The organism is Candidatus Defluviilinea proxima (genome assembly GCA_016721115.1).
Taxonomy (GTDB): Bacteria; Chloroflexota; Anaerolineae; order Anaerolineales; family Villigracilaceae; genus Defluviilinea; species Defluviilinea proxima.
On record JADKIW010000001.1, the window covers coordinates 4,228,693 to 4,286,363 of the forward strand.

Annotated in this window: 52 protein-coding genes (2 of these 52 only partly in view); 29 read left to right on the top strand and 23 right to left on the bottom strand. The window is 49.2% G+C overall.

Going from position 1 to position 57,671, the window contains the following annotated elements; translation table 11 throughout:
* Both IPP66_19520 and IPP66_19525 read right to left on the bottom strand, forming a co-directional pair.
* Nucleotides 1–253 carry the beginning of a PIG-L family deacetylase gene (locus IPP66_19520; protein MBK9927464.1) on the bottom strand. 560 nt of this gene lie to the left of the window's left edge, so the window shows 253 of its 813 coding nt (coding positions 1–253); it begins with the start codon at nucleotides 251–253; its stop codon lies beyond the left edge, outside the window.
* Between the two features lie 6 nt (nucleotides 254–259).
* The gene (locus IPP66_19525) at nucleotides 260–1,393 is read right to left on the bottom strand and encodes a DUF1669 domain-containing protein (protein ID MBK9927465.1); all 1,134 of its coding nucleotides are present in this window, start codon (nucleotides 1,391–1,393) and stop codon (nucleotides 260–262) included.
* 239 nt (nucleotides 1,394–1,632) lie between these two features.
* On the opposite strand from IPP66_19525, the gene IPP66_19530 reads away from it, so the two are divergent.
* Nucleotides 1,633–4,881, top strand: a complete 3,249-nt coding sequence (locus tag IPP66_19530; GenBank protein ID MBK9927466.1) for a leucine-rich repeat domain-containing protein — start codon at nucleotides 1,633–1,635, stop codon at nucleotides 4,879–4,881.
* Between the two features lie 122 nt (nucleotides 4,882–5,003).
* Nucleotides 5,004–6,569 (top strand): murein biosynthesis integral membrane protein MurJ, encoded by a 1,566-nt coding sequence (gene murJ / locus IPP66_19535; GenBank protein MBK9927467.1) that lies wholly within the window; start codon nucleotides 5,004–5,006, stop codon nucleotides 6,567–6,569.
* A gap of 50 nt (nucleotides 6,570–6,619) precedes the next feature.
* Here murJ and IPP66_19540 read toward each other — a convergent pair whose 3' ends face one another.
* From IPP66_19540 to xseA, 4 genes are read right to left on the bottom strand one after another with little or no spacing between them, the layout of a single operon-like run.
* On the bottom strand, nucleotides 6,620–6,841 hold the full coding sequence (locus tag IPP66_19540; protein ID MBK9927468.1) for a hypothetical protein: 222 nt from the start codon (nucleotides 6,839–6,841) through the stop codon (nucleotides 6,620–6,622).
* Between the two features lie 22 nt (nucleotides 6,842–6,863).
* Complete coding sequence (locus IPP66_19545; protein MBK9927469.1) at nucleotides 6,864–7,316, bottom strand: divergent PAP2 family protein; 453 nt, start codon at nucleotides 7,314–7,316, stop codon at nucleotides 6,864–6,866.
* Nucleotides 7,313–7,558 carry an exodeoxyribonuclease VII small subunit gene (locus tag IPP66_19550; protein MBK9927470.1) on the bottom strand — a complete coding sequence of 82 codons (246 nt, stop codon included), beginning with the start codon at nucleotides 7,556–7,558 and terminating at the stop codon, nucleotides 7,313–7,315. Before IPP66_19550 ends, IPP66_19545 begins: the two co-directional genes overlap by 4 nt.
* Before the next feature lie 15 nt (nucleotides 7,559–7,573).
* Entirely contained in the window at nucleotides 7,574–8,785 is a 1,212-nt protein-coding gene (gene xseA, locus IPP66_19555; GenBank protein MBK9927471.1) for an exodeoxyribonuclease VII large subunit, read from the bottom strand.
* 107 nt (nucleotides 8,786–8,892) lie between these two features.
* On the opposite strand from xseA, the gene IPP66_19560 reads away from it, so the two are divergent.
* The 6 genes from IPP66_19560 (at nucleotide 8,893) to IPP66_19585 (ending at nucleotide 15,756) form a co-directional block, all read left to right on the top strand.
* The gene (locus IPP66_19560) at nucleotides 8,893–9,495 is read left to right on the top strand and encodes a GNAT family N-acetyltransferase (GenBank protein ID MBK9927472.1); all 603 of its coding nucleotides are present in this window, start codon (nucleotides 8,893–8,895) and stop codon (nucleotides 9,493–9,495) included.
* A 26-nt stretch (nucleotides 9,496–9,521) separates the two neighbouring features.
* A complete protein-coding gene (locus IPP66_19565) occupies nucleotides 9,522–10,004 on the top strand; it encodes an HIT domain-containing protein (protein MBK9927473.1) in 483 nt (160 codons plus the stop codon).
* A gap of 194 nt (nucleotides 10,005–10,198) precedes the next feature.
* Nucleotides 10,199–11,824, top strand: a complete 1,626-nt coding sequence (locus IPP66_19570) for a DUF3048 C-terminal domain-containing protein (GenBank protein MBK9927474.1) — start codon at nucleotides 10,199–10,201, stop codon at nucleotides 11,822–11,824.
* Nucleotides 11,814–13,346 carry a DUF3048 C-terminal domain-containing protein gene (locus IPP66_19575; protein MBK9927475.1) on the top strand — a complete coding sequence of 511 codons (1,533 nt, stop codon included), beginning with the start codon at nucleotides 11,814–11,816 and terminating at the stop codon, nucleotides 13,344–13,346. The genes IPP66_19570 and IPP66_19575 overlap by 11 nt, the downstream gene beginning before the upstream one ends.
* Nucleotides 13,343–14,992 (top strand): DUF3048 C-terminal domain-containing protein, encoded by a 1,650-nt coding sequence (locus tag IPP66_19580; protein MBK9927476.1) that lies wholly within the window; start codon nucleotides 13,343–13,345, stop codon nucleotides 14,990–14,992. The genes IPP66_19575 and IPP66_19580 overlap by 4 nt, the downstream gene beginning before the upstream one ends.
* A gap of 32 nt (nucleotides 14,993–15,024) precedes the next feature.
* Nucleotides 15,025–15,756, top strand: a complete 732-nt coding sequence (locus IPP66_19585; protein ID MBK9927477.1) for a DNA alkylation repair protein — start codon at nucleotides 15,025–15,027, stop codon at nucleotides 15,754–15,756.
* 87 nt (nucleotides 15,757–15,843) lie between these two features.
* Here the strand turns inward: IPP66_19585 and IPP66_19590 are convergent, their stop codons facing one another.
* On the bottom strand, nucleotides 15,844–16,239 hold the full coding sequence (locus IPP66_19590; GenBank protein ID MBK9927478.1) for a group II truncated hemoglobin: 396 nt from the start codon (nucleotides 16,237–16,239) through the stop codon (nucleotides 15,844–15,846).
* A gap of 92 nt (nucleotides 16,240–16,331) precedes the next feature.
* Between IPP66_19590 and IPP66_19595 the strand changes: the two genes are divergently transcribed.
* The 9 genes from IPP66_19595 to IPP66_19635 all read left to right on the top strand — a co-directional run bounded on the left by IPP66_19595 (nucleotide 16,332) and on the right by IPP66_19635 (nucleotide 28,440).
* Nucleotides 16,332–17,534, top strand: coding sequence for an acetyl-CoA C-acetyltransferase (locus tag IPP66_19595; protein ID MBK9927479.1), 1,203 nt, complete (start codon nucleotides 16,332–16,334; stop codon nucleotides 17,532–17,534).
* A gap of 68 nt (nucleotides 17,535–17,602) precedes the next feature.
* Complete coding sequence (locus IPP66_19600) at nucleotides 17,603–18,091, top strand: DinB family protein (GenBank protein MBK9927480.1); 489 nt, start codon at nucleotides 17,603–17,605, stop codon at nucleotides 18,089–18,091.
* 76 nt (nucleotides 18,092–18,167) lie between these two features.
* Nucleotides 18,168–19,013 (top strand): 3-hydroxybutyryl-CoA dehydrogenase, encoded by an 846-nt coding sequence (locus tag IPP66_19605; protein ID MBK9927481.1) that lies wholly within the window; start codon nucleotides 18,168–18,170, stop codon nucleotides 19,011–19,013.
* Nucleotides 19,014–19,356: 343 nt separating this feature from the next.
* Entirely contained in the window at nucleotides 19,357–22,260 is a 2,904-nt protein-coding gene (locus IPP66_19610) for a hypothetical protein (protein ID MBK9927482.1), read from the top strand.
* Between the two features lie 181 nt (nucleotides 22,261–22,441).
* Entirely contained in the window at nucleotides 22,442–23,029 is a 588-nt protein-coding gene (locus tag IPP66_19615; GenBank protein MBK9927483.1) for a hypothetical protein, read from the top strand.
* Nucleotides 23,019–24,068, top strand: a complete 1,050-nt coding sequence (locus tag IPP66_19620) for a hypothetical protein (GenBank protein ID MBK9927484.1) — start codon at nucleotides 23,019–23,021, stop codon at nucleotides 24,066–24,068. Before IPP66_19615 ends, IPP66_19620 begins: the two co-directional genes overlap by 11 nt.
* 85 nt (nucleotides 24,069–24,153) lie before the next feature.
* A complete protein-coding gene (locus tag IPP66_19625) occupies nucleotides 24,154–25,281 on the top strand; it encodes a DUF2817 domain-containing protein (GenBank protein MBK9927485.1) in 1,128 nt (375 codons plus the stop codon).
* A 229-nt stretch (nucleotides 25,282–25,510) separates the two neighbouring features.
* Nucleotides 25,511–25,732: a hypothetical protein gene (locus IPP66_19630; GenBank protein MBK9927486.1), complete on the top strand. Its 222-nt coding sequence runs from the start codon at nucleotides 25,511–25,513 to the stop codon at nucleotides 25,730–25,732.
* A gap of 17 nt (nucleotides 25,733–25,749) precedes the next feature.
* Nucleotides 25,750–28,440 (top strand): cation-translocating P-type ATPase, encoded by a 2,691-nt coding sequence (locus IPP66_19635; GenBank protein ID MBK9927487.1) that lies wholly within the window; start codon nucleotides 25,750–25,752, stop codon nucleotides 28,438–28,440.
* Nucleotides 28,441–28,557: 117 nt separating this feature from the next.
* Here IPP66_19635 and IPP66_19640 read toward each other — a convergent pair whose 3' ends face one another.
* The 6 genes from IPP66_19640 to IPP66_19665 all read right to left on the bottom strand — a co-directional run bounded on the left by IPP66_19640 (nucleotide 28,558) and on the right by IPP66_19665 (nucleotide 33,089).
* Nucleotides 28,558–29,952: a cytochrome c3 family protein gene (locus IPP66_19640; protein ID MBK9927488.1), complete on the bottom strand. Its 1,395-nt coding sequence runs from the start codon at nucleotides 29,950–29,952 to the stop codon at nucleotides 28,558–28,560.
* Between the two features lie 11 nt (nucleotides 29,953–29,963).
* Nucleotides 29,964–30,518 (bottom strand): hypothetical protein, encoded by a 555-nt coding sequence (locus IPP66_19645; GenBank protein MBK9927489.1) that lies wholly within the window; start codon nucleotides 30,516–30,518, stop codon nucleotides 29,964–29,966.
* A gap of 63 nt (nucleotides 30,519–30,581) precedes the next feature.
* Nucleotides 30,582–31,877, bottom strand: coding sequence for an NAD(P)/FAD-dependent oxidoreductase (locus IPP66_19650; protein MBK9927490.1), 1,296 nt, complete (start codon nucleotides 31,875–31,877; stop codon nucleotides 30,582–30,584).
* Nucleotides 31,874–32,143 (bottom strand): 4Fe-4S dicluster domain-containing protein, encoded by a 270-nt coding sequence (locus tag IPP66_19655; GenBank protein ID MBK9927491.1) that lies wholly within the window; start codon nucleotides 32,141–32,143, stop codon nucleotides 31,874–31,876. The genes IPP66_19650 and IPP66_19655 overlap by 4 nt, the downstream gene beginning before the upstream one ends.
* A 168-nt stretch (nucleotides 32,144–32,311) precedes the next feature.
* The gene (locus tag IPP66_19660; GenBank protein ID MBK9927492.1) at nucleotides 32,312–32,524 is read right to left on the bottom strand and encodes a cold-shock protein; all 213 of its coding nucleotides are present in this window, start codon (nucleotides 32,522–32,524) and stop codon (nucleotides 32,312–32,314) included.
* 100 nt (nucleotides 32,525–32,624) lie between these two features.
* Entirely contained in the window at nucleotides 32,625–33,089 is a 465-nt protein-coding gene (locus IPP66_19665; GenBank protein ID MBK9927493.1) for a PHP domain-containing protein, read from the bottom strand.
* Nucleotides 33,090–33,390: 301 nt separating this feature from the next.
* Here IPP66_19665 and IPP66_19670 point away from each other — a divergent pair, with 301 nt between their 5' ends.
* The 8 genes from IPP66_19670 (at nucleotide 33,391) to IPP66_19705 (ending at nucleotide 43,551) form a co-directional block, all read left to right on the top strand.
* Entirely contained in the window at nucleotides 33,391–35,004 is a 1,614-nt protein-coding gene (locus IPP66_19670) for a hypothetical protein (GenBank protein ID MBK9927494.1), read from the top strand.
* Entirely contained in the window at nucleotides 35,001–36,410 is a 1,410-nt protein-coding gene (locus tag IPP66_19675) for a hypothetical protein (protein ID MBK9927495.1), read from the top strand. Before IPP66_19670 ends, IPP66_19675 begins: the two co-directional genes overlap by 4 nt.
* A gap of 15 nt (nucleotides 36,411–36,425) precedes the next feature.
* Nucleotides 36,426–37,463: a hypothetical protein gene (locus IPP66_19680; protein ID MBK9927496.1), complete on the top strand. Its 1,038-nt coding sequence runs from the start codon at nucleotides 36,426–36,428 to the stop codon at nucleotides 37,461–37,463.
* Between the two features lie 69 nt (nucleotides 37,464–37,532).
* Nucleotides 37,533–39,182 (top strand): hypothetical protein, encoded by a 1,650-nt coding sequence (locus tag IPP66_19685; GenBank protein ID MBK9927497.1) that lies wholly within the window; start codon nucleotides 37,533–37,535, stop codon nucleotides 39,180–39,182.
* Entirely contained in the window at nucleotides 39,179–40,948 is a 1,770-nt protein-coding gene (locus tag IPP66_19690; GenBank protein MBK9927498.1) for a hypothetical protein, read from the top strand. Before IPP66_19685 ends, IPP66_19690 begins: the two co-directional genes overlap by 4 nt.
* Nucleotides 40,949–40,952: 4 nt before the next feature.
* Nucleotides 40,953–41,873, top strand: coding sequence for a pseudouridine-5'-phosphate glycosidase (locus IPP66_19695; protein MBK9927499.1), 921 nt, complete (start codon nucleotides 40,953–40,955; stop codon nucleotides 41,871–41,873).
* A gap of 121 nt (nucleotides 41,874–41,994) precedes the next feature.
* Nucleotides 41,995–42,789: a hypothetical protein gene (locus IPP66_19700; GenBank protein MBK9927500.1), complete on the top strand. Its 795-nt coding sequence runs from the start codon at nucleotides 41,995–41,997 to the stop codon at nucleotides 42,787–42,789.
* Nucleotides 42,790–42,873: 84 nt separating this feature from the next.
* The gene (locus tag IPP66_19705; protein ID MBK9927501.1) at nucleotides 42,874–43,551 is read left to right on the top strand and encodes a transglycosylase SLT domain-containing protein; all 678 of its coding nucleotides are present in this window, start codon (nucleotides 42,874–42,876) and stop codon (nucleotides 43,549–43,551) included.
* On the opposite strand, the gene IPP66_19710 is transcribed toward IPP66_19705, so the two are convergent.
* The 4 genes from IPP66_19710 to IPP66_19725 all read right to left on the bottom strand — a co-directional run bounded on the left by IPP66_19710 (nucleotide 43,552) and on the right by IPP66_19725 (nucleotide 46,952).
* Nucleotides 43,552–44,922, bottom strand: a complete 1,371-nt coding sequence (locus IPP66_19710; protein MBK9927502.1) for a HAMP domain-containing histidine kinase — start codon at nucleotides 44,920–44,922, stop codon at nucleotides 43,552–43,554.
* 54 nt (nucleotides 44,923–44,976) lie between these two features.
* Nucleotides 44,977–45,654, bottom strand: coding sequence for a response regulator transcription factor (locus IPP66_19715; protein ID MBK9927503.1), 678 nt, complete (start codon nucleotides 45,652–45,654; stop codon nucleotides 44,977–44,979).
* Between the two features lie 130 nt (nucleotides 45,655–45,784).
* The gene (locus IPP66_19720) at nucleotides 45,785–46,600 is read right to left on the bottom strand and encodes a dienelactone hydrolase family protein (GenBank protein ID MBK9927504.1); all 816 of its coding nucleotides are present in this window, start codon (nucleotides 46,598–46,600) and stop codon (nucleotides 45,785–45,787) included.
* 121 nt (nucleotides 46,601–46,721) lie between these two features.
* Nucleotides 46,722–46,952 carry a hypothetical protein gene (locus IPP66_19725; protein ID MBK9927505.1) on the bottom strand — a complete coding sequence of 77 codons (231 nt, stop codon included), beginning with the start codon at nucleotides 46,950–46,952 and terminating at the stop codon, nucleotides 46,722–46,724.
* Between the two features lie 34 nt (nucleotides 46,953–46,986).
* Here IPP66_19725 and serS point away from each other — a divergent pair, with 34 nt between their 5' ends.
* Together serS and IPP66_19735 are read left to right on the top strand one after the other, a co-directional pair.
* The gene (gene serS / locus IPP66_19730; protein ID MBK9927506.1) at nucleotides 46,987–48,258 is read left to right on the top strand and encodes a serine--tRNA ligase; all 1,272 of its coding nucleotides are present in this window, start codon (nucleotides 46,987–46,989) and stop codon (nucleotides 48,256–48,258) included.
* Between the two features lie 50 nt (nucleotides 48,259–48,308).
* Nucleotides 48,309–48,827 (top strand): DUF456 domain-containing protein, encoded by a 519-nt coding sequence (locus IPP66_19735; protein MBK9927507.1) that lies wholly within the window; start codon nucleotides 48,309–48,311, stop codon nucleotides 48,825–48,827.
* A gap of 37 nt (nucleotides 48,828–48,864) precedes the next feature.
* Here IPP66_19735 and IPP66_19740 read toward each other — a convergent pair whose 3' ends face one another.
* From IPP66_19740 to IPP66_19765, 6 genes are all read right to left on the bottom strand, one after another.
* Complete coding sequence (locus tag IPP66_19740; protein MBK9927508.1) at nucleotides 48,865–50,103, bottom strand: extracellular solute-binding protein; 1,239 nt, start codon at nucleotides 50,101–50,103, stop codon at nucleotides 48,865–48,867.
* Nucleotides 50,103–51,107, bottom strand: a complete 1,005-nt coding sequence (locus tag IPP66_19745; protein MBK9927509.1) for a M42 family metallopeptidase — start codon at nucleotides 51,105–51,107, stop codon at nucleotides 50,103–50,105. Before IPP66_19745 ends, IPP66_19740 begins: the two co-directional genes overlap by 1 nt.
* A 50-nt stretch (nucleotides 51,108–51,157) precedes the next feature.
* Complete coding sequence (locus IPP66_19750; protein MBK9927510.1) at nucleotides 51,158–51,868, bottom strand: Type 1 glutamine amidotransferase-like domain-containing protein; 711 nt, start codon at nucleotides 51,866–51,868, stop codon at nucleotides 51,158–51,160.
* A 36-nt stretch (nucleotides 51,869–51,904) separates the two neighbouring features.
* A complete protein-coding gene (locus IPP66_19755; protein MBK9927511.1) occupies nucleotides 51,905–52,954 on the bottom strand; it encodes a M42 family peptidase in 1,050 nt (349 codons plus the stop codon).
* An 87-nt stretch (nucleotides 52,955–53,041) separates the two neighbouring features.
* Nucleotides 53,042–54,103: a M42 family peptidase gene (locus IPP66_19760; protein MBK9927512.1), complete on the bottom strand. Its 1,062-nt coding sequence runs from the start codon at nucleotides 54,101–54,103 to the stop codon at nucleotides 53,042–53,044.
* A gap of 3 nt (nucleotides 54,104–54,106) precedes the next feature.
* Nucleotides 54,107–54,580 (bottom strand): hypothetical protein, encoded by a 474-nt coding sequence (locus tag IPP66_19765; protein MBK9927513.1) that lies wholly within the window; start codon nucleotides 54,578–54,580, stop codon nucleotides 54,107–54,109.
* A gap of 9 nt (nucleotides 54,581–54,589) precedes the next feature.
* Between IPP66_19765 and IPP66_19770 the strand changes: the two genes are divergently transcribed.
* Nucleotides 54,590–57,151 carry an SMC family ATPase gene (locus IPP66_19770; protein ID MBK9927514.1) on the top strand — a complete coding sequence of 854 codons (2,562 nt, stop codon included), beginning with the start codon at nucleotides 54,590–54,592 and terminating at the stop codon, nucleotides 57,149–57,151.
* 3 nt (nucleotides 57,152–57,154) lie between these two features.
* Nucleotides 57,155–57,671 carry the 5' end (the start) of a glycosyltransferase gene (locus IPP66_19775; protein ID MBK9927515.1) on the top strand. It continues 647 nt past the right edge of the window, so the window shows 517 of its 1,164 coding nt (coding positions 1–517); it begins with the start codon at nucleotides 57,155–57,157; its stop codon lies beyond the right edge, outside the window.

Below are 57,671 nucleotides of genomic sequence, written 5' to 3' on the forward strand. Positions count from 1 at the left end.
AACCAAGAAAGTGGAGGCCGCTCATGCCGAGTTCTTTGACCGCGTTCTCCAACTCCTTCGTGCGGATTTGGCCGAGTCGGTCTGGACCTGGATTCTGCTCCTCGGGGCCGAACCAGCCTCGTTCTCCGCGTGAGGCGCAAACGAGATGAGTCTCAATTCCTTCGGCGGAATATTTGGCGAGCGTACCACCCATCCCCATGGATTCATCGTCAGGGTGGGCAAAGATGGCAAGTAGCTTTAGTGTATTGTCCATGATGTATCACTCGTGAGCGTGAGAATAGACGCGCTGGAATTCCTGCATATATTGTTGGGCGATCTGTTCGTTATGGATAATGATGAGGTTCTCATCGTTCTTTTCTTCGGCGCTATTCGAGAAATTATAAGAACCAAACGCAACGATCTTTTCATCGATGATGAACACCTTATGGTGCATCAAGCCTTCATTGCCGTCTTTCTTCACATCCAGATCTGCTTGAAGGAACGGATCATATTCGGTACCTGTGTTGCTCGCGATCTGTTCCTCATCCATGACACCTTTTACGGTGAGACCCTCCGCCGCTTTCTCACGGACAATATCGCCCAACTCATTGGACGTGAACGAATAGGCGAGGAAGTAGATACTGCTTTCGGCTTTGCTCAAAGCATCGTATAACGAATTGAGGACGTGGTCATCCGGTGAGAAGAATACTTCCAACTCCGTACCGTCAATGGTGACCTTCGGGTTCGGCGTTTCGGCGACGACATCTGGCCCGAATTTATTATCTTCGAACATTTCTTTGAACTCAACAGAATAATCTTCTGCCACTTTTGTGGAGAAGACCCGCATCACATTGTTGTTGTCATCATAAGCACCCGAGTCGGTAAAGTTCATGGAACCCATCCAAACTTCGGAGCGGTCAATGACGATAAATTTATCGTGCATCAAGCCTTGCTGGTTATCACCAACGATCGGGATGCCTGCCTCGAGCATGGCCTGCACATCGGAACGGTCCATGTTCTCAGATTCCATAACAGCACGGACGGTCACGCCGCGGTCATGTGCATTGATCAACGCGTAGCGGACGCTGTTCAAGCTGATACTGTAGGCCGCAACATCAATGCTCAGTTTCGCGTTATCAATCGCCTTGACCAAAGGTCCATCCACGCCACCCGTGCCTTGTGACGAAAAAGGATTGGCGGGATCGGTGAAGTACAACTCAAACCACGAGCCTTTGACTCCGTAACCAACTTGCAGGTCAATGGGAGTGAGGTCATCGCCAGGGACCGAAGTAGAATCGCCGCTTGGGACGGTTGTGCTATCCACAGGCGCAGATGTCGGTGTGCCATTTCCACAAGCGGACAGAATGAATGCAACGCCTATCAACAAATATAAAAAGCGAGATTTTGATTTCATAATTTACCTTGGAAAAATGCAGAATGTTGAATGGGATACAAGTGATGAAGTCAGGAGAATTGTATCGTAGGACTTCTACCAGCGGGGATGAATTTTTTGGGAGTAAAATTTACGAAAGATTCAGTTTAGACCTGACAGGTTTCCGCGTGGACAGACCCTGTCAGAATCATCACCCTTGCACGCGACTCGGTTGATCACGGCGTGCATAAAACCTGTCAGGTCTGGAAAGATACATCACCATGCCCAAAGACCAAGCATACCTCGAAGCAGAAAAGAAAATCGCAGAAGCCCTGAAATCGGGCGCAACGGAACTTGACCTCAGCAATCAGCTTTCGGATTCAAAACTCACCAAATTGCCAAATTCTTTATGGCAACTCACCCAATTGACATCCCTGGATCTCTCCAATAATCAACTGACCACCCTACCAGACTCGCTCGGTCAACTCACGCAGTTGACATCCCTGGATCTCTCCAGCAATAAACTGACGATACTGCCAGACTCGCTGGGACAACTCACGCAGTTGACAGAACTGAATCTCTCCGACAACCAACTGACGGCACTGCCAGACTCGCTCTCGCAACTCACGCAGTTGACAAACCTGAATCTCTCCAGCAATAAACTGACGATACTGCCCAGCTTTCTCAATCGGCTCACCGAATTGAAAGAACTGTATCTTGATTGGAATAAGTTAAAAAGTGTACCTGAAGTAATACGCTATTTGAGAAGGCTAACCGAATTACAACTGGGAAATATGTCATTAGCGTCAATACCCGATTGGCTCGGAGAATTAGAAAATTTACAGAAACTCGGCGTCGATGGGAATGAATTAGTTGACCTACCAAATTCATTGTCCCGTTTAGTAAATTTGGAAGATTTCTGGCTAGGAGTTCCTTCACATGGAAATCCTATAAAAAAACTGCCACGATTTCTTCAATATTTGAAGAAACTCTCCTTTATCGGTGCCCCTGATTGCGAATTAACTGACCTGCCTGAGTGGTTAGTAGAACTAAAAAATATAAAATTGCTTAGCTTAGCAAATAATCATTTCACTGAGATTCCTCCATTTATTGACAAACTTGAGAACTTAGAAGGAATATTCCTTGCAAATAACAAGATTGTTAATCTCCCATCATCTCTCGCGAAACTTGAGCATTTGGACATGCTCCAACTCGACAACAACCCCCTCAACCCCGCCCTACAAAGCGCATACGCCGCTTGTAAAGTCAAGAATAATTATGAACCACTCTTTGCCTACCTGCGCAGTCTGGAACAAAATGCCGAGCCGCTCTACGAAGCCAAACTCGTTCTGGTCGGCGAAGGCGGGGTAGGAAAAACAACGCTGTTGAATGCATTGATGGGAAGGGAAGACCGAGCACCAAAGCAAGATGAAGTAACAACCCATGGGGTCAAAATTGATGTAAACGCTTTGCAATTGCAACATCCTGAAAAAACAGATGTCAAGATCCAACTCAACGCCTGGGATTTCGGCGGGCAGGAGGTGTATCGTGTCACGCATCAGTTCTTCTTCAGCCGCCGTTCGCTCTACCTGCTGGTCTGGGAGCCGCGCCGCGGCGTTCAGCAATGTCAGGTGGAAGACTGGCTGAACATGATCCGCCTGCGAGTCGGGGATGAAGCACGTGTCATCATCGTCTCTACCAACAAAGAATCGGGCGGGCACATCGCGCGCATCGATAAACCTGTTTTCAGACAACAATATGGGGATATGATCGTCGGCTTTCATGAAGTGGACAGCTTAGTCCCTGACCCAGCCACAGGCGAGATGGTTGGCATCGCCGAGTTGAAAAGACTCATCGCTGAGCACGCGGCTGGGTTGGAGCAAATGGGAATGGGCTTCAACAACGATTGGAAAGCCGCCCGTGATGAACTGCTCGCCCGCGAAGAGCCAAGAATCTCTTATACAGCATTTGCCAAAACCTGCGCCGATCACAGTTTGAGCGAGATCGATACAAGCACTTTGGCACACCTGATGCACGACCTCGGGTATATCGTCCATTACAGCGAAGACGAGAAATTGCGCGACGATGTTGTGCTCAAACCTGAATGGCTGACCAAAGCCATCGGCTTTGTGCTGGAAGACCGCGTCACTGCCGAGCACGAAGGTATTCTGCCTGACAATTACTTATATAAAGTGTGGCACGACCATTCTTTCAAAGGCGAACCGCAATACAATCCTGAGCTCTATCCGTTCTTCCTGCGTTTGATGGAGAAGTACGATGTTTCCTATCGTCTGCCCGAGGGGGATGCGAGTCTAGTGGCACAACATGTACCACAAATACAACCAACGACTTTACCATGGCTGCCTGAGGAAGAACCAAAAGAAAATCAACGCAGGCTCGGCATGGTCTGTGTGATGGATGAAGCACCTCCAGGGTTAATTCCGTGGATGATTGTCCGTACACATGATTATGCTTATCCGATCGGTCAACACAGCCTGCACTGGCAAAAAGGAATGTTCCTGAAGAATGACCGTCACGGCGAAGCCATGCTCGTATTGCGCGGGCGTGAGTTCCACATGTATGCAGAAGCCGTCTGGCCCGAATACTTTATGAACGTCTTGCGTCAGCGGCTGAGCAAACTCATCACCGATAACTGGCCTGGCTTGGAAGGGCGCTATTCCTTCACCGTGCCTTGCAAGAACAATACATGTGAAGGTCGTTTTGAGATCGCAGCATTACGCGAATTTCTAAACGAAGGCGACGAGACCATCCGCTGCCAAAAATGCCGTGAACGCCAAAACATTATCGAATTGCTCTATGGCTTTGAAGACTATGATGTCCGCGAAAGGCTAACCGAAATTCAACGAACAGTTGAGCACGGCTTTGCAGATGTTGGCGATGCCTTTGAGAAACTACGCAGTCAAATTGCCAACAATGTCTTGGTCACAATGAAGGCAATGGCAAACGAAGCCAAAAACGGTCCGCGTTTGTTCACGGTTGAGCCAGTCGACGGAAGATGGCAATGGATCAATAAGAAATATAAATTGCAGCTTTGGTGTGAAGCCGAAGATTGTCAACATCCTGTATATGATGGCTTGGGCATCTACGAATTCAAGATGACAAGCGAATGGCTTGCCCAAATTGCGCCATACGCCAATTTCATCGTTGGCGTGATGAAAACCCTCTTGCCAATGGTTGCCCCGTCTGTGAATGTATTATTCGGCTCTGGCACATTTGACCAGTGGAAATACAAAGACCATTTGAGCTTGATACAAACATCCCTCAGCAGTGTGTTGCCTGAAGGCATTAAAGTCCACGACCCGGGTCGTTTGAAAGATGGGGTGCTTACAGAGCAGGAACGGTCTGGTCTTTTAGCTTTGCATGGTTTCCTGCGCGAGGTTGATGCAAATCAAGAAAGAATAGGGCTATATCGAATCCCAACTTACACTGGCGATTTCACATGGGTGTGCAAGAAACACTACGACTTGATGCAATCGAAGATTCCTGATGTGATTCCATCTCACAGTTAAGACTCACGAGAGAAAAAAGATGACAGCCGCTTCACAAGTGACTGTCACCTTTTTGTTTTAATGAGATCGGCTCAAACCTCTCGTAAAACCGTGCAATGGTTATGAAAGTATAATCGTGCCCTATGACAAATACCGCCAACCGCCAGATCGCCCGCGCCGCAGGGACCGTGATGTTCGCCATCGTGTTCGGTCAACTCGCCGGGCTTGCGAGCAAGATCCTTGTGGCACGGGCTTTCCCAGCCAGCGATCTCGATGCATTCTTCACAGCGAACCGTGTCAGTGAGACGCTTTTCAATCTCATTGCCGCAGGCGCGCTTGGCTCCGCCTTCCTCCCAACTTTTACAGGACTGCTTGTCAAGGACGAGAAAGCATCCGCGTGGAAACTTGCATCGTCACTTATCAACCTCGTTACGTTGATCCTGAGTATTGCCGCGTTGCTGGCTTCCCTGTTCGCGCCACAGATCGTCCGCTACCTTTTAGCGCCGGGGCTTTCCCGTGACCTTGAGACCTTTGCACTGGCAGTGAACCTGCTTCGCATCCAATCCGTCTCCGCAGTTCTGTTCGGCATTGGCGGATTGGTCATCAGCATTCTCAACGCACACCAGGTCTTTTTTATCCCTCAGATCACAGCCGCGATGTATCAACTAGGGCAGATCTTCGGTGTGGTGGTTTTGGGGCGCTGGATGGGAATCTACGGATTGGCCTGGGGTGTTGTGATCGGTGCAAGTTTATTTTTGCTGATCCAACTGCCGTCACTATTCAAACTCAAAGGTGAATTTTCACTTTCATTTGGATTGGGCGACCAAAACGTCATCAGGGTGTTTCAATTGATGTTGCCCCGTGTATTTGGTACGGCTATCGTCCAATTGAATTTTTGGGTCAACAACAACCTGAGCTCCAAAATGGTGGAAGGGAGCATCCAAAGCATCTCTTATGGATTTGCCCTGATGGTGATGGCGCAAGCCGCGATTGCCCAATCCGTTGCGATCGCCGCCATGCCGACCTTTTCCGCTCAACACGCATTGGGCAAAGTGGACGAGATGCGTTCGTCACTGGCGTCCGCTTTGCGTGGGATGTTCATGCTCTCGCTTCCTGCCAGTGTGGGCTTGATCCTGCTTGCGAGACCAATTGTCTCCATGTTGTTTGAGCGCGGGGAATTCACTGCAACGATCACTGAGATGACCGCCTGGGCATTGGTCTGGTATGCGGCAGGGTTGGTCGGTCACAGCGTGATGGAAGTGTTAACCCGCGCTTTCTACGCACAACAAGATACAAAAACGCCCGTGGTCATTGGCGTCATCGCAATGGGATTGAATATTGTATTCAGCATCACCTTTCCGAAACTCTTTGAACAGATCGGCTGGCTCCCATTGGGAGGTCTGGCGCTGGCGAACTCTTTTGCCACCGCTCTCGAAGCAACCGCTTTATTTATTTTTATGCGCAAACGCCTGAATGGTATTGAGGGCAGATCCATTGTGGATGGCGCATGGCGTGTTGGATCGGCAGGGCTCGGAATGGCGATCGGCTTATTGTTCTGGATCCAGCTATCGGGTGGGATGAACCGTTGGATCGTCGCGTTGGGAGGCGTTGCCGTTGGTGGAGTCATCTATTTGGCAGGCGTCATACTTCTCAAAGTCCCCGAAGTTAAAATGATACTGGATATTGTGGCGCGTCGATTCAAAAAGTGACACAGATAAAACATAAGGGCGACCCGTAGGTCGCCCTTATGTTTATAAAACTATTTCTTCTGCACGGCAGAGAGGAAACCACCGAGCAAGCTCATGGCATCGGCGGCATCAAGTTTGCCGTCGTGTCCCGCCACGAGGATCTTATCCACGAGCGCATCGAAGGTGTCGGGAAGCTTGTCCTTCAAGAATTGAATGACAATATTGACCACTGATTGGGCCGTTTCCTTTGGCAAGCCTGTTTTCTTCACGATCAAGTTTACAAGTTCGTCCATTTTATTTTCTCCTTTTAATTATTTATTTCCACACAAGCCATTGCGCGGTTGCGACGATGAGGCCGAGCAAAATGCCTCCTGCAACTTCCAACGGCGTATGACCTAATACTTCACGCAGGTCTCTTTCACTAAAGATGTGCCCGCGTAATAATTCATCGAACAACACATTGATCCTCTGCGCGTGAATACCAGCCTGCCTGCGAACACCCGCCGCGTCATATGTAACGATCATGGTGATCGCCACACCCAACGCGAACAGCGGATTATCAAAACCATGATACAGCCCAACGGCAAATACAGTGCCGGTCACCAGCGATGAATGCGAACTTGGCATGCCGCCCGTGGTGATCATCAATGCCCAATTCCATTTGCGAGTGCGTAAGTAATCAAGCGGCAGTTTGATGATCTGCGCCAACAGCCATGCGATCAACCCGGCGATCAACGCTTTATTTTGAAGGATAGCATCTAAGTTCATTCGGATTCTTCCTCGAAAGCTGTGACCGCATCACCGGCCACCTGCTTCACTTTGAGCTCTGCCACTTCGAGCAACACGCCGCATCTCGACGCCAAAGCCTGCCCCCGCTCGAATAACTTGATCGCATCTTCCAGTTGACTCTGCTCATCTTCCAGAATAGCAACAGTCTGCTCTAATTCGGCTAACGCTTCTTCATACGATAATTCTTCAACAGGCTTTTGGGTGGGTTTAGACTTTGCCATAAACACTCCAATAATTTACGATTTACGAACTTCGATCTCACCGTCAGAGACTCTGACCTTCATCTCATCGCTTGCATCTGCAACGCGAGATATAACTTTACCATCTTTTTTATTTGTTACCACAGCATATCCGCGCGCCAACACTGCCAGCGGACTCAACGCTTCCAGCCGTCTCGTCATCCCCTGTACGTGTGTGGATTGTAACTGAATTCGATGCAACAGGGATGTGTACGCCCGTCGCGATAACTCATCCACACGTTGTGCTTCCGATTGGATGCGCCGGGCAGGAGAAGTGTATCGAAGCTGAGCAATCAAAGAGGAAAGAACATTCTTCTGTTCAGAGATCAGGCTCACGGTCGCAGAGACGAGACGCGAGTCGTAGTTTTGCAACTCTGCTTGCAGGTCCAAGAGCGTGATCGAGGTCGCAAGTTCTGCGGCGGCAGTAGGAGTCGGCGCACGCAGGTCGGCGGCAAAATCACAGAGGGTAAAGTCCGTTTCGTGGCCCACACCTGAGATCACAGGAACATCCGAAGCTGCAACTGCACGCACAACGCGCTCATCATTGAACGCCCAAAGATCCTCAATGGAACCTCCGCCGCGCGCAACAATGATCACATCAGGCTGTTGACGGTTGAGAGATTGAATGGCTTTGACCAATGCAGGCGGCGCCTCGGTCCCTTGCACGGGCGAAGGAGCGAGAAGTACTTCTACCAACGGCAAACGCCTTCGCAGTGTATTCAACATATCGCGCAACGCCGCACCCGTAGCAGACGTGACGATACCAATTCGTTTTGGGAATTCGGGAATGGGACGTTTACGCTCAGGGTCAAATAATCCTTCCGCCTCAAGCATGGACTTGAGCCGCAGAAATTCTTGAAACAATGCACCTTCACCCACAGGTCGAATTTGATCCGCGTAAAGTTGATACTGTCCCTGTGGTTCATATACCCCGATCTTGCCATGCACTTCCACTTCCATGCCATCGCGCAAGGACAAGTTAAGCCGTGCCGCGCTTGTCTTCCACATCACACACTTGAGCGAGGCGTTCGCATCTTTCATCGTGAAGTAGATATGCCCTGAAGCAGGCCGCGAAAGATTCGAGATCTCACCCTGCACCCAAACATCCTGAAGGATTTCATCTTCTTCCAACAACTTGCGAAGATGAAACGTCAGCTTGGAGACGGTGTATGTTTGCGGAGCAGGCGCGGGGAAAAGAGAAGGTTGCATTGATGGGAGGATAATCGAAAACTGAGTATGTTGGAAGGTTCAAAGACAAAAAATATTTTCGCCTATAATGGACAAAACTTTATTACGGAAGTCTACAAGGACACAACATGAAGACAAGATGGATCGAACCCGTCACACTTACAGGCACAACTGTTATTTTGGAACCGCTCGCGCTGGAACATGCTGATGACTTGACATCAGCTGTCAAGGACGGGGAACTTTGGAAGTTGTGGTTTACTTCCGTCCCTTCACCTGAAAAAGTGGATGCCTACATCAAGACAGCGCTCGATATGCGCGAGAATGCAGGCTGGATGCCGTTCGCTGTACGCCACAAAGAATCGAACCAGATCATCGGCTCCACCCGCTACTGCAACGTGGACGAGGTCAACCAACGGCTGGAGATCGGGTACACGTTTTATGCGAAAAGTTACCAGCGGACATCGGTCAACACCGAATGTAAATACCTGTTATTGAGCCATGCCTTCGAAACATTAGATGCCATCGCCGTGGAACTCCGCACGCACTGGCATAATCACAAGTCCCGGGCGGCGATTGCCCGGCTCGGCGCCAAGCAAGATGGGGTGCTAAGAAACCACCAAAAATCAGCGGATGGTGTGTATCGTGACACTGTGGTATTTTCGGTTATTAATCTGGAATGGCCAGTTGTAAAAAAGTCGTTAGAGTTCAAATTGAGCAGTCAATACCGATAATTTCTCTGCTAAAATTCAACCATCCTATGAATCAACTTTGGTCTCCCTGGCGTATGGAATATATCGACAACAACAATAAAGAAGAAGGCTGTGTGTTCTGCAACGCACAGGCAAGGGAAGATGGTGCTGAGAATCTGATCGCCTATCGCGGCGAACGTGCCTATGTCATTCTCAACCGCTATCCCTACACAAGTGGACACTTGATGGTGATCCCGTTTACCCACGTCTCCAGCCTCGAGGAACTCGACCCCGAAACTCGCGCTGAGATGATGGAACTCACATCTCGTTGTACAACCGTCTTAAAAAGTATTTACAAACCGCAAGGATTCAACGTGGGCGTGAATATGGGCGAAGCCGCTGGCGCTGGTGTGCTTGGGCACGTCCACATTCACATCGTCCCACGCTGGAAAGGCGACACGAACTTTATGACCGCCGTTGGGCAGACACGCGTGTTACCCGAGGCGTTGGAAGACACGTATTTGCGCGTGAAAAAAGAATTCGCGAAGTAATCTCCTTGCATAAATAAAAACAGTGGTTAATTCTCTTTTGAACCACAGAGACACGGAACCACGGAGAAAATTAATTAAAACTCCGTGACTCAGTGTCTCTGTGGTTAAGATTTGAAGCACTTTAAGAAGTTCCAATAAATAATAAATCAAATAGGGGATATTCAAAGCAATGCTTCCGAGTAACAATACTCCTCATGAGAAAAACTTATTACACAACCATACTAACTTTGATCTTGCTTATAAGTTGCAGTCCGAATGCGGCACCAAAACTGAATACACCTGTTCAAAGCGACAGTATCGTACCAGTCGTTGAAACAACAGCAACTCCTGAATTACAAGCACAGGCACAACCACAACCCCAAGTTGCATCCACATCACAGCCGATCCCACTGCCAACCACATTGGGACCAGATGAATTTCCTCAGGGCTACAATCCATTGACGGGGCAACGTGTGGCTGATCCATCCCTGCTCAAGATCCCAGCCGTGTTGGTTTCTATTTCACATTTTCCGCCGGTGGCACGTCCGCAGGCAGGGTTTTCGTTTGCGCCGTTTGTTTACGAGTATTTCATCACCGAAGGCTCCACGCGACATCTTGCAGTTTTCTATGGTGAAGATCCTGCGCCTGAAATTCCCATTCACGGTGATTGCGAGATCAGAAAAGAGCCATTCACGCAAACCAAACTTGTTCTTGGCAATCGAGTTTGGTACGACACGAATCAAAACGGCCTTCAAGATCCTGGCGAGAATGGTGTGGGCGGCATCTGCGTCAACTTGTATGATGCGAGCAACAACGTCATCCAACAAACCACAACAGATAGCAACGGCTATTACGCCTTCAATGTGGACGCTGGGCAATATGTTGTCGAATTCGTGAAGCCGTCGTGGTTGGAATTTACGCAGAAAAATGTTGGGGATGAGACTCAAGATAGTGATGCGGATCAGGCGTCGGGTCGGAGTGACGCGCTGAATGTCAACGCTTCGCTTCTTTATCTGGACGCAGGTCTGATTCCCAATTCCGATCTTTCTCCTACTCCCGATCCATCTGCCACACTCCCCGCCCCAGAAATTGGACCCGTCCGCTCGGGGCGTTTGGTGTATCGCTTTCTCGGAGGCTTTTACCAATTTAGTTGCTTGATCTACGCATCCGCTGACCCTGACGTGCTGGCCGAGATTCCCGGTTGCGCCACGGTGCCGCATACCGCTTCAGGTGGAGGAGCGATGTTACCGCTCGAACGCATGGACAGGATCGCGGCACAAAACAGCAAAGATGTTTCGAGCTTCAATTACACAAGCAATCTATTTTCAGAGGAAGCACCAGCGGGAGGCAAACCCGCGCAAGAGTTATATGAATATTGGGCACGCTTGAATCAATCGAAGTGGGTGTATGACGCAGCCTCAGGTGCATGGTGGCGCTACGTGGACAAATCCAGTGAAGAGACCGCTGGCGTTCTCAACCCATTAGTGGATCGTTTGAACAATCGTCAGGTGATGGCCGAGAATATCATAGTGCTCTTTGCCGAGCATACCGTGGTCACACCGACCATTGTGGATATCAATTTCGAGATTGGAGAAAAAGGCAAAGCCTACCTCTTCCGTGATGGACAGATGTACGATATTCAATGGAGTACGCGCGCAGGGGAGTACGAGAAAACCACTGGTTTGCGCAGGCCCATGCAATTCATCAATGCTGATGGCACGCCAGCCAAGCTCAAGCCAGGTCACACATGGGTTGTGATTTTTAATTTACAATCCTATTTGGAAGAACAATCGAATGGTATCTGGCGCGCAAGATTTGTCGCACCACAAGGTGCAAAATAGAAACAAGTATTCATCGTTGGCATGGATACTTATCTTTGCATTGACCTTTGCTGGTTGTAACTCCAACACCACAGTAGCAACCCCAACGCAACAATCGTCAGCGCAAAATAACACACCGCAGACACCCGATCTACAACCTACGCTTGAACCAACCGCCGTTCCTCCAGCGATCAATCCGCTGACGGGTTTGGCGGTTGCCGATTCATCCCTGCTTGATCTGCCTGCTGTGCTGGTTTCCATTTCAACGTTCCCTGTTACAGCTCGCCCGCAAGCGGGGCTCTCCTTTGCGCCATATGTATTCGAGATCTACATCACTGAGGGAACGATGCGGTATCTCACAACGTTTTACGGCGAGATGCCTTCGCCCGAAGTTCCACCCGTCGGCACTTGCAATGTAACACGCGAACCATTCACACAAACCGAACTCATCATTGGCAATCGTGTCTGGCTCGATGCAAATCAAAATAACATGCAAGATGATTGGGAACGTGGTGTCGGCGGCGTGTGTGTCAACTTGTATGATTCCAACCTCGAACTTCTTCAACAAGCATCAACCGATTCAAATGGCTATTACGGGTTCAACGTCAGCGCTGGAAAATATTTCGTCGCGTTCGCAAAGCCTAACGGTATGGAATATAGTCAGAAAAATGTTGGAGAAGAAAATAAGGACAGTGATGTGGATCAGGCGTCAGGGTGGAGTGACGCGCTGGACGTCACGTCCTCGCTTCTTGATCTGGATGTCGGTCTGCTTCCGTCCGAGCCGTCTCTACCTACATCTGATCTTCCCCCTGCTCAAGTGGGACCCGTCCGTTCGGGGCGTTTAGTTTACGCAGATATTGCGGATTTCTTCAAAGGCTCATGCTTGATCTTTGCCTACGCCTCTGCCGAAGTGTTGGTGGAGTTGCCCAAGTGCGCCTACGTGGATCACAACATTCAGGGCGGCGGTTATATGCTCGATATTTCGGAGATGGTCAAACTCGCGAACGAACGCAAGGACAAAAAGACAAGCGCCAATTACAAGAGCAATATCTTTTCGCTGGATGTCCCTGATGGAGGCAAACCCGCGACGAAACTGGATGTGTACGTTGCGTGGTTGAACCAAACAGGTTGGCTGTATAACCCGCTTTCGCAAACTTGGTGGCGCTACGTGGACGATGGCGAAGACGCGACAGCCGGTATCCTTCACCCCGAAATTGATCGACTCACGGGACGCCAACTGCAATTTGAGAACGTGATCGTGTTGTTTACAAAGCATGACGTCATCTCACCGACCAATCTCGATATCCATCTCGAACGCGGGCTGACAGGTAAAGCCCTATTGTTTAGAGATGGACAAATGTATTCCATACGATGGAGCACAAAAGGGAATTCACCTATTCGATTTGAATATGAGAACGGCGAGTTGTTCCCGCTGAAACCCGGTCATACGTGGATCACGGTCGTCACGCCGAATACTACTGTGACAGAAAAAAACAATGGAGAATGGCTGTTACGCTTCAGTCAACCAAAAGGCGCGAAATGAGCACAAAGATGAAGAGAGCCATTAACTTTATCCTTGTGTTTCTCGTTGGTTGTTCAAATTCGGGATCTCTCCAAACAACTACGCCAGTGTCTATAACAAATACTAGTGCGCCTACGCACGAACCAAGTATAGAAGTTGCACAAACGCCGTCTGCTACTTCTACTCCACAACCGTATCATCCCACTACAAATTACGGGCCTGATGATTTTCCATCGAACATCAACCCATTGACGGGACGCGAGGTCCTTGAACCCTCTTTACTTCAACTCCCTGCTGTATTAGTTTCCATCAGCAACTCGCCTGCCAGTGCACGTCCACAGGCAGGGCCAGGGTTCGCACCATGGGTATTTGAATTGTTCATCGGCGAAGGTGCAACTCGCTTTATGAATGTCTTCTATGGTGGTATTCCACGCAATGTGCCAAACATCACTGGCGAATGTGAAGTGCGCGAAGAGATCCTGTATCCAAGCGGTGATTGGATCGGGGATCGAGTCTGGCTTGATGAAAACGAGAACGGCACACAGGATGATTGGGAGATGGGTATCGGCGGTGTGTGCGTCCGCTTATTGGACGGAAACAGCCGCATGGTCATAGATGAGGCGAGAACAGACTCGAATGGCTATTATGCTTTTAAGAATCCGAAACGTGATGTCATCATCCAATTTATCAAGCCATCTGCATATCAGTTCACGCAAACAAACATCGGTTACGAAGATAAAGATTCTGACGCAGATCAGATGACGGGCGAAACAGGAATCGTTCAAACGGACACAACCGCCTCATTCTGGGACGTGGGCCTGATTCTGTCCGAAGGAATACTTCCTACCCCAAGGCCTGATGCAACAAGCACACCGTTCTACATTCCCGCTGAAACCTATGTAGGACCGATCCGTTCCGGTCGGTTGACCTATAACCAGATCGGGGCAATGTTTCCCAACAGTTGTCTCGTCTACGCCAGCGCCGCATGGGACATCGGCGAACGGCTCGACGCATGTGAAATTGTCTTCGGCGTGGACAAGACCACACCGAACAGTGCGTTACTCAAAGTTTCACGTCTGCGCGAATTGGCGCAGGAGAATTTGAACTCGAAGCAACCTGTGAACTATTCGGGCAATTTGTTTTCGCATGATGTTCCCGAAGACGGACAATCTGCCAATCAGATCAACGTCTTCTATCACGCGTACAATCGATCCGCATGGACATATGACCCCATTTCACAAACTTACCTGCGCTTCACTGACGATGCAGACGGCAAGGGCATTCTCCATCTCGCAACAGACAGGTTAACCGAACGTCAACTTGCGTTCGAGAATGTGATCGTCATCTTCGCCGAACACATGAGGTTTAGGCACAATCAATTCGAAGTCAATTTTGAGAACGGACAAAGCGAACCCGCTTACTTATTCCGTGATGGAAAAGCCTTCAAAATATATTGGAGGACGATCAACCGTGAGTACGAAAAGACAAGCGGCCTGAGACGTCCCATGCACTTTGTGGATGCACAAGGGAATCTCATCCCTCTACACCCCGGCAGAACATGGATCCACATTGTCACACCGTTCTCATCGGTGACGGATAAAGGAAATGCGGAGTGGCTGGTGAAATTTGTCCAGCCTTATGATCCACCGGATACTCCGGAGCCGTAATTGATATTTATCGTAGGGGCGACCCGTCATGGATGTCACAGTTCTCGAACAATCCTGACGGGTCGCCCCTACCACCAGAACAAACTGGAGACACGATGCACCTATACGTCAAACAACTGAAAACCCTCTTCGAGCAAAACGCGGACCCAAGTCAGGCTCCTGCCATGAAAAAATATATGCGCGATCAATTCGAGTATCTGGGAATTAAAACACCACAAAGCGTGGCATTGCAAAAGGAATTCTACGCAAAGCATGGACTCCCCGAAGTCGCTGAATTGGATGTGATCTTGCGTGACCTATGGTTATTGCCACAACGCGAATTCCAATATGTAGCGGTTGGGTTATTGGGAAGACTCAGTAAACAAATCCCGCCTGAGTTTGTTGACACAATCGAATATCTCATCACGACCAAATCCTGGTGGGATACTGTGGACAGTCTCGCTGGCGGGACGGTCGGCGTGCATTTCCAACGCTACCTCGCAGTCAAGAAGAAGACGCTGGCACGCTGGCGCAAATCGGAGAATTTCTGGTTGAGGCGCACGGCCATCCTGTTCCAATTGAACTACAAAAGCGAAACAGACTTTGACCTGTTGTGCGAGATCATCCGTGAGAATTTGGGGTCGAAGGAATTCTTTATCAACAAAGCCATCGGCTGGGCACTACGTCAATACGCACGCACCGACCCAAAGGCTGTGATCAAATTTGTAAAAGCGACAAAAGAATTGAATCCTCTCAGTCGGCGTGAGGCGATGAAGCACTTGTAATGTCATTGCGAGCGCTTTTTGCGAAGCAATCTCACACTCACACACAATGCGGGGATTGCTTTGCTTCGCTCGCAATGACGCGTAATCCTAAATCTCCAACCTATTCCTCATAAAGTCTGCAACTTCCGAAAAACGGTTTTTGAGATATTCGACCACATTCGCATCGAACTGTCCTGCATCCAAGGCCTTGTCCATACACCATAGCCATTGATCTCGCTCTTTCATGCCAATGGAGAACGGCATGTGGCGTTGCCGCAAGCGTGGATGTCCAAACGCTTCTATATACAAAGGCGGCCCGCCAGACCAGCCCGAGAGAAACATGAACAACTTCTCGCGTGAGCGCTTCAAACTTTTAGCATGCAAGGCGCGGAGTTCCTTTGCTTCAGGCGCAGAATCCATGATGTCATAAAAACGGTCTACCAAGTCTTTCAACCCGGTCTCTCCCCCGATCAACTCATAAAGTGATGTAGAAAATTCATCCATGCATAAATTGTAATCCCTTATAAAGCCGATGGCGAACACAACTCGTTGTTGGCTTTATAATTAGTTTGTTCAACCCCTACACAGGAGGCGTTATGAGCAAGCAAAACGAAGCGGTCATTTTGAGCGCGGCACGCACGCCGATTGGAAAATTTCAGGGGACTCTTGCAAACGTCCCGGCAACACAACTGGGGGCGATTGCAATTCAAGCCGCAGTGGAACGCGCGGGCATCAACTCCAAAGATATCGAAGAAGTCATCATGGGCAACGTGGTGCAGGCCGGTGAAGGGCAGGCTCCTGCGCGTCAATCGAGCATTCATGCAGGCATCCCGTCAACGGTCAGTGCGAGCACGATCAACAAAGTTTGTGGATCAAGCCTCAAGGCCGCGATGTTTGCGGCACAAGCTGTCCGTGCGGGAGATGCCGATTTATTTGTAGCAGGTGGATTTGAGTCCATGAGCCGGGCGCCTTATCTTGTCGCAGGCCGCTCGGGCGAGTTGAAGTTCGGCAATCAAGCGCTGACCGATGCGCTTCTCAACGATGGTTTGTGGGATCCATTTGAGAATTGGGGAATGGGCAACGCGGCTGAATTTATCGCGGATGAGTACGAGGTGACGCGCGAGGCAATGGACGAGTACGCGCTTCGCTCTCACGAGAAAGCTGTTGAGGCTCAAGAAAAAGGGAAGTTCAAAGCTGAGATCATTCCCGTCCAAATCACAGGGCGTAGAGGTGAAGTCCATGTAGTGGATTCAGACGAAGGTCCAAGAAAAGAGTCGACGCTGGAAGCGTTATCCAAACTCAAACCTGCTTTCAAAGAAGATGGCAAAGTGACACCCGGCAACTCATCTCCCATGAACGATGGCGGCTCGGCAGTTGTGATCGCGTCGCGTGAATACGCCGAGAAAAACGGACATAAGCCGATGGCTCGCATTGTAGGATACGCACAAGCCGCGGTCGAGCCGAAATATTTATTTTCAGCACCCGCATATGCAATTCCAAAACTATTGAAAAAGATACAATGGACATTGAAAGATGTGGACTTGATCGAACTCAACGAAGCCTTTGCCGCGCAGGTACTCGCGAATGGATATGCTCTCACGGACGACGGCTGGGATTGGGACAAGGTCAACGTCAACGGCGGCGCGATCGCGTTGGGACATCCACTCGGGGCGAGCGGTGCACGTGTGTTGACAACGTTGTTATATGCCCTGCAAGATCGCGGACTGAAACGAGGCATCGCATCGCTATGTTTGGGCGGCGGCGAGGCGGTAGCAATGGCAATTGAGTTGGAAAGTTGACACGTTGAAACGTTTGAACGTTCAAACCTTCAAACGTACCAACCTATAAATGATCGAGGAGACAACGCATGGACGCAATCGAACGCAACGAAAAAATCGAACTGTACGGCAATGGATTCAGCATGCTCGTGGAGATTCTCAAAGACATCCCGCGTGAGATGTGGCAATTCAAACCCGCGCCCACCGAATGGAGTATCCACGAGATCATCATCCACCTCGCGGACTCAGAATCGAATGCGGCATTACGCGCTCGCAAATTGATCGTCGAGCCGGGCGGCACGTTGATGGGTTACGACCAGGATGCGTGGGCAGTCACACTGAATTATCACGACCAGAATATCGAAGATGCGCTGGAAGTGACGCGCCTTGCACGCAAGACCACTTATGAATTATTGAAGAAGCAACCCGATGAAGTGTTCGAGCACTTTGTGAAGCATCCAGAATACGAAGAGCCCTATACATTTGAGAATTGGGTCAATATTTATTCGGCACATATCCCCGGTCACATTGAGCAGATCGTGAATAATTATAAGATTTGGAAAGATACAGTCGGTTAGTCTTCCAGTCTACTTGTCCGCTGGTCTTCTCGTCAGGGCTGGCGGACACAACAAGACTAGAAGACCAGGAGACCAAATGACCATTCGACATATCTTCATCATAGGCGCAGGCACAATGGGCAACGGCATCGCGCAGGTCGCGGCGACGAGCGGATGCCAAGTCACATGCATGGACGTGATGCCGGCAGCGCTGGAGAAAGCCAAAGCGACGATTGCCAAATCCACGGGGAAGTTGCTCGAAAAAGGGATGATTACCGCGGAGCAAAAGTCCAATGCGGATGCGATTCAATTCGTCTCCAATATGGACACGATGAAAGACGCGGACTTCGTCATCGAAGCCGCGACGGAAAACCCCGAACTCAAGTTCAAAATTTTCAAAGACATGGATGCCAACGCGCGCGAAGGTGTAATTCTGGCGAGTAACACATCGTCGATTTCGATCACGAAGATCGCCGCACAGACCCACCGTCCCGAAAGAGTGATCGGGATGCACTTTATGAATCCTGTGCCGTTGATGAGACTCGTCGAAGTCATCAAGGGACTCGCCACATCCGAAGAGACATTATCCACCACACTCGAGTTGTGCAAGGTCATGGGCAAGGAAGCCGTCGAAGCGAACGACTCGCCTGGCTTCATCTCCAATCGCATTCTGTGCCCGATGATCAACGAAGCGATCTTTGCCCTGCAGGAGGGAGTCGGCACGCCCGAAGCCATTGACGCGGTGATGAAGCTCGGCATGAACCACCCGATGGGACCGCTCACGCTGGCGGACTTAATCGGGCTGGACGTGGTGTTGTTCATCATGGAGGTGTTACAGCGCGACCTTGGTGAAGACAAGTACCGCCCTGCGCCGTTGCTCCGCAAGATGGTGGATGCGGGGTATCTGGGGAGGAAATCGGGAAGAGGGTTTTATAGTTATTAGCGGTTGGCTGATAGCTGTTAGCTGTTAGCTTTTAGCTTTTAGCGATGAGCATTTAGCTTTGCAGGGAGTAAAATAGGCTGAATGAATAAAACTGGTTGTTACGCTTAATGGCGTGGTATTAACCCCTCTGCCCTTCGGGCATCTCCCCTAAATGGGAGAATTTAAAAGGCGGAAGCAATGTCGCATTCAATTCAAATCTCAATATTCAAACACACAACCTTGGCAAAGACAAATACCGCTCTGCCCCGATGCTTTGCAAGTTGGTGGACGCAAGGTATTTGGGAAGGAAATCAGAAATAGGGCTTTATAGCCACCAGACTCAAATAGCATAAGTGAGGCAATCATGGATAAAGATGCGGCATATCAAGAAGCAGAGAAAAAAATTCAAAAAATTCAGAAATCAGGTGCAACAACGCTTGATCTAAGTACTAACATATTCACTGCGCCCAGACTTTCATCACTACCTGAATCGGCGACATCCCTTCTCCAATTGCAATATCTAGATATATCTCGCAACAATTTATCATCATTACCTGAGTCTATTGGGAATCTAGTTCAGTTGCACTTTTTTTACATCCGTAGTAATCGCTTAAAAGATTTACCAAATTCACTGGGTAATCTCACAAAATTGAAATTACTAGATATTGACTTTAATGAAATTTCAAATTTACCCGATTCAATCGGACGGCTCGTCCAATTGAATACTTTAAAATCTTCAAACAATCAACTTACAATATTGCCAGAATCAATCGGACAGCTTGATGAGTTAGTCTCATTAAACCTCTCATACAATCAACTAATAAAAATACCTGAAGTAATTGGTCAACTAAAGAAATTGAAAACGCTTATCTTATTTCAAAATCGGCTGAATGATATTCCTCCTACACTATCTCAGCTTGAAAATTTAGAATATCTTGGTCTTGGCGAAAATCCTCTTAACCCTGAACTTGCCGAAGCCTACAAACAAGGTCTTGATGCTGTAAAAACTTACTTGCGCGCTAGGGCCGGAGAACAAATCACCTTAAACGAAACTAAACTAATCCTTATTGGCGAAGGCGAAGTGGGCAAAACTTGCCTTACAGATGCTTTGCTAGACAACCCATGGCAAGAGCATCCATCGACCCATGGCATTCAAATCAAACCGATCAAACTCGCTGATCCTGAGACCCAAAAAGAAATCACCCTCAACGGCTGGGACTTCGGCGGACAACGCGTCTACCGTCCTACACATCAGTTGTTCTTCAGCGCGCCTGCCGTTTATCTCGTTGTATGGAAGCCGCGTGAAGGTCCTCAGCAGGGCTTTGTCAAGGAATGGATTCAACTGGTCAAGCGCCGCGAGCCGAGCGCTAAAATTCTGGTTGTCGCCACGCACGGCGGACCTCAACAGCGTCAGCCCGATATTGACCGTCAGGAACTGTGGGAGGCATTCGGCAAGGATACCGTCGTTGATTTTTTCTTCGTGGATAGCAAGCCAGATGCACAGGGCCACCGCAAAGGCATCGCGGAACTCAAAGAAGCCATCGCCAGCGTCGCCGTCACTCTGCCCGAAGTCGGTCGCTCCGTACCCAAGAGTTTTGCCGATGTCCGCGTCGCCCTGCAAGCCACGGGCGCGCCTTACCTGCCTCTCGATGAAGTCCTCTCCATCTGCCGCGCCCACAACATGGACGATGAGATCGCGCGCCTCTTCATAACCATCTCGCACCGCCTCGGTCACCTCACGCATTACGAAAACGACCCCGCCCTGCGCGATATTGTCATCCTGCGCCCTGATTGGCTCGCCACCGCCATGAGTTATGTGCTGGACGATGATGGGACTCGTAAGGCACATGGTTTGGTGGATTTCTCCCGCCTTGGTCTTTTGTGGGATGACCCAACCCGTCCAGCGGATACCCGCTATCCACCTGCTCTCCACCGCATCTTTCTGCGCCTGATGGAGCGCTTCGATCTTTCCTACCGTGTGGCTGGTCTCTCCAAAGATGAAGACTCCAACCCGGTCAGCCTTATCGCCCAACTCGTCCCCGATACCACGCCTAAAGAAGATGATTTCACCAAAGCCTGGTCTCCTGACCTTGCTGTTGGTGATATTCAACAAACCCAAATCTGCCGCATCGTCGATGCCGCCAACGGGCAATCCGCTAACGCTGAAGGACTGTTCTATCAGCTCATCGTCCGTCTGCATAAATATTCATTAGGAAGAGTTCACTACAACGACAGTGTCCATTGGCAGCGCGGTTTGATCCTTGATGCAAATTACAACGGTCGTGCATTGTTGAGACACATTGGCAACGACGTACACATCACAGTTCGTGCCGCATTTCCCGAACGTTTCCTTGGTATGTTGACCGAAGAAGTGAAATATCTTGTCGAAAGTTTCTGGGAAGGTTTGCGTTGTGATGTGACTGTGCCGTGTATAGCCACCCCCGATTGCAAAGGGCTCTTTGAAGTAAGTAAGCTGATGGACAACAAAAAACGACAACGGCCTGAAGTGCCATGTCCTATTTGTAACGAATGGCAAAGCATTGAACAATTACTATCCAATGCTCCAGATGCTACACAAACGATTTCGCTTGAAGTATTGATGAAAGAATTTGCACAAGTCAAAGACAAGCTGGATATCGTCGACGACAACACCAAGCGCATCTTGAGTCAAGTTGACAAACAATACGCCGACCTCATCCAACTCTTCACCGACGAAGCCAAAGAAGGTCCGCGCCTGTTCAGTCTCTTCCCGTTAGATGGCAACAAGTTCAATCCCAAAAATTGGATACGTCATCAATTCCGCCTGGTTTTATGGTGCGAGCACTCGCGGCTTCCGCTCCCTGTGCTCAACAATGGCAACATGAAGAAAGGCGTCTACGACTTTGAACTCGATCAGGATTGGTTCAAGAAAGCCGCACCATATTTGAAATTGGTCACGGGCACATTGAGTTTGGTCTTACCTGTTGCTTCCTCCGCGCTCGCAGTAGCGAATGATGCCGCTACGAAAGCTTTGCAAGCTCAAATCGGTCTCGGCAAGGATGTGATCGATGCCATCGTCGGCGAAGGCTCAGCCCTCAACGAATTTTCAAGCGTCATCGATTCTGCGAACATCGAGCGTGGCGTTGGGTCTCGTGCTGAAAATGCCACCCTGCGCGAACTCCATGCCCTGCTCAAAGCCAAAGACCCAGGCTTTGGCGGTCTCGTCCGTGTGCTGAACAAACGCAACGAGTTTTTGTGGGTGCATGAGAAGTTTGCGGGAGAATATTAATCCGTAGGGGCGGCGTCCCGCCACCCTTGTAACCACCCTAAAATCAATTATTGGTATGCGACATGGGCGGGGAAACCCCGCCCCCATCACCGCCCAAATAACAATTATTGGTATGCGAATTGGGCAGGGACGCTTCGTCTTCGTTGTCACTCCGCTCAGCGCGAACCCTGCCCCTACCAACATGAAATCGAAATTCGATCCACAAAAACATCACCGCCGATCCATCCGCCTGAAAGGATTCGATTATTCCTCCGAAGGCGCATATTACGTGACCATCGTCACCTATCATCGTGATTGCCTGTTTGGTGAGGTTGTCCAACCTCCGTTCCCTGCTGATGCATATGTCGATCTCTCAAATCTCGGCAAAATCGCGGACGAATGTTGGCGCGCGATCCCTGAACATTTTCCGTTTGTAGAATTGGGCGCGTATGTGGTTATGCCAAATCATTTGCATGGGATTATTGTGATCACGGATAACGGTAGGGGCGCAGCAATGCTGCGCCCCTACGATGACAATTCAAATCATCATAAAATAAATGTCAACTCTGGTTCATTGGGTGCAATCATGCGTTCATACAAATCCGCCATTTCCTATCGCGCAAACAAAGAACACAACACCACTGGCATCTGGCAACGCAATTATTACGAACACATCATCCGTGACGAGAAGGATTTACAGAACAAAACCGATTACATTGAATCCAATCCCATGTTGTGGAATGAAGACGATGACAATCCGACAAATCAAAAAGGTACCCATGTCCAATAAACCCTTTCCCATCATCGAGGCGCGCGGAACACATCGCGAGGTCGGTTTGCAGATAGGCCGTCAATGCAAGGATGGAATCCAAAGCATGTTTGCGGGTCTGCGAAATGAGCTCCCCAAAGGTGCAACATGGGACGCCATGCTCGAGCAAAGCAAACTCTATTTAGAACCTAGCCGCACGGTGTATCCGCAATACATTGAAGAACTCGAAGGCATTGCCGAGGGCGCGGAGATTCCCTTCGAGGATGTTTTTCTGCTCATGTGCGAAGAACTCTGGGAGGATGTGGCCTGGCACGGTTGCACCGATATGGCCGCACGTGGCAAAGCCACAGCCGATGGCTCCACCCTCATCGCGCACACAAATGATCTCCTGCCAGAAACTGAATCGAAGCTGGTCATGCTCAAGGTCCAGGCAGGAAGCGAACCAGAATTCATCGGTATTTCAGTCGGCGGCATCGCTATCAGCGCGGGATACAACGCCGCGAAGATCAGCCTGACCGGCAATCAACTCGACGCCAATGATACGCGTCCCGGCGTGCCACGTCTGCTTGTTGTCCGCGCTATTTTGGGGTCAAAAACTTTGAGCGAAGCCATGACGCATTGCCTGCTCCCCAATCGCGCATCCAGTTACAACAACGTACTTGCAGATGGAAGCGGCGAGGTCTATTCGATGGAAGGCTCAGCGACAGACCTCGAAGCGATCTATATCGCGGACGATGTGATGACACACGCCAATCATTATGCGACTCCGTCCATGCGCCGCTTCGAACGTGACCGGGGCGTGATCGCCAACTCGATCATTCGCCACAACCGAGCTGAGTACCTGCTCAAACAAAATTACGGCAAGCTGACTCCCGAACTTTTTCAAACGCTGTTGGCGGACCATGCTGGGTATCCCACATCCATTTGCAAGCATGGGACAGAAACTCACACCGTCTTCAGCATCATCATTCAAGTCGAAACGCTCAAAGCGTGGATTGGCCGCGGCCACGCCTGCGAAACGGAATATACTGAATATCAACTCAAGCCATATCAAGTTTAGGCTCAAGCCGCCGTCCGCGGCGGCGTATAACAATTAACAATCCTGCGCCGAGGACGGCGCAGGGAGCAAAGAGCAGCAAAACCCCATGACAAACACCCAATCCCTCTTCCCTCAAACCTACGAATCATCACGTGAACGCTTTCGGAATAATCTTTCCGTTGTCCAATCCCAATGGCCAAAGGCGAAACTCTTTCAACACAAACTCTCTGGCGACGAAGACCTAACCATTGACTGGATCTATTCCGAGGCAAATCAATCCAACCAAAAGGTTTTTGTTCTGACCACAGGCGAACACGGTGTGGAAGGTTACGTCGGCTCAGCAATGCAACAACTCTTTATCGAGAAATACATGCCCCAACTGGATGCGAACAACACAGGCATATTGTTTGTCCACGCCATCAACCCCTGGGGCATGAAACATCACCGCCGTGGCAACAAAGACAACATCGACCTCAACCGCACGTTCCTCTACAACATTGACCACGACCCAAACTTCAATCCCAATTACAACAAGATCGCCAGGTTCCTCAATCCGGGTACAAAGATACAGAACCTGCTTTTCGACAATGTTGGCTACACGCTTCAGCTGTTTTGGCACATCGCTCGCATGGGCATGAAAAACTTCCGATATGCATTGTTGCTCGGACAATATCGAGACCCCAAAGGTTTGTACTACGGCGGAACGAAACGCCCCGAAGAGACTCAAACGCTGATGGATCTCTACAAACAAATGTTGTCCGCCTACGAACAGATCCTTCACTTGGACATGCACACCGGTTATGGTCCGCGTTACCAGATGAGTTTGGTCAACTCCGCGTTGGATAAAGGTGCCTCTGAGTATTACGTAAAGCGCTTCAACTATCCGCTCGTGGTTGCCGCCACAGCCGATGAGTTTTACGCCATCCGTGGTGACATGGTGGATTACGAGTATGAGCTATGGAAACATGAATTCCCCGAAAAGCGTTTTTTCGCCACGGCATATGAGTTCGGTACATTGGGCGATACGATGTATGGTCTGTTCCAAAGCCCACGTGTGATGGTGCACGAAAACCGCGCGTATTGGCACGGAACCAAAAATGAAGCTCTGCTTACGAAAGCAAAACATGGATTTGAGGAATTGTTCAATCCTGAAGCAAAGGATTGGAAGGAAAAAGCCGTTGCCGATGGAGACCAAGCCTTCGCAGGTATATTGAAAGCAGAAGGATATATCTAACCATTACATTTCGGTTTTGTAATTGACATGGTTAATGTTCCGCTGTAAACTCTAATTACTCCGATGGGGAGTAGCCCCCGAACCGGTTTCGGGTCTGGCAGTCGTCAAGACGGAAAGAGATTTCCCGGCTGTCTGGATATAAGCGCAAGACCATCGCCTACTAGGCGGTGGTCTTTTCTTTGCCACCGCCCCATATCTGATTTGTCACCAAACAGAAAGGAGTAAGCCCATGTCCACGAACACAACATCCGTACTGCGGAAATATTGGAAGCCCGCTCTCCTCACAGGAGCTGGTGGGACATCCCTTGTCATCTGGTTCGAGGAGATCATCGTCCTCGGGTTGGATATTCTTGCAGTGTTTGCCTTGCTTTTGTTGGTAGGGCCTATCTATATTTTCAATAACTTTGTCTTCAAATCAGAAACTCCAACATTGAAAGATAAAAATAAATAAGGAGAGATACTTTAGTTATGGAACAAAACAATTACTGGCACACAAAGAGCAAGGACCAGGCGTTTGCCCAGCTCAATAGCGGCGAAACAGGCCTAAGTCAGAAAGAGGCGGATACACGTCTGGCACAATATGGCCCGAATGAGATCAAGGCTGCGCATCGCGTTTCGCCGTGGGAGATTCTCTTTGAACAATTTAAAAATGTATTGATCCTCATCCTGCTTGGCGCAACGGTCCTCTCCTTTTTCCTGGGGCATGGTGTTGAGTCAGTTGTCATTGCAGTGATCGTGCTCTTTGCCGTGGGACTTGGCTTTGTGCAGGAATATCGCGCCGAACGCGCCATCGAAGCCTTGCGACAAATGGCCGCACCCACCGCAACCGTACTGCGAGATGGACAGGAAGTGAAAGTGCCCGCGCGTGAGGTTGCGCCCGGCGATGTGGTGATATTGCACACCGGTGATCGTATTCCGGCAGATGGACGTTTGATCGAATCCATCAACCTGCAGATCGAAGAGGCGGCGTTGACCGGGGAATCGGTGCCCGTGGAAAAACACACCGACGCGCTTCAAACTCAAGAGATGCCTGTGGGCGACCGCAAGAACATGGTCTACGCTGGAACCGCCGCCACCTATGGGCGCGGACGAGCCTTGATCGTTGCAACAGGCATGCAAACCGAGTTCGGAAAGATCGCACAGCTTCTGCAAACCGTTGAAAGCAGTAAGACACCGTTACAACAAAACCTTGATAGGGTCGGCTCTGTGCTGGCACGCGCAGCGTTCGTTGTGGTCGGCATTATCGTAGCGCTCGGCCTCCTACGCGGACAACCCTTTATCGAAATGCTCATCTTCGGCATTGCGTTGGCGGTGGCCGTTGTGCCAGAAGCACTGCCTGCTGTTGTGACCATCTCACTTGCCATCGGTGTGCAGAAAATGGTTAAGAGGAATGCGCTCATCCGCCGCCTTCCTGCTGTGGAAACACTCGGCAGTACATCGGTTATTTGTTCCGATAAAACAGGTACGCTCACCAAAGACGAGATGACCGTGCGCAAACTGTATGTAGCGGGGCAGGTCTTTGATGTCAGCGGCTCCGGCTACGAACCTGTGGGGCGCTTCACCAGCGACGGCAAGAGCATGGAACCGACAAGCGAGTTGAAGCACATGCTCACCGCCGCCACGCTCGCGTCGGACGCAACCATTGTCAAAGATGAAACCAACAATGAAAAGAACGATTGGGATATCAAAGGCGACCCCACCGAAGGTGCTCTCGTCGTCGCAGCGGCCAAGGCCGGGCTTAAGAAAGAAGCGTTGGATAATGCGTATCCACGCTTGCAGGAAATCCCATTCACATCCGAAACCAAGCGTATGACCACCCTCCATCAAACGGAGAAAGGCAAGGTGGCCTATACCAAAGGCGCACCCGAGATCATTTTAGATAACTGCGATTCGATCCTCACATCAAATGGCGTTAAAAAATTGGATGAAGCGACTCGCAAGCAGGTCATGGATACGGCTCGTGAATTCGCCAGCCAGGCCCTGCGTGTTCTTGGTATCGCTTCAAAGCCAGACGCGGTAATTGAGTCTGCTCAAACCGACATGACCTTTCTCGGGCTGGCTGGCATGATCGATCCTCCACGCCCCGAAGCAAAGGAAGCGATTGCCGTCTGTGAAAGCGCAGGCATTCGTGCCGTGATGATCACGGGCGATCATCCTCTCACGGCTCAGGCTGTAGCACGTGAGTTGGGCCTGCTCAAAACCGGGCGCGTGGTGACCGGTGCAGAACTCGATGGCATCTCCGATGAAGATTTCAAGCGCGAAGTGGAAACCATCGACGTGTATGCACGCGTCTCCCCTGCTCACAAATTGCGTGTGGTCACGGCATTACAAGCCAACGAACACATCGTCGCCATGACCGGTGACGGCGTGAACGATGCACCCGCCCTCAAGAAAGCGGATATTGGCATCGCGATGGGCATCACCGGCACAGATGTAACCAAAGAAGCCGCCGCCATGACCCTTACCGATGACAACTTCGCTTCCATCGTTGCGGCTGTCGAAGAAGGGCGCGGCGTATTCGGCAACATCAAGAAATATTTGATGTATTTGCTCTCCTCGAATATCGGCGAGATCGGCCTGATGGCTGGCTCTGCGTTGCTTGGCTTGCCCCTGCCTTTGACCGCCGTGCAAATTCTTTACGTCAACCTCGCTACAGATGGGTTACCCGCTCTGGCGCTTTCTGTTGACCCTGCTGAAAAAGACTTGATGAAGCGCAAACCGCGTAATCAAAAGACAGGCATCTTCACCCGCCCCGTAGTTGCACTCATGTTGGCGGGCGGTATCTGGTCCACGATCATCAATCTCGGTCTGTTCATCTGGGCGTTTAACTCGGGCCGCAGTCAGGAAGAGGCGATGACCATGACCTTCGTATCGTTGGTCCTGGTGCAATTCTTCAAAGCCTATAACTTCCGCTCTGACCGTCACTCGGTCTTTAACCGTCCGTTCGAGAACAAGTGGCTAAACACTGCCATCCTCTGGGAATCTGTACTGCTGTTGGCGATCATTTACATCCCCGCCTTGCATGAACCTTTCAACACTTTCAGCCTTCCACTCATTGACTGGGCCATTATCTTTGCTCTTTCGCTAACCATTTCCCCAGTGCTTGAATTTGTAAAATGGATGGAACGCAAGGGTTGGTTTGGCGCAATGGAGGCATAGCCTTCAAAAGGCATCACTTACACAATCACCCGAAACAACTCTTACTTTAAAAAACGAAAAACCCCGCGTCTTTCATAGACGCGGGGTTGATTCTATTACCGACAACGTATCCTACACCTAATCATCGTCACCTCCACCATCTCCACCGCCTCCTTCATCCTCTGGATTCCCATCATGGCAGGCTGTACAAGTAGCAGTATTCAATGTCTGTGTATGACAATCACGACACGATGCACCACCATGATTGACTCCACTTCCACCTTCATCTGCGATCCCAGGGTGCGGACCACGATAGGGTGCATACCAATTATCGGTCGTATGGCATGAGATGCAGTTGAGACCAAACATCCCTGCATGGAAAGATGGGTCACTGTGGCAACCTGAGCAATTCCGTGGCAAACCAACAAACTGGCTATTCACATGGCACTTTTCACATGCCACGTCTGCATGCTTCCCTGTTAGCGGGAAACTTTTCTTATGATCAAACGTGACATTCTCCCACGAGGTCGGGAGATGGCAGGTCGAACAATCGGTGCCGAACCGCCCATCATGCTCGTCATCCTGCTTATGACAGGAATAACAATCTGTAGGAGTCCCTTTATAAACGTTGTTCACGTGGCATTGCTCACAACGCGCTTCTGCATGTTCACCCTCCAACTTGAAAGCTGAAAGGTTGTGATCAAATTTCGCTGGTGTCCAACCGTCTACGGAGTGACAGGCCGAACAGTCCTGCCCGAAGCGCCCGTCATGAGGTTCATCCTTAAGATGACAGGAATAGCAATCCTGCTTGGCCATTTGAAAGTCACTGATCTTGCGTGCATCGGTATGGCATTGCACACACGGAAGCCCCACGTGACTGCCAGTCACCTTGAACGAAAATTTATCGTGATTGAAATTCGTAACAAGGCTATCTGCGCCATCATGGCAATCAAGACACGCCGAGCCATAAGACAATGTGTGTGCTGTCATAAATCCCAGATCCATTTGACGATGACAGGTATCGCACATTTGCAAGTCAAATCGGGATATATCTTCACCATGACAATCAGAACAAACAAACGCTTCATTCGTGACTTTGAACTGGTGTCCGGTCAACAAGAATCCCACCACCTCATGCGGAAAAACTGCATCTCCTATTTCGGTGAGGCTGGCATCTGCCCCACGATGTTCTGGGTGGCAGTGACGGCAATTCAAGTCCGGGTTGTCGTGCAACATCTTCCCGTGCATCGATGCGACATCCTTCATTTGAGTTGCCACAGTTCCATGACAATCTACACAACGGTCTTCCATTTTTGCCGCTTCCCATGGCGCTGCGTGACAAGCCTTACAATTCCCGCCGATATCAGCGTGCGACTTAACCCCGCCCAATATCTCATCGCCATGCGCGTTCAAAGGACCCGGGTTATATAGTACCCCACCCTGAGCATAGGCATATCCCGCGATCACAAAAGCCGTGATAATGGCCGCGATGATTCCTGTCCCAGATAGACAACCTAAACGATTGTTTTTCATTTTTCCTCCCACTACTTCAAGAAGGTTGCGTAATACAATGCCGCACCGATATGCACGAATGCGGAAATGAACAACGCCATGCCAATCGGAATATGGATCGTATGCCAAAGAGCCATCAAGCGGCGCGCCTGTTTGAGCGCTTCCTGTGAGAGTGTCCCTTCGATCTCAAGTCCATCCATGGTACGTGGGATGCGCGTAAAAATATAACGGCCAATAAATCCACTAAAGACAATGATGATGGTCAATAAGGTTGTTGCACCTGCAAGCCCATTGAACTTCCATGATGTATGGAGCAACACCATATACGGCCCTACAAGCCCGGTGAAAATATGCAACTGCAACCACGTGGACATTTTTCCCCATTTCACGCTCCTACTTCGTTTACGAAGGCTGTACAACGTCTCAGTCATCAACATTAGAACAAACCCCACGATCCCCATACCGTGACCGAACAATTCGCTCGCAGGCGGAACTTCACGAGTAAGGAAGATAACCAAGCCATACACCCCAGTGATCAAGATCATCGCAAGAAACGCAAACCATAATTCCCTATTCCCTCGCAACATAAGCCCTCCGCATTTCCAACTTTTGTGTCAAACGCAAAAAAACGAACTTCTGGATTCCAAATTTTATTTTCTAGTTGTCCAAAACTCAGCGATCACATCACCGATCTTTGCGTTCGGTGCAAGCAATCTCTCACGGATCGGAGAAATATCTACATTCTCCGTCACGATCTTCTGAAGCGGAAACGAAAGTTTCTGGTCGCCCATCACAATCGCGCCTAATAATTTTTTCTCGCCAACCAGCAACCGCACATGATTCACATCGAAACCAGTTTGCGCCACCACAGAGTTGGGCAATTGACGCCAAGTCTCGCTATCCCCACGCGCTATGCCGATCACATCTTTGTCCAGTCCACGCCCAACTGTGCCGATGATCGTTGTTGTAAGGCCAGCCAGGCGCGTCACATTGAACGGAGCCTCTTTGATATAGGCCGTTTTCTTTCCTGCCATGTTCAATCCAGCCGCATACCCTTGTTGACGCGCTGGCCCCCACAAGCTATCTAAAGAAGAACGTCCAGTCAATGGATCATAGACTTGCGCCACATCACCAGCCGCAAAGATATCGGGGTCGTTCGTCTGCAAATATTCATTGACCAAAATCCCTCGATCAATCGCCAGCCCAGCCTGCTTCGCCAACTCCACACGTGGACGAATCCCGATCGCGCATGCCACCAAATCGCACTTCAACGTTTTGCCATCCAACATACGCACACCAGTCACGCGGTTACTCTTCCCTGTGACTTCGATCACCTCGGCGTGGTGATGCAAAGTCACCCCTTCTTCCTGCAACCGATGTTCAACGATCTTCGATTCGTGCTCGTCAAGCACGTTACTCCAATACCGATCCCCTCGAAGCAAATAATGGACCTTCACCCCGCGTGTGACAAGTCCTTCCACCAGCTCAAGCGCCGTGATCCCACCACCTACAACAACAGCAGTCTTTCCACGTCGCGCATGTTTTAAAATACGTTTCGCATCTTCCATATGATCAAGTTTGAGTACACCATCAAGGTTTGCGCCGGGAACTTCCAAAGGCATCGCTTGAGCACCCACAGCGATCAATAAACGATCATAAGATAAAGAAGCCTGACCATCCAACTCCAAAACATGTTGTTCACGCAGAATATTCTTTACTCGTCCTTTGACAAAACGAAATTTCATCTTGCGGTAATCATCCGCAGTACGTGGAAATAAAGCTTTGTCATGCAATTCCCCTGTCAAATAATAAGCAAGCCCCGGGCGCGAATAATACCCGTACGGGTCATCGCCAACCATAATCACATCTCCCGCCGCATCCACAGAACGGATCGCTTCGATTGCCGCGATGCCCGCCACACCCGAACCAATGATCACATATTTCATACCTTCCCCTTTACTGCAAACAAGTCCGTTTTCTCGAACCGTAAAACCCCACGTGGGCACCGTGCCACACACTCACCGCACGTCAAGCATTGGCTGTGAACCACAGGCTCACCTCGCCAGGCATGGGCACGCACATCAATACCGATCGGACAGTTATAGGAACAGATCCCACACTGCACACAACGCGCAGAATCAGGAACCACATGTCCCGAAGAAAGAACCGTGTGTTTATCCGCATCTCGCTTGAAAAGGTCGAAGAGTGACATTCGCTTAATAGTCGTCCAAATGAGAAAAAAGTTACGGCCTGCAAATCCATTATAGACAGATAGACGATGACAAAAGTCACGATTAAGTCATGAAATAAAAACAGAGCTGTCTCACGACAACTCTGTTCGATTCGCAAAACTTGAGTCGGCAAGCCGACAGGCTTAGTCTTACGAGAGGGGCTTTACATCGGCGGCCTGCAAACCCTTCGGGCCATCTTCGACGGAAAACTCCACTTTCTGCTCGGCAACCAGCTTCCGGTATCCATCGGACTGAATGGCGCTGAAGTGAACGAACACATCTTCGCCGTTGTCACGACCAATGAACCCATAACCTTTGGTGGCATTGAACCACTTGACGGTACCAACAATACGTTCTGACATCTTACAAATCTCCTACTAAAAAATTTATGCCCGCTCGCAACACCAAAGCATCACTTCCCGGGCACGACGCCCGCAAGATTATCACGCCTGAAAACCCATGTCAAGCCTTGTTTAACGATTTGTAAATCACTGCAAAACGGGATGTCAGATGGACCCACGGAGACGACCATTTCACTCTCGGAACGCCCCTGCGAATAACCTTCCGCATCTCATCCGGACCTTCAAACTGGTCCAGCAAAAGGAGGCTTCTCCCCAACTCGAACGCTGCATGCGCATCCGACCCGACCGTCCCTGGAATGTTGTGTTTCTCAGCAAATTCCCGTGCCAAGCGGTTGAAGTCCGGGTCCATACAGCGGGAATTGAACACCTCGATCGCATCCACATCAGGCAGAATTTCGAGCAGGTCATCCTCTTTCCAACCACCCTTTCGCAACTTGTCAAACGGATGCGAGACACTGATGAAAGCGCCCTGATCCTTCAAGCGACGAATTGTCTCTTGCGGAGATAAAAACGGAGGCACCTCTTCAGTTACAAACGCCGCAAGGATCTCACCTTGGGTCGTCATGATCTCCTCGCCCACGATTACCAACTCCGGGGTCAAAATCTGAGCCGTCCGCGCCCCCTCAATCGTGTTGTGATCCGTCACAACAACCCGGTCAATCCCCTTACGACGACAAGTCTCCACCAACTTGCGCGGAGAAGTCAGGGAATCTTTTGAAAAAACAGTATGACAGTGAAATTCGACAGATAGGGTCATAAATGAAAAAATATGATGTACGTAGCTTGACAATACGGATATAAGTTATATACTAATTTTACAGTGGGTGCAAGTTTGGTGTTTTGATAGTTTAAGGAGCGGTTATAAAATGGGTCTGGACACTTTCAGAACAGTAATACAAATCATCAATCAAGGGATGGACATATTTATTCCTATTCTCTTTGCAATTGGGCTCACAGCTATACTGGTCCTCTATGCATATAATAAAATCCAAACGGATGGACTAGGAAAAGGGTTTTATTTAAGCGTATTGTTTTTTTTAGAAATTATCTTCATAGTTGCAGTAATCTATTATGTTCCTAAATTACTGACAAACCTTATTGGCAATGGACAATATGCTACATTCTTACGTTGGCTGGTCATTTATTCAATAGTTATTCCTGGCTGGTATTCGCTAACTAAGGAACATAGTGGCAAACGAGGGGCAATTTCTATCTCAATCATTTTGTTTACATTTTCCCTAGGTTGGTTATATGATCAATGGATTGGAGTGATTTTTATTTCCACACCATTGATTGTGACTTACTACCATGTAACGTATAAGGTTGCGCAAATTATTTACCCTACATCCGACCCGGAAAACAAAAGGGAAGAACAGCAAAGAGTACGTACATTTATCGCATATCTACTGGGTATTCAATATCCAATATGGATAGCGAAATCAAAAACCAGCCGTGAGTACGAAAAAGTTATAGATGGCGATACAACGGTGGTCCAAGGAGGGCACGGTGTAATTTACACTTGGTCACATCAAGTTGCCGGGATATCGAAAGGCATTGAGTTCAACAGAGTTGACGGCCCCAATGTCACTTTTACTAAACAATTTGAATGGCCAGTCGCATTAGTTGATTTGCGCACACAATTGCGTGTCACCCAAGTTAACACAATTACCAAAGATGGCATGGAGATCCCGTCTATTGTTTTTACCGCATTTGCCATTGATAAGGAAAATTGGCCAAAACCAACTTGGTCAAAAGCTTTTTACTCAAAACTAAAATATATAGTTGGGAAGGATTATGAAATTGACCACCCAAAGGGAAGCCATCCGTATTCGTCCGGCAGAGTTCGGTCTGCACTAAGTATTTCGGGAATTAATACTTCCCAAAAAGACGAAAACGAAAAATCCGAGATTCACTGGGACGAATGGGTAATAATGCAAGTAGAGCATGTTACTCGCCAGGTAGTATCGGAACGAAGCTTGGATGAATTATGGCGACCAAGAAATGACGAACTAGGCAAAAGCGCACTAGATGAAATGGCAGATGATTTAAAGAGTCTGCTGTCCCCAAGACTAGCAGAAGCAGGCATTCAACTCTTTACCGCTCGGATTGTCAATTACAAGCTTGACGAGGAAGAAGAAAAAGGAAATCTTATAGCTCAACAGAACCTAAAAACTTGGAGTTCTTATTGGGAACAACGGGTTACGGAGGCACAGGCTGATATTGAATTCATTTATCGCGAAGAGATAGATAAAGCGCATGCATATTCAAAGTCTATTTTACTAAGTGCAATTGCTGACAGCATTGACAAGGCCCGCAAAATACGAGAAGACTTACCTCGGCACGTAATCGCCCAATACTTTGTACATGCACTGGAAGAATACATAAAAAAGGTACCGGAATTAGACGTGACAGACTTCAAGCAACGTATAGACAGGATCAAAGATTTAATGACTTACAGTAGTCCGGAGGAAAAAGAATGACAATCCCATCTTCGACTACACCTGAACATGAACACTGGCAAGGGTTGTATTCACCAACAGAAAGTCATTGGCAAGATCTAAAAAGGATCAGAAATTTTGTAACCCCGATTATCGGCCTGGTTTTCATTGCCACATTATATATTGTGGTGGGGTATACATCTATTCACATGGAAGATTGGATACCCGACAACATCAATATCACCACCTATTATATATATCTCACACAAATTCTGATCATCATATTTTCTCCAACTATACTATTGCTCATTACACTTCGGTATATTCTCAGTAAAACATCAGAGTTGATCTATAGCATATACCAACCCTCGCCAAGCGAAAAGCTTTCATCGTTAATTAGCCGAAAGTTATTAGGGGTGCCGCCATTTCCACCTCCACTCGATACAGTCCTAAAATATCCCTTTGTTGTTATCAATAAGCCTGCGCTTGAAGATGATCATTGGGCGCGTTGGTTTGGAGGTCCGGCAATTTTAGTTATACACGATGGTGCAGGCGTATATCTCGAACGTGGGAATCAATTCTCTCGTGTTGTAGGGCCAGGTGAATTAGTCCCATTATTGGAAAGGCATGAGCGCATCATAGATATTGTAGATCTACGGCCACAGACTAAAAGCGGCTACGTAGAACCGTGGACTAAAGATGGTGTTCATATAAAGCTAGAGCTTAGAGTGGATGTTCAAATCAATGCCAGCCAAAAATCTCTGGAAAAATCGTCGAAATTAAGATACCCATTCGATCCACTAGCTGTCAAGGCGGCCGTGGAATATACATCTGTGAAAACGACATCTGATGGAAAGCTAAAAGAATCGTCATGGCTCGAAGGTGCATGGGGAACTATTACCGGAGAAGTCAATTCCTTTGTGGCAGGCCATTCCTTAGACGAATTGTTTCTAGCGCCACAGATTGAAAATCATACGCACTTAAATCAACAGAAAAACCATATCCCCGAAAAAATTGAACAAATCTTATCTCGCAGAATCTCTGAAAAGGTGACGGGCAATATTCAAGAAAGGCTTCAGCAAAATGGTATCAAGGTGCTAAACATTCAAATCACTGATGTTGTAGTTCCTAGGGAAGTTCAGGATCTGAGGACAAAATATTGGAGAAGTATTAGAGGCATTATATCCGCGCAAAGGAATAGTCGAGCAGAGGCAGAGCGAATCCGTATTCGTGAACAGGCGCATGCAGACGCCCAACGGACGATTTTGATGACTATCACTCAAAAGCTAGAGAACATCGATGCCGACAATATGACAGAGCCCTTGATACTATCCCTGTCAGGGCTATTGGATCAAGGGCTCGACGATCCCCTCATACGTCCCTGGATCGCAAGCGAATCATTTACAGTACTTGAGAAAATGCGAAAACTATTAAAAGAACGCTTTTAGCTATAAAAGGATACTATGAGAAAAGAGATCACCACAATTCTAAAGGCGCTAGATGATAAAGATCCAGCTGTTCTTTCTATGGAAAAGAAAACTATGGACTTAATTGACGACCAAGAGGATTTAGAGACTTTTATATACAACATCAAAGAAGAAATCCGAATTTCAAATTTCATCCATAGTAATCGGCAACCTTTTTACTATCTTTATTCTGCAATTGCACGCATAAAAAAAGGAGACAATGACGCCGCAAAGAATGATTTAGCCAATGCAGTCCAAGGCTTTCGAATCTCGGGCTTTGTCGTAAATGAAGCACTTGCGGAATGGCTCTTTGCAATTATCCATTTTGAAAATGAAAACATAGTCCGGTCTCAGGAAGCTTGCAAAGCTGGGCTTTCACTGTTAAGTTCGTTGATTAACGAATGCGAAAAAAAAGGGGCCTATAGTCAGGCTACGGCCTACAAAAAGTACTTCAAAAAAATAGATCTCTTTGCCAAAGAAATTGAAACATTTCACAAAAGAAAGAATTTTCAAAAGCCCTTATATCCATCCTCACATATTCGTATTCCTTGGATACCGGTCTACGATTCTGTTCGAGCAGGTACAAGTGGCATGATTTGGGGCATGCCTCCCCAAAAAAGCGGAATGAGTGTATACACTGTTGAAATAGGTGGAAAACAACATAACTTACACCCAATCAATAAATCCCCACAGAATATTGATGTGAACATCAACTTGATAAGCGGCGCTGAATATGGATTAGCGCGCGTAAAAGGGCATAGCATGAATGCGAGTAAACCAATTCCTATAGAAGAGGATGATTATGTATTATTCACATCATCATGGGTTGTTGACCAAAGCGCAATTGTAATTGCCGGCACAAACTTGACCGACCAAGAAATATCTATGATGGTAAAGAAGTATCTTGCCAACGAGAAAATTCTACTTTCAGAAACAAGTGATTCTGATAATCCAGACGAAGATTATTCGCCTATTCAACTGACGGAGGAATATCAAATCCTTGGTACCGTATTAGCTGTAGCCAAACCGGTTTAAAGAACTTGTAATATAAGACTACCTATGGGTAGCTGAGTAATCTCGGGGGATTTGTTATAATTCACCTTCATGGACGATACCCCGTTCTATAAAAAGCCCTGGTTTTACATTGTCGCCTGGTTTGTAGTCATGCTTATCTTTTACGGATGGCTGGTCACGATAGGCGATGGAAATGTTGGTCTGATTAACGTCGCAATTGATCTTGCGTGTATCTTTCCTGCGCTTCTCGTTTTGTGGATGGCGTTTTTTGCACAATTTGTGCTCCCGGTGCGGACACTTGAAGACCGCCAAAAGATTTTTGACCGCATGCTCACCCACCTCTTTGGCGGGCATGGACCAGCTATGTTTCTGCGAAATGGACAGTTGATCAAGCGCGAGGGAGAGGAAAAGAAGAATGGCCCTGGGGTACTTTGGCTGGATTCGGCCAGCGCTGCAGTTACCCGTACACCAGTCAAGATCAAGCAAACATTGGGACCAGGTGTTCATTTTATTGACAGCGGGGAATATATTGCTGGCACGTTGGATCTCCATATTCAGTCGCAAACAGTGGGTTTAAAAGAAAATGACGATCCCTTTGCAGAGCCAGGGGATGATATAGATGATGACGAGTACAACGAAATACAGGATCGACGTCGCATGGTTAGCGCGTTGACACGTGATGGTATTGAAGTCATTCCGAGCATCTCCATTTCATTTCGCGTGGATACAGGCTTCCCGAAAGAAAATGAGCCGGGCTCAAGGTTTGGATATCGCACTGGAATCACAAAAAAGGCCAAGGCGCAGGAAGCGGAAGATAAAGAGGCCATCCGTAAAGCCATTCTTGGAGAAGGAATTAATCCCAATATAGCTTCGGATACCACTCGAAGACGGGTTGCCTGGAACGAATTGCCCGCCTCACTCGCCGTGGACGTTTGGCGCGAATATGTAGCCAAGTTCACGCTTGATGAATTGTTCAAGCAGGAACAGCTTGTGCCTGTACCACCATCCGAGCCTCCCCAGCCAACCGACGAGGAGATAGATCCTCTCAGCCAGCCCATTCTCATTACAGCGAATCGAACTACCTTGCAAGATAGATTTGCTATGTTCCTGCGCAGGATCAATCTATTTCTTTCAAGCACAATTCAAAAACTGGAAGGCACCTCCACAGATACAACTAAAACCAATGTTCCAGCTTATTCAGGTGCCGCGAAAAGCTCATCATCAGGAAAAAGTGAATTCATCAAGAAAACTGCATTGCAGGTGATCAACGACATGGTCAATGCCCGCCTCAAAAAACCAGAGGTGGATATTCTTGACGACAATGGACAACGTGGCCAAGGTCATATTGAAAGCCAGGAATACAAGTTACTTAAGAGCAAGGGCATTGCGGTCGTTTCTGTGGGCATCAGCAATCTGCGTCTCAATCCACAAATCGAAGAGGCGATCATCAGTCGCTGGTCGGCATCTTGGTATGACAATGCCGCGGCTGAAAGTAAACAGATCAAAAGTAGGCAGGAAATCGCCAAATCGTACGGACGTGATAAGGCGTTTCGTCAATATGCTGAACGCCTGAGCAATGACCTGATCCGCAAAAAGCCGTCAGGCATCAAAAACACTCTCAAGACCCTGTTACTGCGCACACGGACAATCATCATCAATAACGATCAGTTGCGAAGCGAAATGGCAATGGAACAACAGGTACTGGAAGATGCTCTCCGGTGGATCGAGGCGGAAGAATGAACACAACATCCACCGAAACGATCCTGCAAAGGGAACAGCGTCTGTACAGGGAATTGTCATCTCGCCTGATCGACGTTCTTGTCAGCAAAGTTTTTGATCTACATCCTCAGAAAGCGGCATGGCGAAGATCAACTCTTTTTGCGTTGTTCTTTATCATTGGCTTTTTCATCACCCTTATCAATCATCCTTTATCAGGTTGGTTCGAACAGCTTAGGGTCCTTTTTTCTTCGCTAATGGCACAACAATCCCCTCCTGATGTTGCCATCAATAACTTTGTAAAGTTCCTCCTGGAAATCATCACAGACTCAAGTATCTTGCAATATTTACCGGTCTTTATCGCTCCGTTCTTTATCGCCCTGCAATCTGCCGCAATCTATCTTGCAGATATATTTGAACTGGAAGATGTCAATGTCGCGCGGAGTTTTGTAAGTGGCGTGGCATTGACGGGACGAGATGAAACTATCCGTGTTCGAAATGGAAATGTACTGGAAGATCACATGGAAACCCCTACCTTCCTGATCGGTGGTCCCGGCAAGGTGGTAGTGGAATTGGACTCGGTAGCTCTCTTCGAGCGAGCAGACGGCACACCGCATGTGATCGGGCCAACAGGCAAAGAACCCGGCGGAAAAGCTACACTCGAAGGCTTTGAAAGATTCCGCCATGCATTCGATATTCGTAACCACCATGTGGACTTACGCGATCAGGATTCGAAATCGAAGGCTGTACAAAGTAGAAGTCGTGATGGCATCCCCATCAAAGCAACAGACGTGCGCTTGATGTTCAGTATCTATCGCGGCGAAAAACCAGAAGCAACGCCTGAGGTTCCATATCCCTTCAGCAAAGAGGCGGTTGAACAGATCGTGTTCAAAGCCGCTTCACGCGTGACACCAGACCAACCTTTCCCATCCACTTACGAGTTTAACTGGACACAAAAAATGCCAGGTCTCATTCGCGGAAAGCTTGGCGGCTTTATGAGTGAACATAATCTATCCGAGTATCTGGCAAGCACCGGTATGCCAGAATTCGAAAAAGCAAAAGAGCGCGAAAAAGATATTGTTGAGCAAATACAACGGATATCACAATCAGAAGAAGATATCAGCAGTGGGCGCAAAGAGATCAAATCGCCACCCGACTTTCAGGCACGCTATAAGGTGAAAAATCTTTTCGCTCAGTTTGCTGAAGGATTCTCCGGGCAGGCACGCAGTAATGGCGTGGAACTTCACTGGATCGGTGTTGGAACATGGGAATCGCCCAAGGAAATCGTTCTTGACAAGCATTTAGATGCGTGGAAATTGACGCAAGAAAATCTAAAAAGCGGCAATCAAGGTGCCATGAGCGCGGTCGAAAATTCGGAAGCTACGAAAAAGACAAAGGAACTGATTCAGAAAGTACCTATCAGCGTTTTTCTGACCATGTCAAAATCCGTAAAAAGTACAAAATTTGGAGGCAAAGGTCAGGATATATTTGAATGGGAGTCGGATGAAGATGAGGATGAAGACGTAATGATCGATGATGCTGACCCCATGTCAGAAGTGTTGGATATTTTGCACGAGATGCACGGTGACAAAAAGAAAAAAGAGGCCCCTCCTCCACCTATCAACAAGGATCATGCGTATAATGCACAATCCTTGCTTCTTGAATATCGAAAACAGTTCCAGGAAACTGCGGACCTGATCAGAAACAAAAAGGAAGAAGTCCCACAAACCATTCTGGATGCCATACGTCACATTGACAATCAGATCGGACACTGGGCAGGAAGACCCTAAGGATATGACACAATTTTATAAATCAACTGAATTCGCGAAAGCGACTCATGTCAACGCGCCTGTTGTAGCGCTTGAATCAACCGTACTCACCCATGGACTGCCACGCCCTCAAAACCTGCAATTGGCGCACGACATGGAGAACAATGTCCGCGCAGAAGGTGCAACTCCAGCTACGATCGGCTTTCTGGATGGGCAACTGTATGTCGGCATGGAAGATGCACAACTCGAAATACTCGCAAACGCAGAGAATGTTTTCAAAGTGGGACCACGTGATTTCGCAACTGTGGTTACCAAAAAGATACACGGCGGCACAACAGTCGCTGGGACGATGCTCGCGTGCAAACACGCCGGTATCCAAGTCTTTGCCACAGGCGGGATCGGAGGCGTACATCGTGAATCGGAGTTCGATATTTCGGCCGATCTACAAGCCTTGGCAAACATTCCAATGATCGTTGTCTGCGCAGGCGCAAAAGCGATACTAGATCTGCCCGCAACGTTGGAGTATCTTGAAACGATGAGCGTGCCGGTGGTCGGCTATGGCACGGATGAGTTCCCTGCGTTCTATTCGCGTGAAAGCGGACTGGATGTGAGTGTGAGATTGAATAGCCCGGAAGAAATTGTCCGATTTGCGAAGGCACATTGGGAGGCTGGGTTGCAGAGCGCAGTTTTAGTGGCGAACCCGGTCCCTGAAACAGAAGCAATTTCAAAGTCCGAGATGGAACCGTATATCGAGCGTGCGAACCGAGAGGCACATGAGCAAGGCATCCACGGCAAAAATGTCACACCTTTTCTTCTTCAAAGACTGAATGAGTTGACGAATGGAAAATCCATGAAATCGAATCTGGCATTGTTATTGAATAACGCCAGACTCGCGGCACAGATCGCAAAGTCACTACACGCAGACAATCACACAAAGATCGTATAACATTTTGAGTTGAGATCAAGAACCCGAAGCCTTATAGGTTTTCGGGTTTATTTTTTGCTTGACATTTTAGAACGCATGTTCTAAAATGTACGTATTGGAACTTTTAGTATAGGAGACTGAAATGACCACATATCGCAAAAATGGAATAACAAATTTGTTTAATCGTCTTGCCGGTGGGCGTCGCATCCAAAGAGGCGCGGCGTGGGGTGGGATGATTTTAGGCGCGTTACTGGCGTTTGAGATATTTAATTTCAGCACAACGCAGTTTGCCCTTCTCGATATTTTGGGTGATTTAAAATTCGCCGGCATGCGTTGGGCTACCATTTTGGCCATCGCATTCTGTGGCATCGACTTTGCAGGGATCGCCCGCATCTTTACCCCTGAGCAGGGACGCGATGAACCCGCCGAGATCTGGTACCTACTTGGTGCATGGTTCTTAGCGGCCGCGATGAATGCTTCACTCACTTGGTGGGGTGTTTCAGTGGCGATCGTCAACCATACCAGCGCTAGCGGAAGTGCTGTAATCAACGCTGCAACCATGGCAAAGATCGTTCCGATTTTCGTCGCCGTAATGATCATGTTCATTCGTGTTCTTTTGATCGGCACCTTCTCGGTAGCGGGAGAGAGATTGTTCTCAACTGACGAAAAACGTGCTTCTTATACCAATACCAACACGCCACGTCCGCGTCCGGTGCAACAGCAACAACCGACCTACCGCCCGGCAACTCCAACAACCACGCCCGTATTACGCCCGGCCTCAAGCATCAATCGACCTATGACGACAAACATGTATCATCCGACACCTAACCCAGCACCCAAGCCTGCACAACAAACATCATTTACTCGGGCTGAACCCACATACCATAACCTGTCTTTCAATGGCCCAGCCGAAAGCGACCGTTCGTACGATGTTTAAATTTGCCGGGCTTTGCCCCGGCAATCCATAGTTCCGAACTCTTTTCGAGCTCGGGTTTCCAAACCAAATTTGAGGAACCTACTTATGCCCCGCGCTCGCACTTCCAAACCAAACAACCGGCAAACAGCCGCACCATCCAATGGAAGCGGCTGTTTGTCTCTCTATTCCCTGCCACTCTTAGCCGTCTTCGTGATCTCATGCTTGATCACAGCACTTTCATTCAACACACCTATTGCAACATATACATCACAAAAGGACTCAACGAGCCTCTCCCCTATCTTCACGCGAGAAGTGCAATACTGGGCCAATGACATCATCCGCTGGGCAAACGCTTCTTCTCTGGACCCCAATCTGGTCGCTGTTATTCTACAGATCGAATCCTGCGGGGATCCTTTTGCGCAGTCAGAAGCCGGTGCAATGGGACTGTTCCAGGTCATGCCTTTTCACTTTCAAAGCGGAGAGAATCCTTACAACACAAACACAAATGCCCTACGCGGATTGAATTATCTTTCGCGTTCACTGGAAACATCTCGTGGAAATGTCCGTCTGGCATTGGCAGGATATAACGCAGGCATTGGAATCATCTCACGCGGCGAATGGACATGGCCCGCACAGACGCTACGTTATGTTTACTATGGCGCGCCAATCTACGAGGATGCACGAAGTGGAGCAACATCCAGCCCAACATTAGATGAATGGTATCGAAAGTATGGTGCGGGGTTATGCAGACAGGCAAGCAAACGACTGGGATTGAATCCCTAATTACGACTTAAACAACGGAAGCCAGATCGCGAATGTGGTCCCTTGTCCCTCTTTTGAGTCCACTTCGATGTGTCCGCTATGATGTTCTACGATCCATTTGGTGATGGAAAGCCCGAGGCCGAACCCGGTCGCTTTGCCGCGCGTGCGTGATTTTTCAGCGCGATAGAAACGTTCAAAGATGTGAGGCAAGTCCTCGGCAGGGATGCCAGGCCCAGTGTCCCGACAGATGATGCGTGCCTGATCGCCCACTTTTGCCAAGCTCAAGAATACATCCCCATCCTGCGGAGTATATTGAATGGCATTCGCCACAAGGTTGATCAATACTTGTTTCAAACGGTCACGATCACCGTTGACCTGCATCTGATCGATCTCGTTGAGATGAACGCGGACCTTTCCCCCAGCAATAATGCGCATCTCTTGAAAGACCTCAGTCACAAGCAGGTCCAATTCAACAGGGCGGAAACTCAGCGGGAGGTTACCAGACTCAGCCTGCGCCAACATCAACACACCACCAACCAGACGTGTGAGACGTCCCACCTCCTGATTGATGCTAACCAACGATTCGTCGTCAAATTGCTTCATACGGCGCATCAGATCCACGTTGCCTTTGATGACCGTGAGAGGTGTCCGCAGTTCATGGCTCACATCGGCAAGAAAGCGTTGCTGAGACGTGAACAATGTTTCCAGTCTTTCCAACGTCCGATTGAAGGTTTGGATCAAGCTACCGATCTCATCCTCTTCAAATCCCTGAAGAGGGATGCGGCGGGAGAGATCGTCGGCACGGTTGATATGTTCAGCCGTCTCCACGATGGTCTTGAGCGGCACAAGCGCACGTCCCAATGTAAACCACAAAGCAAAACCAACTACAACGACACCATACAGCCAGATCACCAGCAACACATATAGAAGATACTGGCGTGCAAACACAATGGAATCCAGTGGCGTTGCCACCTGCATAACAGCGATCTGTTTGTTCCCGGTCTGCAAAGGGACACTCAATACCCGCAACAACATATCATCTTGATACGTGACCTCGCGATACCGCGCATGGTTCACACGGGTATTGGCAGGGTCTAAAGCTTTATTTGTTTCCCCAAGTACACCAAAGCCCTGTTGCAATTCATCGTTCAGCCCCCACACTTGCACTTGGATGTCATTATCAACATTGGCAGGGATCGCACCAAACTCCACCATCTTCAAGCTGGTTACACTGGATACGGCGATGAATTCTTCAGCATTCGTGGCCAGCGTATCATCGACCTGGCTCAACAACACCGTATTAACAAGTAAAAACGCACCTGCGCCAAAGATCAACAGAATGCCGCCCAACAGCAATGAATACAGGAAAGTCAGGCGTTGGGTCAGAGACATTTCGATACTTCGGCAGGCTCAATACAATTTTTGATTTATCACTAGCGATTTATATTACGGGGTCTCACGCAATACATATCCAACGCCACGGACTGTATGGATTAGGCGCACTTCCCCTTCACCCTCCAGTTTTTGGCGCAAATAACGAATATACACTTCAAGCACATTGCTCTCGCCGCCAAAGTCATAACCCCACACGCGGTCAAAGATCACTTCACGCGTCAACACCTGTTTGGGATGACGCAGGAACAATTCAAGCAATTCGTATTCCTTGGCGGTCAATGAGATCGTGCGATCACCGCGCGAGGCCTGTCTTGAACCCGTATCCAGAGAAAGATCAGCAAACTTCAAAACAGGGATACGCTCAGGTTGAGTTCGGCGCAACAACGCACGTACACGCGCAAGCAATTCATCGAGATTGAATGGCTTGACCATGTAATCATCAGCACCAGCATCCAGACCTTGAATGCGATCCTGCACAGTATCCTTCGCAGTCAACATCAAGATCGGGATCGAACCACCCGTGCGCAAGCGATGGCACACTTCCAAACCATCCATGCCGGGCAACATCCAATCGAGTACTACAAGGTCAGGTGTGTGATCGCGCGCAAGGATCAAACCCATGCGTCCGTCAGTAGCCGTGTCCACGGTATAGCCTTCGTACGACAAACCGCGTTGTAGTAGTTTCAAAATCTGTTGGTCGTCTTCAATGATCAGGATACGTTCATTCATAGTGATTGCTCCTAACCAAAATATACCACAACTTACTCTCTCGTTTACTGGACAAACCGCGCCTCGACCTTAACCCAAGCCTGATCGTCCACGATCAAACTTTACTTTGGCTGTAGCTTTATTGCTACGATCATCTCAATCCGAGCTTTTCTTTCAACCATTTTTTCCGATCATGCGTTGCGCTTGCATTGAGTCCGTGACCTGCCTCGTACCACGTTATCTCCTTTGGCTCGCTAGCGGACGCAAAAAACTCCTCCGCACGCTCCTTCGGCACATGTGGATCATCCTTCGCAAACTGAAAGAAGACAGGGGCCGGTGAAAGCTGTGCCACATGGGCTATGGGGTCAATCTCGGCCATCTCCTTTATGAAAGCTTCTCGCGCCTCCCCCTCCAAATCGGGCAGATACAGATACCAGTCCGGGAAACGAGGCGTTGCCGCCATAATGACATATTGTGTAGGGCGTTGATCCAAAGCTCCAGCCAATACACCATACATTCCTCCAAAGTCATGGCCCACAAGTGCAAAGCGACTTGTATCCATGTTTGGCTGAGATAGAAGCAGGTCAATTGCTCGACGAGTGTTTACAACCTCCTCCATGGAGTTCTGCATATCATCTGCTTGCGTACGTTTGAGGAAGAAATCAGGGTCAGACCATAATGTTTCGACCAAAAGGCAAGCCGCACCACCTTTTGCCAATTCTTTCGCTTCCTCCACAAATTGGCTTCGATTCGAATCTGGTTTGGCTGGCTCATACCAATGCACATATAAAATCGCCGCAAGTGGACTGTCCCCACCTTCTGGGCGAATCAACTCAGCCATACGGCGATACCCAAAAGGGGTTTGAAGCACAAACAGTTTTCTCTCAATGCCATCTTCAACACGCTGGCGAAGCAGGCGCAGGTCTTTCGGTTCGAATTTCGGGTACTTTTGCATCTTAGTTAACATGGCGACTCCGATCAATTAAGTTGCACATATTATATTTGTTACCCCAAACTTGACACCCTTCTCTGGGAGAGTATAATCACGCCCAATAAGAAAGCGTGAAGACAAGTACCTGTTCAACCGTTCAGAAAGTTGTCGGTCGATGCGAGACAACCGGGCAAACAGAGAAATCCCCTTCACCCATCGCTTCCGCAGGAACAAGTTTAGGCTTGTTGTAAGGAAGACGCGAGCGCACGTTACAGCGCACTCCAAGGTCACGCCAACGCGTGGCAAAAGCAGGTGGCACCACGAGACGCCCCTCGTCCTGCAAATGGATCGGGGCGTATTTTATTCCCTGGAGTCGGTCATAAAACAACCCCCAAGACTCCAAAGCACACTGGAGGTGCAACATGCTAGATATAAATTTGATCCGCGAAAATCCTGAACTTGTGCGCACATCGCTCAAAAACCGCCAGATGGACGCATCCTCTGTGGACGGTATTCTCACGCTGGACGAAAAACGTCGTACGCTACTCACCGAAGTGGAGAAGCTAAAGGCTGAGCGCAATACGGTCTCAAAAGAGATCAGCAAAATGAAAGATGCGGCAGAACGTGAGACAAAGATCGCCGCAATGCGCGAAGTAGGCGATAAGATCGCCGCGTTGGATAAGGAAGTAGCAGACGTCGAGGCAGAACTAACTGCATTGACCAGTTCCCTGCCCAATATCCCGGATGAACGGACGCCAATAGGCGTGTCCGAAGATGAAAACATTGTTCTGCGTACCGTTGGCGAACTTCCCAAATTTGATTTTGAACCCAAAGCTCACTGGGATTTTGGCCCGGAACTGGGCATCATTGACTTTGAGCGTGGCACAAAGATCACAGGCTCACGCTTCTACGTGCTGAGTGGCGCAGGCGCACGGTTGCAACGAGCGTTGATCTCTTTCATGCTTGATCTGCATGCGCGACAAGGCTACACAGAAAAGTATCTGCCCTTCATGGTGAAGCAAGAGACAGTGTACGGAGCAGGACAACTCCCCAAGTTCGCAGACAACTTGTACAAAGACCATGAGGAAGATCTGTATCTCGTGCCAACTGCTGAAGTCCCGTTGACCGGCATGCACATGGGCGAGATTCTTGACGAGGCCCAACTGCCTTTGATGTATACAGGCTATACACCATGCTTCCGCCGTGAGAAGATGAGCGCCGGGCGCGACGTACGCGGCATCAAACGCGGACATCAATTCGACAAAGTTGAGATGTACATGTACGCCAAACCTGAAGAATCAGACGCTCTGTTGGAAAAAATGCGTGAAGATGCCGAAGCGACTTGTGCCGCATTGGGCCTGCCCTATCGCGTAAAGTTACTCTGCACGGCTGATATCGGTTTCGGCTCAACCATCACCTATGACCTCGAGGTTTGGGCGGCAGGATGCAACGAATGGCTGGAGGTATCTTCGGTCTCAAATGTTCGCGACTTTCAGGCGCGTCGTGCGAATATAAAGTATCGTCCTGCCGATGGCGGCAAGGCACGCCTCGTCCACACCTTGAACGGTTCAGGTCTCGGCCTACCCCGCACAATGATCGCCGTCATGGAAAACAACCAGCAAGCCGATGGCTCAATTGTTATCCCAGAAGTGCTACGTCCGTGGATGGGCGGTGTAGATGTAATAAGACCGTAAACAATAGACCTGTGATGTCTTCATGACATCACAGGTCATAAGGAACCCATATGCCCGATTGGCTTCAATTTGCTTCCCAAGTTCTTCTCGAAACGCTTACCCTTTTTGCCATGTTGGTTGGTTTGGTGGGTCTGATCGTGCCTGTCTTCCCCGGGCTGACGATCATGTGGCTGGCATCACTGGTGTATGCGATCATCCAAAGTGTAGCAGGCAAAATGACAGGTTGGGATTGGTTCTTCTTCGTCATCATTACCCTGTTCATGATCGGCGGCAACATCGTGGACAACCTCATCATCGCGGCAAAGATGCGTGACCAATTCATCCCCTGGAGCTCGATCCTGATCGCGTTCGCGGCAGGCATCATCGCTAGTATCTTTCTTACACCGCTCGTTGGTTTATTGGGCGCACCGCTTGGGTTGTTCCTTGCGGAGCTAAACAGATTGAAAGACCGCGATAAAGCGATCGCGTCTACAAAAGCGTATTTGATCGGCTGGGGTTGGGCATTTGGGGCAAGGTTCTTGATCGGGTTGACAATGATCGGCTCATGGATGTTGTGGGCCTGGTTATAAAAAAATGGCGGTCACTTTACGAGTGACCGCCATTTTTTTATTTTACGGATTCCATTACGCTTCGCGCTACAACTTCGGGTTGCTCGCCATTAAATATCCTGATCAGCGCCTCTTGCAGTAGTGGCCTCAAAATTCTTATCCCATCATCCACAGGGACAGGATGTGTGGATTGCAAAATCTCATCAAGCGACACCCTTAGCGTTTCATTTGTCCAACTCCCCAACGCCTGCGGACGGGTTGGCAAATAGCCCGAAGCCTGCGTCCATGCAGACATGAAATCACTTTCCACGAGGTACGACGCTAATTCTGCGGCGAGAGGTTCGTTCTCTGCGCCAGAACCTGCCAACGACCACACCCACCCGGTCCCCAACGAATAGTTCATATTGTCCAAACCCAGTAACGGGAGGTATTCTCCGCTTTGTGCACCAATATCACTCGATGCCCAGCCAACCGCCAGATCAGCTCCACCATCACGAAAGATCTGTAAAGATTGTTCAGCGGTTTGAAGATCACGAATGGTTGGTGAAATTGTCTCTGTCGTTAGAGCTTGCTGATACAGGGTTAGAACACGCGTCAGCGTTTCTTCGTCAATTGAAGATTCTTTTTTGAGAGAGAGATACAAAGCCAAAGGAAAAGATGCCTGCAGGTCTGAAGCGGGAAAAACGATTTGATTCCCTGAATTGATGATGAAATCCCAACTGGAAAGCGGATCATCAAATACCGCAGGGCGATACACCATAAGGAGTGCATCACTCGCAAACGGTAAGCCATACTCCGTATTCTGAAAATGACCCAGTTCGCGCGCGAACGCATACCAATCTGGTTCCTGTAGAATATCGGTCAAGCCTTCAAGGGGATGCAGAAAGCCTGCCGAGGCCGCCATCTGCATATCGGCATAGGATAGGGCGATCAGGTCGGGCATGGCAGAGGGCGCGGCATTGCTTGTAATAGAAAGCGCGCCGGTGATATCGGTGGTTGTTTTGATTCGGACCTCTATCTCGAGGCCGGGGTGTTCGTTCTCAAATTCAAGCAAACGTTGTTTCAATAATTGGGCAGAGGGAGTCTCCGCATTGGGGTCAAATTGTGGAGGAAGCCAAATACGAAGAAGGCGCGATTGATCGACCACAGGTGCGGTGGGAGTTGGAGTCGCTTGCGGGGTGGCTGTGGCCGTTGAGGCAGGAACAGGTGTCGGCGTAGAAAGAAGCGGGGCGAGGGACGAGCATCCTACAAGAAGGAGGAGAAGTCCAACATTGACGATGCGTAATGCGCGAGTCATTATCCCAGATCTATCGGTGCGCGTAAAAGCGCGGCTAAGAGTTTGACGGAATTTTGCAGGTCAGTGTAATCGATCATTTCCGAAGGCGAGTGAACGTAACGCACGGGGATCGAGATACAGCCTGATGGCACACCGGCGCGCGTGAGTTGAATGGCGCGTGCATCGGTGCCACCAACAAGGAGAACTTCACGCTGATAAGGGATCTTATTTTTCTCGGCCGTGCGAATCATCCATTTGACAATGCGCGGATCAGAGATCGAACCGATATCCTGTATCTTGATGCATGGGCCTTTGCCCAGCGCCATTTCCATTTTGAGGGAGGCGGGTGTATCGCCCGTGGGAGTAACATCCAAAGCGACGCCAAGATCAGGGTCAATGCCAAAAGCCGATGTGAGCGCACCCGCTGAGCCCACCTCTTCTTGCGTTGTGAAAACGAAATACACATCATGCGGCGTAGACTTGAGTGCACGTAATGCTTCGATGGCAACCAACACACCAGCGCGATCATCCATGGATTTGGCAACGAGGCGATTGCCCATCTCCGTGAACGGACGGTCAAATGCGGCCACATCGCCCACTTTCACGGGGCAATCTTTTTTGCTGGTTGCGCCGACATCGATATACACTTTATCGAGCGTGGGGATTTCGCCGAGGCCCGTCAAATTATCAAAGCCCAACACACCCTGCACGCCATTCAAAAAACGGACTCGCCCTCCAGAAACATAGCGACGGAATACGCCACCGATCGGCGAAAAACGGACAAAGCCTTTTTCATCCACATGGCTGACGATCAAGCCGATCTCGTCCATGTGCGCGGCGATCATGATCTTTTTTGTATCTTTTGTAGCTTTGGTCGGCTTCTTGCGGACAATGAGATTGCCGAGCGCATCCACTTTGATCTCGTCAGCCAATGGCTTGACCTCGGCCCGCACCAATTTACGGACTTCATCTTCGTACCCCGAAGGGCCAAATGTTTCAGTGAGTTGTTTGAGAAGTTTTTTCATTCAGTGTAATTTCCTGGTTGATGTAGTTGTGCAGTTCAGTACTTCGATGGTTAATCAAGCGAAAGAATATCGCCGTTGTTATACACTTGTTCTTTCTTGCGGGTAAAGATGTGCACTTTACTTTGGCCCATTACTTTCCATTCACCGCCAAGCTTGCCAACGAGGGCCGTATCTTCATCCACGCCGATCATGCGCTCGCCTGCTTTGAGATTACCCAGCAAGGCCAACATCAGGGGTTTAAACATGGCAGGAATGGCATCAAAGTGCGGCATGATGAATTCCGCCGGGACGACGCCGAATCCTTCCTGGGTTTGCGCCAGTCGAAAACGAGGCATCCGCTTGGCAAGGATCATCGCGCCAGCGGAGCAACCGGCGTAGATGGCACCTCGTTCCCATGCACGCCCTGCGGCATTCCATGCGCGGCTTCCATTCATGGTGTAGTGCAAATACCCTGGATCACCGCCAGAGAAGTAGATCAGGTCGGCGTTTTCAAGAAAAGGTTCCCATTGCGGGTCATCAGCCGAAGCGCGATCAATAATGTGCAAGGCTTTGACTTCTGCACCCAGCTTGGTGAAATGCTCAACACCCATATTTGACCAGCGGCCAACGCTAGCTTCGCCTTCCTGTCCAGCCGCGGTCGGTAAACAAACCACGCGTGGTTTACGTCCACTCAATTTCAGGCTATCGAGTAGGTACCGGTCAACATCTTCCATAACGGGAAGATATTCACCAGAACCAACGATAGCGATCAAACCATTCATAAGGCACCTGTTAAAAATTCGGCAAATAATACAAGATTAACGACTCGCGATAAGCGACGGCGTGATCTTCTTCAAAGCTGTCTGTAGCAACTGGATGGTATTCTTCCAATCATCCACGCGCGCAATGCTGACCGGTGAATGGGTATAACGGTGTGGAACAGAAACCGATACTGTCGGCACACCAGCCAGCACGGTCTGGATCGCGCCTGAGTCGGTGCCACCTCCACCGGGTTGGCGGAGTTGGTACGGGATATTTTCAGCTTCGCCCACTTCACTTAGAAAACGGACCAGCCTCGGGTCATGCAGAGTCGAACCGTCCGCAATGTAGATCGCGGGGCCAAGACCAAGCTTGGTGTTGTAGTTCATGTTCTCACTGCCGTCATGTAAAGGCAGGTCGTTTGCAGGTGTCGAGTCAACTGCAATTGCCATATCAGGTTGAAAATATTGCGCGGCCACTTTTGCTCCACGCAGGCCGATCTCTTCTTGCACAGAAAATGCGGCACACAGATCAATATTTGATGGCGCATGTTTCAATAATTCAATCAACGTGGCTACACCAATACGATTATCAATGGACTTTGCCATGATGGACGGCCCCATGCGTTGGAACTTTGTTGCAAAGCCAGCACGGTCACCGATCTTTGCCTTGCCGTTGATGCCAATATCAATACGCAAGGCATCCAATGGCACTTCGCTTTTTCGCTCGCCTGTCTCCATCAAATGAATGGGCTTGCCACCGATCACGCCAAGCGTCCGTTCCTTGCCAACCAAGACCTGTTTCCCCACCAAATAGCGGACGTCCATACCGCCCACCGTTTCAAAACGATAGATCCCTTCGCCGTCATCTGCCACGATAAAAAAGCCGACTTCGTCCATGTGCGCATCCACCATCACCCGCACACGCTTCGGACCCCGCCCCAGCTTGGTCGCCAGAACGTTGCCCATCGCATCCACTTTGACCTCGTCTGCATAAGGCTTGATCTCTTCGAGGACGATCTTACGCACTTCCCCTTCATCGCCAGAAACCGCGACGACATTGCAAAGTTTTTCAAGTAACTTTAGTTGTGTATTTCCAAAAGAGGGCATATACATCCTTTATGGACTCAGGGAGCTTGCTCCCGCATTGTGTGTTACCGCAATACGCCAGCAAGCTGGCTGACTCCATATTATTCCTTATTCCCAAATGATCGTACTAACAAAATCTTCTTCCAACGAAGCGATAAACTCAGCGAGCAAACGTCCAGCGCGCTGAACATCTTTCACAGAAACCGATTCCACCGGCGTATGCATATAACGGATCGGGAACTCGACCAGCGCGGTCGGTATCCCTTCCATCGTTGTCTGCATCGGGTACGCATCTGTGCCCGAATGCGTGGGCGATACATCCAAAAACCAGGGGATCTCAAATTTATCGGCCACTTCTTTGAGCTTTGTGCGCAAGAATGGGTGGATGTTCGGACCAATACATAAACCGACTCCCTTGCCCATTGGGAAAGTCTGCCAGCCGCTCGCACCGGGACCTCTTCCAAATGTACCGTCTACCGCGATGGCAATATCTGGACGCAACTGGAACGCGGATGTATACGCCCCTAAATAACTCGTCTCTTCCTGGACCGTTGCAACTGCCCATACATCCCAAACATGACTCTTGCCCTGTAGCTCTTCCAAACAAACTGTCAACGCGGCAACAGAGGCGCGGTTATCAAGTGAGTGACCGGAGAGCATATCCCCGGCAAGTTCCAAAGGTTCATTCGCAAAAGAGACAAGGTCTCCCACGCGAACCTTCTTCTCCACGTCCTTTTGCAACAGACCGGTATCCACCAACAGATGACGCATGGGCACTGCACCGTCGCGGTCCGCTTCAGGCAAAAACCGGGCGGGCGGCATGACAATGACAGCGGGTAACTCTTCCCCACTGCTCGCATGGACGGTCACTTGCGCACCGGGCAACACATGGATATCAATCCCACCGACAGGCGCAATGCGCAGAAAACCATCTACAAGACCGGAGACCATCATACCGATGGCATCCATATGAGTCGCGATCATAATGGAGGGACGTTTCCCCTTGCCCGAACCTTTCTTGAGTCCATGCAAGGAGCCGACGCGGCTGATACTTGTCTCATCAACAAGCCTGCGCCACTTCTCTTCGATAAGTTTGGCAACGGGCGTTTCATGGCCCGATAACCCTGATACCGAGATCAGGGATTTCAGAAAAGGAAGAATATCTGTCATATTTTATTGTGAGGACGTTGGGAATGGAGTGATCGAAGGCGTCTGTGTGTTGGTAGGTGTCACAGGCGTGAAAGATGCCGTCATCGTAAAGGTACTGCTCGGCGTATAAGATGGCGTATGGGTAGGCGTGTTGCTCGGAGGTTGGAAAAGAGTCGAGGTCACTGTAGGCGTGGAAGTAAATGTTGAAGTAGGAGTATTCGTCGCTGACGAGGTGACCGTAGGGGTGATCGAGGCCGTGGCAGTGATCACAGCTGGATTGGGACTCGAGGTCGAAGTCAAAATCTGAAGTGGCGGTGTTGCAGTGAGAGTCGTTGTCTCCGTTGGGGTTGCTGTCGCCGAGGCGTCAGGAGCGAGCATCACAGCAATCCCCCCCATGCAATAACAAGGGATCGTTAGAAGTGTGATGGTGATCAATATACGACGAAGACTCTTTGTCTGCTCTGATGTTGTGGACATGATGGGTAGATTATAATCCATCCAATCCCTATGATTCCCCTTCACCTCCGCATCGCTGGCTTTCTCTCGTATCGTGACCCTATTGAGCTCGACTTCAACACCTTTGATCTTGCCTGCATTTCTGGGCACAACGGTGCGGGCAAATCATCCCTGCTGGATGCCATCACATGGAGTCTCTTCGGCGAGGCACGCGGCAAAAGCAGTGACATCATCAATTTGAATCAAGATGTCAAAGCGGCAGAGGTGGCACTCACCTTCAAACACGAAGGCAATATCTATCGCGTGCAGCGCACACTACCGCGCAATAAAAGCACCGTGCTCGAATTTCAAATTCAAAATGCTGACACATGGCGTCCGCTCACCGAGAAGACCACGCGTGACACGCAAGCCCGCATCGAAAGCACACTGCGGCTCGATTACGAAACCTTTGTCAATGCGTCGTTTTTTTTGCAGGGCAAAGCCGATCAGTTCACACAACAGAATGCGAGTAAACGCAAGGAAATATTGAGCAATATTCTCGGGCTCGAAGCGTGGGATGAATACAAGAACCGCACCGCCGAAAAGCGTAAAGCCATCGAACGCGATGTGGATGAAATCGATGGTCGCATCGCTGAGATCGACGCTGAACTCAGCGAAGAAGATGCAAGAAAGAATCGGCTGGAAGAACTTCAAAGGACGCTGAATCAGTTATCGGCGGCGCGTGAAGCGAAAGAGTCCGTATTAGCAAACATCAAAAAGAATGCGGCGCTGTTGGATGAACAACGCAAGTTGACGTCCACTTTATTGGCCGGGCTCGAACGCTCACGCACGGCTCTTTCTGGACTTTCAGCCCGCCTCGCCTCGAGAGAGTCTGATCGCAACTCCTATCTTGACCTCGTCAACCGCGCGGTTGAGGTTGAATCTACTTACAAAGAATGGCAAAAGATTCGCAAAGAGTTGGAAGAGTGGGAAAAGACAGCGTCGCAATTCCGTGAGCATGAAAAGGAACGCAATCCCCTGCTGGAAAAGATCGCTGTTGAAAAAGCGCGCCTCGAAGAAGAGATGCGTTCACTAACAGCAGAAGAAGCAGAGATCAGTGAACAGCTATCTGCGAACAGTGATGTGAAGAACGAAATTGTGAAGGCGCAAAAACTTTTAGCAGAAGCAGAAGCCAAAATCGCCGAACGTCTGGAATTGGAATCACAACGCAACGAAGCACGGGAACGTCAGGCGGCGATGAAGGTCGAAAATGAGACTCTGAAAGTTGAGATGAATCAACTCAAAGAGCGGATCGAAGCGCTTAAGTCTGCGGACGGGGCGACATGTCCGTTATGTGGTCAGGAGTTGAGCGAGAAACATCGCAAGTCCACGCTGAAACAATTGGAAGCCGAAGGCAAAGAAAAAGGCGATAAGTATCGAGCCAATACAGATGAAGCAAAGTCTGTTGCTAAACAAATTACGGATACCGAATCGCAAATCACCAAACTCGCTTCTGCCGAAAACGAACGAGTGAAATATGCCAGTGAAGTATCTCAACTCACCGAACGCACTGAAAGATTGCAAGCGCTCGCCAAAGACTGGGACGCCACTGGCAAAAAACGCTTGAAGGAAGTGGATAAGCTTTTAGAAAGCGGCAAGTACGCTGTGGATGAACAAAAAGCACTTGCCAAGTTAGACAAGGAACTTGCAAAGCTCGGTTACGATACAACGGCACACGACGAAGCTCGTGAAAAAGAAAGTGAATTGCGCGCCGTTGAAGAAGAATACGGCAATTTGAAATCGGCAAAAGAAGTGAGCAAGCAGATTGAGAGTGAGATCTCAAGCCTGCAAACCGAAATTGAAAATCGTAAATCTGAGATCAAAAACCTTGAGTTGGAATATCAAACTGCCAAGAAAAATCTTGACGAGGCAGAAGCAGGGTCGCCCAACCTTGAAGATGCCGAGCGTGAACTGTTCAGGTTACGAGAAGAAGAGAACAAAGTCCGCAGTGAATTGGGCGGGGCGCAACAACGTGTGGATATTCTTGCCACACAACGCAACCGCAAAAAGGATTTTGAAAAGGAACGGGAAGAATTCCAAAAGCAGATCGCACGCCACAAAACATTGGAACGCGCCTTCGGTAAAGACGGCGTTCCTGCGTTGTTGATCGAGCAAGCATTGCCGCAGATCGAAGAGAAAGCAAACGATTTGCTTGATCGATTGTCCGATGGGCAAATGTCCATTCGCTTTGTGACGCAGGCCGAATACAAAGACAAGAAACGTGACGATCTGAAAGAAACGCTCGATATTCAGATCAGCGACTCGGCGGGCATCCGCAATTACGAAATGTATTCAGGCGGTGAAGCCTTCCGAGTCAACTTTGCCTTGCGGCTGGCGCTTTCAGAAATCTTGGCACAACGCAAAGGCGCGCGTTTGCAAACGCTGGTCATTGATGAAGGCTTCGGGTCACAGGATATTCAAGGCAGGCAACGTCTCATCGAAGCAATCAACATGGTGAAAAATGATTTCGCCAAGATACTTGTCATCACGCATCTCGACGAGTTGAAAGATGCGTTCCCAAGTCGCATTGAGGTGGAAAAAGGCGAGCGTGGTTCTGTGATCACTGTTACTTAACCCATGGTTTATTTTCTCCTTTCAACTGCATTCTTCATTGGCGGTCTGGTTATTATCTACTGGCTTCATAATCAATATCATCTGGATGTCATCGTTGAGCCAACATATCCTCCGCCCGACCCACCGCTTATTTCAGTTTGCGTTCCTGCACGCAATGAGGAGCGCAACATCCGCAGGTGCGTCGAAGGGATTCTGAATCAGGATTACCCAAATCTCGAAGTCATTGTTTTGGATGATCGCTCGACAGACTCAACTCCCCAAATACTAGCAGACATTGCATCTCACGACTCTCGCCTCCACCCCATCAGCGGTTCGGACTTACCCGCAGGCTGGGCCGGTAAACCCCATGCCTTATTCCAAGCTTCTGCATCTGCCCATGGTGAATGGCTTTGTTTTATTGATGCAGATACTTTCCTCTCACCTGAAACTCTTTCCTCCTGCTACATCAAAGCCATCGAAACCAAAGCGGACATGTTCACGATCATGACCTTTCAGATCCTCGGCTCGTTCTGGGAGAAGA

Bases quoted from the DNA above. Each gene is read 5' to 3' on its own strand.
- IPP66_19625 (MBK9927485.1), top strand. From the start codon at position 24,154: ATGACAAACACCCAATCCCTCTTCCCTCAAACCTACGAATCATCACGT.
- IPP66_19655 (MBK9927491.1), bottom strand. From the start codon at position 32,143: ATGTCACTCTTCGACCTTTTCAAGCGAGATGCGGATAAACACACGGTT.
- IPP66_19605 (MBK9927481.1), top strand. From the start codon at position 18,168: ATGACCATTCGACATATCTTCATCATAGGCGCAGGCACAATGGGCAAC.
- serS (MBK9927506.1), top strand. From the start codon at position 46,987: ATGCTAGATATAAATTTGATCCGCGAAAATCCTGAACTTGTGCGCACA.
- IPP66_19630 (MBK9927486.1), top strand. From the start codon at position 25,511: ATGTCCACGAACACAACATCCGTACTGCGGAAATATTGGAAGCCCGCT.
- IPP66_19770 (MBK9927514.1), top strand. From the start codon at position 54,590: ATGATTCCCCTTCACCTCCGCATCGCTGGCTTTCTCTCGTATCGTGAC.
- IPP66_19645 (MBK9927489.1), bottom strand. From the start codon at position 30,518: ATGTTGCGAGGGAATAGGGAATTATGGTTTGCGTTTCTTGCGATGATC.
- IPP66_19720 (MBK9927504.1), bottom strand. From the start codon at position 46,600: ATGTTAACTAAGATGCAAAAGTACCCGAAATTCGAACCGAAAGACCTG.
- IPP66_19740 (MBK9927508.1), bottom strand. From the start codon at position 50,103: ATGACTCGCGCATTACGCATCGTCAATGTTGGACTTCTCCTCCTTCTT.
- IPP66_19755 (MBK9927511.1), bottom strand. From the start codon at position 52,954: ATGCCCTCTTTTGGAAATACACAACTAAAGTTACTTGAAAAACTTTGC.
- IPP66_19550 (MBK9927470.1), bottom strand. From the start codon at position 7,558: ATGGCAAAGTCTAAACCCACCCAAAAGCCTGTTGAAGAATTATCGTAT.
- IPP66_19530 (MBK9927466.1), top strand. From the start codon at position 1,633: ATGCCCAAAGACCAAGCATACCTCGAAGCAGAAAAGAAAATCGCAGAA.
- IPP66_19690 (MBK9927498.1), top strand. From the start codon at position 39,179: ATGAACACAACATCCACCGAAACGATCCTGCAAAGGGAACAGCGTCTG.
- IPP66_19765 (MBK9927513.1), bottom strand. From the start codon at position 54,580: ATGGATTATAATCTACCCATCATGTCCACAACATCAGAGCAGACAAAG.
- IPP66_19760 (MBK9927512.1), bottom strand. From the start codon at position 54,103: ATGACAGATATTCTTCCTTTTCTGAAATCCCTGATCTCGGTATCAGGG.
- IPP66_19750 (MBK9927510.1), bottom strand. From the start codon at position 51,868: ATGAATGGTTTGATCGCTATCGTTGGTTCTGGTGAATATCTTCCCGTT.
- IPP66_19635 (MBK9927487.1), top strand. From the start codon at position 25,750: ATGGAACAAAACAATTACTGGCACACAAAGAGCAAGGACCAGGCGTTT.
- IPP66_19615 (MBK9927483.1), top strand. From the start codon at position 22,442: ATGAAATCGAAATTCGATCCACAAAAACATCACCGCCGATCCATCCGC.
- IPP66_19540 (MBK9927468.1), bottom strand. From the start codon at position 6,841: ATGGACGAACTTGTAAACTTGATCGTGAAGAAAACAGGCTTGCCAAAG.
- IPP66_19680 (MBK9927496.1), top strand. From the start codon at position 36,426: ATGAGAAAAGAGATCACCACAATTCTAAAGGCGCTAGATGATAAAGAT.
- IPP66_19580 (MBK9927476.1), top strand. From the start codon at position 13,343: ATGAGCACAAAGATGAAGAGAGCCATTAACTTTATCCTTGTGTTTCTC.
- IPP66_19660 (MBK9927492.1), bottom strand. From the start codon at position 32,524: ATGTCAGAACGTATTGTTGGTACCGTCAAGTGGTTCAATGCCACCAAA.
- IPP66_19570 (MBK9927474.1), top strand. From the start codon at position 10,199: ATGAGAAAAACTTATTACACAACCATACTAACTTTGATCTTGCTTATA.
- IPP66_19695 (MBK9927499.1), top strand. From the start codon at position 40,953: ATGACACAATTTTATAAATCAACTGAATTCGCGAAAGCGACTCATGTC.
- IPP66_19650 (MBK9927490.1), bottom strand. From the start codon at position 31,877: ATGAAATATGTGATCATTGGTTCGGGTGTGGCGGGCATCGCGGCAATC.
- IPP66_19600 (MBK9927480.1), top strand. From the start codon at position 17,603: ATGGACGCAATCGAACGCAACGAAAAAATCGAACTGTACGGCAATGGA.
- IPP66_19685 (MBK9927497.1), top strand. From the start codon at position 37,533: ATGGACGATACCCCGTTCTATAAAAAGCCCTGGTTTTACATTGTCGCC.
- IPP66_19715 (MBK9927503.1), bottom strand. From the start codon at position 45,654: ATGAATGAACGTATCCTGATCATTGAAGACGACCAACAGATTTTGAAA.
- IPP66_19545 (MBK9927469.1), bottom strand. From the start codon at position 7,316: ATGAACTTAGATGCTATCCTTCAAAATAAAGCGTTGATCGCCGGGTTG.
- IPP66_19610 (MBK9927482.1), top strand. From the start codon at position 19,357: ATGGATAAAGATGCGGCATATCAAGAAGCAGAGAAAAAAATTCAAAAA.
- IPP66_19565 (MBK9927473.1), top strand. From the start codon at position 9,522: ATGAATCAACTTTGGTCTCCCTGGCGTATGGAATATATCGACAACAAC.
- IPP66_19675 (MBK9927495.1), top strand. From the start codon at position 35,001: ATGACAATCCCATCTTCGACTACACCTGAACATGAACACTGGCAAGGG.
- IPP66_19590 (MBK9927478.1), bottom strand. From the start codon at position 16,239: ATGGATGAATTTTCTACATCACTTTATGAGTTGATCGGGGGAGAGACC.
- IPP66_19700 (MBK9927500.1), top strand. From the start codon at position 41,995: ATGACCACATATCGCAAAAATGGAATAACAAATTTGTTTAATCGTCTT.
- IPP66_19585 (MBK9927477.1), top strand. From the start codon at position 15,025: ATGTCACAGTTCTCGAACAATCCTGACGGGTCGCCCCTACCACCAGAA.
- xseA (MBK9927471.1), bottom strand. From the start codon at position 8,785: ATGCAACCTTCTCTTTTCCCCGCGCCTGCTCCGCAAACATACACCGTC.
- IPP66_19595 (MBK9927479.1), top strand. From the start codon at position 16,332: ATGAGCAAGCAAAACGAAGCGGTCATTTTGAGCGCGGCACGCACGCCG.
- IPP66_19705 (MBK9927501.1), top strand. From the start codon at position 42,874: ATGCCCCGCGCTCGCACTTCCAAACCAAACAACCGGCAAACAGCCGCA.
- IPP66_19670 (MBK9927494.1), top strand. From the start codon at position 33,391: ATGGGTCTGGACACTTTCAGAACAGTAATACAAATCATCAATCAAGGG.
- IPP66_19735 (MBK9927507.1), top strand. From the start codon at position 48,309: ATGCCCGATTGGCTTCAATTTGCTTCCCAAGTTCTTCTCGAAACGCTT.
- IPP66_19665 (MBK9927493.1), bottom strand. From the start codon at position 33,089: ATGACGACCCAAGGTGAGATCCTTGCGGCGTTTGTAACTGAAGAGGTG.
- IPP66_19745 (MBK9927509.1), bottom strand. From the start codon at position 51,107: ATGAAAAAACTTCTCAAACAACTCACTGAAACATTTGGCCCTTCGGGG.
- IPP66_19710 (MBK9927502.1), bottom strand. From the start codon at position 44,922: ATGTCTCTGACCCAACGCCTGACTTTCCTGTATTCATTGCTGTTGGGC.
- IPP66_19620 (MBK9927484.1), top strand. From the start codon at position 23,019: ATGTCCAATAAACCCTTTCCCATCATCGAGGCGCGCGGAACACATCGC.
- murJ (MBK9927467.1), top strand. From the start codon at position 5,004: ATGACAAATACCGCCAACCGCCAGATCGCCCGCGCCGCAGGGACCGTG.
- IPP66_19640 (MBK9927488.1), bottom strand. From the start codon at position 29,952: ATGAAAAACAATCGTTTAGGTTGTCTATCTGGGACAGGAATCATCGCG.
- IPP66_19560 (MBK9927472.1), top strand. From the start codon at position 8,893: ATGAAGACAAGATGGATCGAACCCGTCACACTTACAGGCACAACTGTT.
- IPP66_19525 (MBK9927465.1), bottom strand. From the start codon at position 1,393: ATGAAATCAAAATCTCGCTTTTTATATTTGTTGATAGGCGTTGCATTC.